This window comes from Pseudomonas sp. MPC6 (assembly GCF_006094435.1).
Taxonomy (GTDB): Bacteria; Pseudomonadota; Gammaproteobacteria; order Pseudomonadales; family Pseudomonadaceae; genus Aquipseudomonas.
In genome coordinates, this window is record NZ_CP034783.1 from 5,311,774 (window position 1) to 5,366,555 (window position 54,782).

59 protein-coding genes, 1 tRNA gene, 1 pseudogene and 1 riboswitch (2 of these 62 only partly in view) are annotated in these 54,782 nt (G+C 60.3%); of the genes and pseudogenes, 27 read left to right on the forward strand and 34 right to left on the reverse strand.

The annotated features are described in order from the left end of the window. The 6 genes from ELQ88_RS26565 to ELQ88_RS26590 all read right to left on the reverse strand — a co-directional run. Window positions 1-205, reverse strand: the beginning of a protein-coding gene (locus tag ELQ88_RS26565) for a D-2-hydroxyacid dehydrogenase (RefSeq protein ID WP_128872021.1). The gene continues 728 nt to the left of window position 1, outside the view; only the first 205 of its 933 coding nucleotides appear in the window; it begins with the start codon at window positions 203-205; the stop codon falls past the left edge of the window. A gap of 130 nt (window positions 206-335) precedes the next feature. Beyond that, on the reverse strand, window positions 336-629 hold the full coding sequence (locus tag ELQ88_RS26570; protein WP_138968733.1) for a YcgL domain-containing protein: 294 nt from the start codon (window positions 627-629) through the stop codon (window positions 336-338). Then, window positions 626-1,759 (reverse strand): ribonuclease D, encoded by a 1,134-nt coding sequence (gene rnd / locus ELQ88_RS26575; RefSeq protein WP_138968734.1) that lies wholly within the window; start codon window positions 1,757-1,759, stop codon window positions 626-628. The genes ELQ88_RS26570 and rnd overlap by 4 nt, the downstream gene beginning before the upstream one ends. Before the next feature lie 123 nt (window positions 1,760-1,882). Next, a complete protein-coding gene (locus ELQ88_RS26580) occupies window positions 1,883-2,545 on the reverse strand; it encodes a class I SAM-dependent methyltransferase (RefSeq protein WP_128872018.1) in 663 nt (220 codons plus the stop codon). Between the two features lie 73 nt (window positions 2,546-2,618). Continuing rightward, a complete protein-coding gene (locus tag ELQ88_RS26585; RefSeq protein WP_138968735.1) occupies window positions 2,619-4,268 on the reverse strand; it encodes a phosphoethanolamine--lipid A transferase in 1,650 nt (549 codons plus the stop codon). A gap of 179 nt (window positions 4,269-4,447) precedes the next feature. Then, on the reverse strand, window positions 4,448-5,830 hold the full coding sequence (locus ELQ88_RS26590) for a glutamine synthetase family protein (protein ID WP_128872016.1): 1,383 nt from the start codon (window positions 5,828-5,830) through the stop codon (window positions 4,448-4,450). A 508-nt stretch (window positions 5,831-6,338) separates the two neighbouring features. Here ELQ88_RS26590 and ELQ88_RS26595 point away from each other — a divergent pair. Continuing rightward, window positions 6,339-7,523: a cyanate transporter gene (locus ELQ88_RS26595; RefSeq protein WP_138968736.1), complete on the forward strand. Its 1,185-nt coding sequence runs from the start codon at window positions 6,339-6,341 to the stop codon at window positions 7,521-7,523. A gap of 223 nt (window positions 7,524-7,746) precedes the next feature. Continuing rightward, a complete protein-coding gene (locus tag ELQ88_RS26600) occupies window positions 7,747-8,673 on the forward strand; it encodes a LysR family transcriptional regulator (protein WP_138969584.1) in 927 nt (308 codons plus the stop codon). Window positions 8,674-8,685: 12 nt separating this feature from the next. Here the strand turns inward: ELQ88_RS26600 and ELQ88_RS26605 are convergent, their stop codons facing one another. The 6 genes from ELQ88_RS26605 to ELQ88_RS26630 all read right to left on the reverse strand — a co-directional run bounded on the left by ELQ88_RS26605 (window position 8,686) and on the right by ELQ88_RS26630 (window position 12,700). Then, on the reverse strand, window positions 8,686-9,051 hold the full coding sequence (locus ELQ88_RS26605; RefSeq protein WP_138968737.1) for a 5-carboxymethyl-2-hydroxymuconate Delta-isomerase: 366 nt from the start codon (window positions 9,049-9,051) through the stop codon (window positions 8,686-8,688). Between the two features lie 57 nt (window positions 9,052-9,108). Beyond that, on the reverse strand, window positions 9,109-10,035 hold the full coding sequence (locus tag ELQ88_RS26610; protein WP_138968738.1) for a LysR substrate-binding domain-containing protein: 927 nt from the start codon (window positions 10,033-10,035) through the stop codon (window positions 9,109-9,111). 123 nt (window positions 10,036-10,158) lie between these two features. Further along, window positions 10,159-10,503 (reverse strand): hypothetical protein, encoded by a 345-nt coding sequence (locus ELQ88_RS26615; protein WP_138968739.1) that lies wholly within the window; start codon window positions 10,501-10,503, stop codon window positions 10,159-10,161. A 131-nt stretch (window positions 10,504-10,634) separates the two neighbouring features. Next, window positions 10,635-11,186: a GNAT family N-acetyltransferase gene (locus ELQ88_RS26620; protein ID WP_138968740.1), complete on the reverse strand. Its 552-nt coding sequence runs from the start codon at window positions 11,184-11,186 to the stop codon at window positions 10,635-10,637. Further along, window positions 11,158-11,463 carry a DUF1778 domain-containing protein gene (locus ELQ88_RS26625; RefSeq protein WP_138968741.1) on the reverse strand — a complete coding sequence of 102 codons (306 nt, stop codon included), beginning with the start codon at window positions 11,461-11,463 and terminating at the stop codon, window positions 11,158-11,160. Before ELQ88_RS26625 ends, ELQ88_RS26620 begins: the two co-directional genes overlap by 29 nt. Window positions 11,464-11,782: 319 nt before the next feature. After that, complete coding sequence (locus ELQ88_RS26630) at window positions 11,783-12,700, reverse strand: MerR family transcriptional regulator (protein WP_138968742.1); 918 nt, start codon at window positions 12,698-12,700, stop codon at window positions 11,783-11,785. A gap of 164 nt (window positions 12,701-12,864) precedes the next feature. On the opposite strand from ELQ88_RS26630, the gene ELQ88_RS26635 reads away from it, so the two are divergent. From ELQ88_RS26635 to ELQ88_RS26665, 7 genes are all read left to right on the forward strand, one after another. After that, complete coding sequence (locus ELQ88_RS26635) at window positions 12,865-13,311, forward strand: PAS domain-containing protein (RefSeq protein ID WP_128872008.1); 447 nt, start codon at window positions 12,865-12,867, stop codon at window positions 13,309-13,311. A 124-nt stretch (window positions 13,312-13,435) separates the two neighbouring features. Continuing rightward, complete coding sequence (locus ELQ88_RS26640; protein ID WP_138968743.1) at window positions 13,436-13,858, forward strand: nuclear transport factor 2 family protein; 423 nt, start codon at window positions 13,436-13,438, stop codon at window positions 13,856-13,858. Beyond that, the gene (locus ELQ88_RS26645) at window positions 13,855-14,604 is read left to right on the forward strand and encodes an SDR family NAD(P)-dependent oxidoreductase (RefSeq protein ID WP_138968745.1); all 750 of its coding nucleotides are present in this window, start codon (window positions 13,855-13,857) and stop codon (window positions 14,602-14,604) included. Before ELQ88_RS26640 ends, ELQ88_RS26645 begins: the two co-directional genes overlap by 4 nt. A 6-nt stretch (window positions 14,605-14,610) precedes the next feature. After that, window positions 14,611-15,858 (forward strand): FAD-dependent oxidoreductase, encoded by a 1,248-nt coding sequence (locus tag ELQ88_RS26650; protein WP_138968747.1) that lies wholly within the window; start codon window positions 14,611-14,613, stop codon window positions 15,856-15,858. After that, entirely contained in the window at window positions 15,855-16,667 is an 813-nt protein-coding gene (locus tag ELQ88_RS26655; protein WP_128872005.1) for a DUF1365 domain-containing protein, read from the forward strand. Before ELQ88_RS26650 ends, ELQ88_RS26655 begins: the two co-directional genes overlap by 4 nt. Continuing rightward, entirely contained in the window at window positions 16,642-17,901 is a 1,260-nt protein-coding gene (locus ELQ88_RS26660; protein WP_138968749.1) for a cyclopropane-fatty-acyl-phospholipid synthase family protein, read from the forward strand. The genes ELQ88_RS26655 and ELQ88_RS26660 overlap by 26 nt, the downstream gene beginning before the upstream one ends. 1 nt (window position 17,902) lies before the next feature. Then, window positions 17,903-18,391, forward strand: coding sequence for a DUF2878 domain-containing protein (locus tag ELQ88_RS26665; RefSeq protein ID WP_138968751.1), 489 nt, complete (start codon window positions 17,903-17,905; stop codon window positions 18,389-18,391). 56 nt (window positions 18,392-18,447) lie between these two features. On the opposite strand, the gene ELQ88_RS26670 is transcribed toward ELQ88_RS26665, so the two are convergent. After that, window positions 18,448-18,984, reverse strand: coding sequence for a DUF3833 domain-containing protein (locus ELQ88_RS26670; RefSeq protein WP_138968753.1), 537 nt, complete (start codon window positions 18,982-18,984; stop codon window positions 18,448-18,450). Between the two features lie 10 nt (window positions 18,985-18,994). Beyond that, complete coding sequence (locus tag ELQ88_RS26675) at window positions 18,995-19,501, reverse strand: chalcone isomerase family protein (protein WP_228761569.1); 507 nt, start codon at window positions 19,499-19,501, stop codon at window positions 18,995-18,997. Between the two features lie 649 nt (window positions 19,502-20,150). Here ELQ88_RS26675 and ELQ88_RS26680 point away from each other — a divergent pair. Together ELQ88_RS26680 and ELQ88_RS26685 are read left to right on the forward strand one after the other, a co-directional pair. Beyond that, a complete protein-coding gene (locus ELQ88_RS26680) occupies window positions 20,151-21,809 on the forward strand; it encodes an arylsulfatase (protein ID WP_138968757.1) in 1,659 nt (552 codons plus the stop codon). A 130-nt stretch (window positions 21,810-21,939) separates the two neighbouring features. Continuing rightward, window positions 21,940-23,208 carry an OmpP1/FadL family transporter gene (locus ELQ88_RS26685; protein ID WP_138968759.1) on the forward strand — a complete coding sequence of 423 codons (1,269 nt, stop codon included), beginning with the start codon at window positions 21,940-21,942 and terminating at the stop codon, window positions 23,206-23,208. A gap of 154 nt (window positions 23,209-23,362) precedes the next feature. Here ELQ88_RS26685 and ELQ88_RS26690 read toward each other — a convergent pair whose 3' ends face one another. Both ELQ88_RS26690 and ELQ88_RS26695 read right to left on the reverse strand, forming a co-directional pair. Beyond that, window positions 23,363-23,695 carry a type II toxin-antitoxin system HicB family antitoxin gene (locus ELQ88_RS26690; protein WP_138968761.1) on the reverse strand — a complete coding sequence of 111 codons (333 nt, stop codon included), beginning with the start codon at window positions 23,693-23,695 and terminating at the stop codon, window positions 23,363-23,365. Then, entirely contained in the window at window positions 23,692-23,871 is a 180-nt protein-coding gene (locus tag ELQ88_RS26695) for a type II toxin-antitoxin system HicA family toxin (protein ID WP_138969585.1), read from the reverse strand. The genes ELQ88_RS26690 and ELQ88_RS26695 overlap by 4 nt, the downstream gene beginning before the upstream one ends. 356 nt (window positions 23,872-24,227) lie before the next feature. Between ELQ88_RS26695 and ELQ88_RS26700 the strand changes: the two are divergent. Then, window positions 24,228-24,335 (forward strand): annotated as a pseudogene (locus tag ELQ88_RS26700) (DUF3077 domain-containing protein); the annotation flags it as partial. 145 nt (window positions 24,336-24,480) lie between these two features. Here the strand turns inward: ELQ88_RS26700 and ELQ88_RS26705 are convergent. The 5 genes from ELQ88_RS26705 to dapA all read right to left on the reverse strand — a co-directional run bounded on the left by ELQ88_RS26705 (window position 24,481) and on the right by dapA (window position 28,175). Further along, window positions 24,481-24,570 (reverse strand) — tRNA-Ser (locus tag ELQ88_RS26705). Between the two features lie 83 nt (window positions 24,571-24,653). Then, a complete protein-coding gene (gene purC / locus ELQ88_RS26710; RefSeq protein ID WP_007898671.1) occupies window positions 24,654-25,367 on the reverse strand; it encodes a phosphoribosylaminoimidazolesuccinocarboxamide synthase in 714 nt (237 codons plus the stop codon). A gap of 28 nt (window positions 25,368-25,395) precedes the next feature. After that, a complete protein-coding gene (locus ELQ88_RS26715) occupies window positions 25,396-26,154 on the reverse strand; it encodes an MBL fold metallo-hydrolase (protein WP_128871998.1) in 759 nt (252 codons plus the stop codon). Between the two features lie 6 nt (window positions 26,155-26,160). Next, the gene (gene bamC / locus ELQ88_RS26720; protein WP_128871997.1) at window positions 26,161-27,279 is read right to left on the reverse strand and encodes an outer membrane protein assembly factor BamC; all 1,119 of its coding nucleotides are present in this window, start codon (window positions 27,277-27,279) and stop codon (window positions 26,161-26,163) included. Between the two features lie 17 nt (window positions 27,280-27,296). Then, window positions 27,297-28,175, reverse strand: a complete 879-nt coding sequence (gene dapA, locus ELQ88_RS26725) for a 4-hydroxy-tetrahydrodipicolinate synthase (protein WP_128871996.1) — start codon at window positions 28,173-28,175, stop codon at window positions 27,297-27,299. A gap of 327 nt (window positions 28,176-28,502) precedes the next feature. On the opposite strand from dapA, the gene ELQ88_RS26735 reads away from it, so the two are divergent. Together ELQ88_RS26735 and ELQ88_RS26740 are read left to right on the forward strand one after the other, a co-directional pair. Continuing rightward, entirely contained in the window at window positions 28,503-29,063 is a 561-nt protein-coding gene (locus ELQ88_RS26735; protein WP_019692529.1) for a glycine cleavage system protein R, read from the forward strand. 10 nt (window positions 29,064-29,073) lie between these two features. Continuing rightward, the gene (locus ELQ88_RS26740) at window positions 29,074-29,547 is read left to right on the forward strand and encodes a peroxiredoxin (RefSeq protein WP_128871995.1); all 474 of its coding nucleotides are present in this window, start codon (window positions 29,074-29,076) and stop codon (window positions 29,545-29,547) included. 149 nt (window positions 29,548-29,696) lie between these two features. On the opposite strand, the gene ELQ88_RS26745 is transcribed toward ELQ88_RS26740, so the two are convergent. Both ELQ88_RS26745 and ELQ88_RS26750 read right to left on the reverse strand, forming a co-directional pair. After that, window positions 29,697-30,767, reverse strand: coding sequence for an AI-2E family transporter (locus ELQ88_RS26745; protein ID WP_138968765.1), 1,071 nt, complete (start codon window positions 30,765-30,767; stop codon window positions 29,697-29,699). A 31-nt stretch (window positions 30,768-30,798) separates the two neighbouring features. Continuing rightward, window positions 30,799-31,038 (reverse strand): sulfurtransferase TusA family protein, encoded by a 240-nt coding sequence (locus tag ELQ88_RS26750; RefSeq protein ID WP_128869770.1) that lies wholly within the window; start codon window positions 31,036-31,038, stop codon window positions 30,799-30,801. 97 nt (window positions 31,039-31,135) lie between these two features. On the opposite strand from ELQ88_RS26750, the gene ELQ88_RS26755 reads away from it, so the two are divergent. After that, window positions 31,136-32,569, forward strand: coding sequence for a M48 family metalloprotease (locus ELQ88_RS26755; RefSeq protein ID WP_128869769.1), 1,434 nt, complete (start codon window positions 31,136-31,138; stop codon window positions 32,567-32,569). Between the two features lie 192 nt (window positions 32,570-32,761). Here ELQ88_RS26755 and ELQ88_RS26760 read toward each other — a convergent pair whose 3' ends face one another. From ELQ88_RS26760 to rpoE, 4 genes are all read right to left on the reverse strand, one after another. After that, window positions 32,762-34,189: a DegQ family serine endoprotease gene (locus tag ELQ88_RS26760; protein WP_128869768.1), complete on the reverse strand. Its 1,428-nt coding sequence runs from the start codon at window positions 34,187-34,189 to the stop codon at window positions 32,762-32,764. Between the two features lie 207 nt (window positions 34,190-34,396). Then, a complete protein-coding gene (locus ELQ88_RS26765) occupies window positions 34,397-35,359 on the reverse strand; it encodes a MucB/RseB C-terminal domain-containing protein (RefSeq protein ID WP_138968767.1) in 963 nt (320 codons plus the stop codon). Between the two features lie 8 nt (window positions 35,360-35,367). Then, window positions 35,368-35,955 carry an RseA family anti-sigma factor gene (locus ELQ88_RS26770; protein WP_128869766.1) on the reverse strand — a complete coding sequence of 196 codons (588 nt, stop codon included), beginning with the start codon at window positions 35,953-35,955 and terminating at the stop codon, window positions 35,368-35,370. Window positions 35,956-35,985: 30 nt separating this feature from the next. After that, window positions 35,986-36,567, reverse strand: coding sequence for an RNA polymerase sigma factor RpoE (gene rpoE / locus ELQ88_RS26775; RefSeq protein WP_007944079.1), 582 nt, complete (start codon window positions 36,565-36,567; stop codon window positions 35,986-35,988). A gap of 557 nt (window positions 36,568-37,124) precedes the next feature. On the opposite strand from rpoE, the gene nadB reads away from it, so the two are divergent. Continuing rightward, entirely contained in the window at window positions 37,125-38,741 is a 1,617-nt protein-coding gene (gene nadB / locus ELQ88_RS26780) for an L-aspartate oxidase (RefSeq protein WP_128869765.1), read from the forward strand. On the opposite strand, the gene ELQ88_RS26785 is transcribed toward nadB, so the two are convergent. Both ELQ88_RS26785 and ELQ88_RS26790 read right to left on the reverse strand, forming a co-directional pair. Then, entirely contained in the window at window positions 38,710-39,162 is a 453-nt protein-coding gene (locus tag ELQ88_RS26785; protein WP_138968769.1) for a protein YgfX, read from the reverse strand. The two genes, nadB and ELQ88_RS26785, sit on opposite strands and share 32 nt — an antisense overlap. Next, complete coding sequence (locus ELQ88_RS26790; protein ID WP_007898624.1) at window positions 39,146-39,400, reverse strand: succinate dehydrogenase assembly factor 2; 255 nt, start codon at window positions 39,398-39,400, stop codon at window positions 39,146-39,148. The genes ELQ88_RS26785 and ELQ88_RS26790 overlap by 17 nt, the downstream gene beginning before the upstream one ends. Before the next feature lie 148 nt (window positions 39,401-39,548). Here ELQ88_RS26790 and ELQ88_RS26795 point away from each other — a divergent pair, with 148 nt between their 5' ends. Both ELQ88_RS26795 and ELQ88_RS26800 read left to right on the forward strand, forming a co-directional pair. Beyond that, window positions 39,549-40,490 carry a folate-binding protein YgfZ gene (locus ELQ88_RS26795; protein ID WP_128869763.1) on the forward strand — a complete coding sequence of 314 codons (942 nt, stop codon included), beginning with the start codon at window positions 39,549-39,551 and terminating at the stop codon, window positions 40,488-40,490. A gap of 34 nt (window positions 40,491-40,524) precedes the next feature. Next, a complete protein-coding gene (locus tag ELQ88_RS26800) occupies window positions 40,525-41,346 on the forward strand; it encodes an HDOD domain-containing protein (protein ID WP_138968771.1) in 822 nt (273 codons plus the stop codon). Window positions 41,347-41,438: 92 nt separating this feature from the next. On the opposite strand, the gene ELQ88_RS26805 is transcribed toward ELQ88_RS26800, so the two are convergent. Beyond that, the gene (locus ELQ88_RS26805) at window positions 41,439-42,827 is read right to left on the reverse strand and encodes a sensor histidine kinase (RefSeq protein WP_138968773.1); all 1,389 of its coding nucleotides are present in this window, start codon (window positions 42,825-42,827) and stop codon (window positions 41,439-41,441) included. Beyond that, on the reverse strand, window positions 42,820-43,491 hold the full coding sequence (locus ELQ88_RS26810) for a response regulator (RefSeq protein ID WP_138968775.1): 672 nt from the start codon (window positions 43,489-43,491) through the stop codon (window positions 42,820-42,822). The genes ELQ88_RS26805 and ELQ88_RS26810 overlap by 8 nt, the downstream gene beginning before the upstream one ends. A 384-nt stretch (window positions 43,492-43,875) precedes the next feature. On the opposite strand from ELQ88_RS26810, the gene ELQ88_RS26815 reads away from it, so the two are divergent. From ELQ88_RS26815 to ELQ88_RS26830, 4 genes are read left to right on the forward strand one after another with little or no spacing between them, the layout of a single operon-like run. Next, complete coding sequence (locus ELQ88_RS26815; protein ID WP_138968777.1) at window positions 43,876-44,853, forward strand: tripartite tricarboxylate transporter substrate binding protein; 978 nt, start codon at window positions 43,876-43,878, stop codon at window positions 44,851-44,853. A gap of 58 nt (window positions 44,854-44,911) precedes the next feature. Further along, window positions 44,912-45,370 (forward strand): tripartite tricarboxylate transporter TctB family protein, encoded by a 459-nt coding sequence (locus ELQ88_RS26820; RefSeq protein ID WP_128869760.1) that lies wholly within the window; start codon window positions 44,912-44,914, stop codon window positions 45,368-45,370. A gap of 1 nt (window position 45,371) precedes the next feature. Then, window positions 45,372-46,886 (forward strand): tripartite tricarboxylate transporter permease, encoded by a 1,515-nt coding sequence (locus ELQ88_RS26825; protein ID WP_128869759.1) that lies wholly within the window; start codon window positions 45,372-45,374, stop codon window positions 46,884-46,886. Further along, window positions 46,879-47,919, forward strand: a complete 1,041-nt coding sequence (locus tag ELQ88_RS26830; protein ID WP_128869758.1) for an AbrB family transcriptional regulator — start codon at window positions 46,879-46,881, stop codon at window positions 47,917-47,919. Before ELQ88_RS26825 ends, ELQ88_RS26830 begins: the two co-directional genes overlap by 8 nt. A 104-nt stretch (window positions 47,920-48,023) precedes the next feature. Here ELQ88_RS26830 and ung read toward each other — a convergent pair whose 3' ends face one another. Further along, entirely contained in the window at window positions 48,024-48,716 is a 693-nt protein-coding gene (gene ung / locus ELQ88_RS26835; RefSeq protein WP_128869756.1) for a uracil-DNA glycosylase, read from the reverse strand. Between the two features lie 132 nt (window positions 48,717-48,848). On the opposite strand from ung, the gene ELQ88_RS26840 reads away from it, so the two are divergent. Further along, window positions 48,849-49,952 carry an enoyl-CoA hydratase/isomerase family protein gene (locus tag ELQ88_RS26840; protein WP_138968778.1) on the forward strand — a complete coding sequence of 368 codons (1,104 nt, stop codon included), beginning with the start codon at window positions 48,849-48,851 and terminating at the stop codon, window positions 49,950-49,952. A gap of 62 nt (window positions 49,953-50,014) precedes the next feature. Here the strand turns inward: ELQ88_RS26840 and ELQ88_RS26845 are convergent, their stop codons facing one another. Together ELQ88_RS26845 and ELQ88_RS26850 are read right to left on the reverse strand one after the other, a co-directional pair. Continuing rightward, complete coding sequence (locus ELQ88_RS26845) at window positions 50,015-50,488, reverse strand: hypothetical protein (RefSeq protein ID WP_138968780.1); 474 nt, start codon at window positions 50,486-50,488, stop codon at window positions 50,015-50,017. A 166-nt stretch (window positions 50,489-50,654) separates the two neighbouring features. After that, entirely contained in the window at window positions 50,655-50,903 is a 249-nt protein-coding gene (locus tag ELQ88_RS26850; protein ID WP_138968782.1) for a hypothetical protein, read from the reverse strand. Between the two features lie 265 nt (window positions 50,904-51,168). After that, window positions 51,169-51,269, forward strand: a riboswitch (guanidine-I (ykkC/yxkD leader). A 63-nt stretch (window positions 51,270-51,332) separates the two neighbouring features. On the opposite strand from ELQ88_RS26850, the gene ELQ88_RS26860 reads away from it, so the two are divergent. The 4 genes in view from ELQ88_RS26860 to ELQ88_RS26875 are tightly spaced (at most 42 nt apart) and all read left to right on the forward strand, a layout consistent with a single transcriptional unit that may run on beyond the window. Continuing rightward, the gene (locus ELQ88_RS26860) at window positions 51,333-52,400 is read left to right on the forward strand and encodes a putative urea ABC transporter substrate-binding protein (RefSeq protein WP_138968784.1); all 1,068 of its coding nucleotides are present in this window, start codon (window positions 51,333-51,335) and stop codon (window positions 52,398-52,400) included. 15 nt (window positions 52,401-52,415) lie between these two features. Further along, the gene (locus ELQ88_RS26865) at window positions 52,416-53,231 is read left to right on the forward strand and encodes an ABC transporter permease (protein WP_138968786.1); all 816 of its coding nucleotides are present in this window, start codon (window positions 52,416-52,418) and stop codon (window positions 53,229-53,231) included. A gap of 42 nt (window positions 53,232-53,273) precedes the next feature. Continuing rightward, window positions 53,274-54,062, forward strand: coding sequence for an ABC transporter ATP-binding protein (locus ELQ88_RS26870; RefSeq protein ID WP_128870740.1), 789 nt, complete (start codon window positions 53,274-53,276; stop codon window positions 54,060-54,062). A 12-nt stretch (window positions 54,063-54,074) separates the two neighbouring features. After that, window positions 54,075-54,782 carry the 5' portion of an urea amidolyase associated protein UAAP1 gene (locus ELQ88_RS26875; RefSeq protein WP_138968787.1) on the forward strand. It continues 18 nt past the right edge of the window, so 708 of the gene's 726 nt are visible here — the first part of the coding sequence; the start codon lies at window positions 54,075-54,077; the stop codon falls past the right edge of the window.

Genomic DNA, 54,782 nt, shown 5'->3' on the forward strand with positions numbered 1-54,782 from the left:
AGGTCGATTGCAGCCATTGCGGCTGGTGGCCCTGGCGCAGCAGGGTCGCCAGCAAATCCGGCTGGCCCAGCCAGATCGGACAATCGGCGGCCTGGCTGGCCAGTTCGGCGGAATCGCCGCTGGTCAGCACGTCCAGGTCGGGCGCTGCCTGACGCAGCAGTTGGGCGTACACAGGGTGCTCGTGTTCAGCAATCAGAACGCGCATGGTTCAAACCTTTCGAAAACAGTGCAGACGACCGCCGATGAAGTAACGCTCCATCGCCCTGGCCATCGCCAAATTCAATTCCAGTGATTCAAGAGAAGGCTCTTCACGAAAAGCCTGGATGCTCTGCCGATCACATCGGGTCATTGCGTCGCAGCAACTCTTCCGGCAAATGTTCGATGTATTCGTCCTCGGCCGGCGGCATTTGCAGGTGATAGCCCTGCTTGTCGAGGTTTTCCAGGACCTGGGTGATGTCTTCGCGCGACAGTTTGCGCTCGGGACTCAGCACCAGGTCGAAGGCGTGATGCGGTTTGCCGAAGGCGGCCATCAGGCTTTCCGGGACGCGTTCCAGTGCATCGCTTTTGAGCACGTAGAGGTACATCTCGTTTTTCTTCAGGCTTCGGTAGATGGAGCAAATACGTTTCAAGGCTGTTCTCCGGCGGTGGCCAGGCTGTCGAGCAGCGCCTGGCCCATCAATTCGCGGCGCCAGCCACGCAGCGAATCAGGCAGTAGGTAAGGACCATTGGGGAAACCGCTCTTGAGCAGGGCTTCCAGGGTTTTCTTGCGCAGCATCAGTTCCGGCACGATGTTCAGGCGCTCGGCTTCGGCCTGGCCGATCGCCCGCAGCTGTTTGACCAACGCGGCGGCTTCCACCGGCAACGGCTCCGGCACGGCAGGCGGCCATTGATCCGGTGACACACTGCCAGAGCGCTTGATCAGATCAAGCAGGAATTCGCCGTCCTGACGCACGGTACGCGGGTGCATGTCTTCGATTTTCGCCAGTGCGCCCAGATTGTCCGGCTGCGTCCGCGCCAGCGGCCACAGGGAATGCTCACGGACAATGCGATTGCGCGGCAGATCGCGGGCGCGCGCCTCGCGCTCGCGCCAGGCGCAGAGTTCACGCAATACGGCGAGTTGGGCACGGGACAGCTTCCAGGCCAGCTTGGCGTCGCGATAGACCTCGTACGGGTCGATCTCGCGGCGCAGGTTCGCCACCAGTTCGGCACCGTCTTCCAGGACCCAGGCGTACTTGTCGTCAGAAAGCTTCGGGCGCAACTGTACGAAAACTTCCGCCAGGTGCACGGCATCTTCGGCGGCGTAGCTGATCTGGGTGTCGGAAAGCGGGCGTTGCAGCCAGTCGGAACGGGTCTCGCCCTTGGGCAGGTCGATGCCGAGCACTTCCTGCACCAGCCGCGAATACCCCATGGAGAAACCCAGGTTCAGGTAAGCGGCGGCCAGTTGGGTGTCGAACAATGGCGCCGGCAGGCTGCCGGTCAGGCGCAGCAGGACTTCGAGGTCTTCGCTGCAGGCATGCAGGACTTTGACCACGGCCGGGTTTTCCAGCAACGCGGCCAGCGGCTGCCAGTTGTCGATGGTCAGCGGGTCAATCAGGTAAGCGCGTACGCCATCGCCGATCTGCAGCAGGCCCGCGATCGGATAAAAGGTGTCGACCCGCATGAATTCGGTGTCGAGGGCAACGAACGGCAGCTGCTGCCACTCGGCACAAAACCGACCGAGGCTATCGTTGTCGCGAATCCAGTGAATATCGATGGCCACACGGCTCTCCCTTGAAGAATGGCGCGCAGTATATATCGCCTCAGGCGATTTCCACGCATCCACTGAACAAGAGCTTTAGCGAAAATACCTGCCAATTAGCAAGAATTGTCTGACAAAGGGAGGTTATCTGGTCTTACGCAACACATAGACCCGCATCCGGGCGCAACCGGGCAGGAAATCCTGATGGCTGAGCAGACGTAATCCCGCCTGCCTGAATTCGGCTTCAACCTCGGCCTTGCCCGGCAGTTGCCGGGGCTGTGCGCCCTCTGCACCGGGACGCTGCAGTTTGAAATGCGCATCAATTCGTACCGCCACTATCACGGTATCGCGGCTGACCCGGTGGAACTCCTTGAGCATGGCCAACCGATGCTCGGAACCGTCGATGTGTTGAAACAGTTGCATGCAAAAAATGCAATCGACCGCGTTCGCCGACAAATCGATGGTGAAGGCTGAGCTCTGAAAGGTCTTGATTCGCTCAAGCAGGTGCTGCGGATGGTGGGTCTGGGCGTGATTGAGCATTTCCTGGGAGGGATCGGACGCGAGGATCACCCGGTTTGCATGCTCGGCCAACACCGGCCAGAAGCGCCCGGCACCGCAGGCTACATCGAGGATCAGGCCCGGCTCGCCAGCCACCTTGAGTGCGCTGCGCACCAACTGCTCGTCGCGCCAGAACGTCAATCGCCGCCCCAGGCCCCGCGGACGCGACTGAAGGCAGTCGCGGGCGTGTTCCCGGTCGTAGCGCCGGGTGAACTCCAGTTCAATGGCGGAGGGGGGTTGCGCGGACATGTGCAATGACTCTTGTAGGAATATGAACCCGCCGCAGCTTAGCGGCGGGTGCGTAAAAAAAAGGTTGAAGCCTTTATTCTTTGGCCAGCACACCGTCGATCACGGCACCGCGGCATCCGGCGAACATATCCAGATCCTGGTTGTAGACCTTGCTCTTGACCTCCAGCAGACCGAGCATCGAATGGAACAGGTTGTCCTGGCTCAAGGGCCTCTCACGGCTCAGTTGCAGGCAGTGGGTGTCCACCGAGAAGGATTTTTGATAGGTGTCGGAGAACCAGGCCAGCATTGCGACATGCTTTTGTTGTTCCGGCGCCAGCAGGTAAGGCGTGCCATGAAGGAACAGGTTGTATTCGCCCAGGGACTCGCCGTGATCGGACAGGTACAGCATCGCGGTATCGACTTTGTCCTGATTGCTGCGCAACAGATCGATCAGGGTCGACAGCACGTGGTCGGTGTACACCAGGGTGTTGTCGTAACCGTTGACGATACTTTCGCGACTGCAATTGTTCAGCGCGTTGCTGTCGCAGACCGGGGTGAAGCGTTCGTACTCTTTCGGGTAGCGCTTGAAATACTCCGGACCGTGACTGCCCATCTGATGCAACACCAGGACCGTATCCTTATCCAGGGTATCGATGAAGTGCTGCAGCCCCTGCAGCAGAATTTCATCACGGCATTCACTGTTGGCGCACAGTACCGGGTCCTTGAGGTTGCTGACGTCCTGGAGGGTGACCCGATCGCAGGTGCCTTTGCAGCCCGATTGGTTATCGCGCCAGATTACGTCAAGACCGGCGCGCTTGAGTACGTCCAGCAAGCTCTCTTCGTTTTTCGCCTGGCTGGCGTTGTAATCCTTGCGGCCCATGTTGGAAAACATGCACGGCACCGACACGGCTGTTTCCGTGCCGCAGGAATGCACATCGGTAAAGGCGATCAGGCCGGCTTCTTTATCCAGTTTTGGCGTGGTATCGCGGTCATAGCCGAGGATGCCGAAATTCTCGGCCCGGGCGCTTTCTCCCACCACCAGTACGGTCAAGGATTTACGGGCATGGGTTTGCCCGGCCGGGTTTCTCTCGGCGTCTTCACCGACTTTGACAAAAGGTTGCTGCGCGGAAACCACTTGTTCACGCAAGTAGCTGGCCGAGGCACCGATGTAGTTACTCGGCACCACCATCAAACGCAACTCATGGTGATTGCGAAACAACGAAGACAAGCCCTGATAGTTGATCAAGGCAACGCCGCCCAAGACCGCGACTGAAGCGGCACACACCAGCACTTTACTTAACAGTTCACGGTGCCAGCGACGATAACTGATCGGTGTCTTCCACAACAGCCACGAAGGAAGAATGCCCAGCAACAGAATATAAACAAGTAGTTTTATCGAGAGTAAGTCGCGTACTTCCGTCGCATTGGTCTGTGCAAAGTTGCGCAGCATGCCAATGTCGATCATCACGCCATATTGACTCATGAAATAGGCCACGCCGGCACTGACCATGAAGATCAGCGTCAGCACTGGTTTCATCACGCCCCGGAACGCCAGCAAGGTCAGCACAATGTTAAACACGGCGAGGATCATCACCCCGAACGCCACGCGCATGACCAGGCCTTTGCCGTCAGACGCGGTGATTGCAAACAGGTGCTTCCAGAGCACCAGATTGAACGCCGTTAATAACAAGGCGCTGGCAATCAGTGTCACCCACTCTGGGCGCACGGCTTTAATCTTCAACATGATGATTGGCTGATCCTGAAAAGAAGTGCTGTCGGCAAATGTGAAAATTTCATTTACCGCAGCGACACAAATTTTAAGCAGCCAACCATCAATTTTTTGTGAAAAAGAAGCCAACGATTAGTTGGCTTCGGGGATTAACGCTTAACTTTTAGCTTATTTGAGAATGGTTCAGGTTCTGTTCAGGCTTGATGCAAATACCAGCGCCAGTCCTGCTCACCGACTTCACCCATGAATTGTCGGTATTCGGCACGCTTCACCGCCAGATAAACCCCAAGAAACTCGGCGCCGAATGCCTCCCGCGCCCAGCTCGAACCTTCCAGCGCCCGCAACGTCGTCAGCCAGTCCGTCGGCAACAGTTTCGTCGCCTGGGCGTAACCATTGCCCTCCACCGGTGCGCCCGGGTCGAGTTGCTCGCGAATGCCGCGATGGATACCCGCCAGGATCGCCGCCGCCGCCAGATACGGGTTGGCGTCGGCGCCGCAGATACGATGCTCGATATGCCGCGAGAACGCCGGCCCGCCGGGCACACGCAAACTCACGGTGCGATTGTCCACGCCCCAGGTAACCGCCAGCGGCGCGTAGCTGTTGGTCTGGAAACGGCGGTAAGAGTTGGCGTTGGGACAGAACAGCAACAACGAATCGAGCAACGTGCCGAGCATCCCTGCGACTGCCTGTTTCAGCAGCGGGGTGCCATCCGGGGCTTCGCTGGCGAACAGGTTGTTGCCGTCCTTATCCGCCAGGCTGACGTGCATGTGCATCCCGGTGCCCGCCAGGTCATCGAAGGGTTTGGCCATGAAGCATGCCGTCATCCCGTGCTTGTGTGCCACGCCCTTGACCAGCCTTTTGTAACGCACCGCTTCGTCCATCGCCTGCAAGGCGTCAGTGCGGTGTTCGAGGGTGATTTCCACCTGCCCCGGCGCGTATTCGGATATCGCCGTGCGCGCCGGAATGCCCTGGAGCTTACAGGCGCTGTAGAGGTCGGCCAGGAACGGCTCGATCTGCTCCAGCTCACGCAAGCCGTAGACCTGGGTCCCACGCGGACGCCCGCCATCGACATCCCGCGCCGGCTGCGGCCGTCCGTTGCTGTCGCGCTGCTGATCCAGCAGGTAGAACTCCAGCTCCGCCGCCATGACCGGGTAATAGCCGTCGGCCTGCAAACCTTCGATGACTTTCGCCAGCAGATGCCGTGGATCGGCAATGGTCGCGGGCATGCCCTCTTTCGGGTGCATGCTGACCTGCACCGCCGCGGTCGGAATCAATCGCCACGGCATGCGCGTCAGACTGCCGCTGATCGGGTAGGCCCGGCAATCGATATCACCGACGTCCCAGACCAGCCCGGAATTTTCCACGTCATCACCGTTGATGGTCAGGCCGAGGATGGTGCTCGGCAAAGGCCGCCCGCTTTCATACACCGCCAGCAACTCATCGCGGTGCAGCAACTTGCCCCGGGGTACGCCGTTGTTGTCGAGGATGAACAACTCGAACATCTCGATATCCGGGTTCTGCTCGAGGAAGGTCAAGGCTTCTTGTGTGGAGGCGAAGGAGGTCGTGGCACAACTCATGGGCATTCTCTTGTATTCGCGTCAGGCAAACGCACAGGCGCTGCCGATTTGATCCCGGCGCACAGCACGGGACCTGTAGGAACAATCAACGGAAAAGGCAGGAGTCCGGCGGGCGCGCGTGACGACAATGCCACAGCGCCCAAAAGGCGAGTTCGGAAGGGAGTGCAACCGGACTATCGTCCATAGAGAAGACCGCGGTAAACACATAAGCGGCAGCGTCACACGGGTGGTCAAGTCGTTAAATCGGGATTTGAAGAACTTTGGGTGTGGGTTGGCTAAACATTCACAGTCCCTGTAGGAGCGAGCTTGCTCGCGATGGTCTTTAACGATAACGCGTGCTTACTAGCTAAACGCGGCGCTCTTAAGTCCATCGCGAGCAAGCTCGCTCCTACAGGGTGCTGTGTTCCGACAGTAATATTTAATTTCTAGATACCACCCCGGACATTCTGATTTGCGGCCTCCACCCCTCCAGCGCCTAATCGGTTCCTTGTCATACTAGGTCCGATTGATGGAAAACGTCCGCGCAACCTCCCGCCCTGCCCTCTGGCTGATGGCCGGCATCATTCTCGTAGCCCTGAACCTGCGCCCCTCCATGGCCGCCGTCGGTCCTTTGTTATCCGCCATTCGCGGCGACATCGCGCTGAGTTTCAGCCTGGCCTCGCTGCTGACCATGCTGCCAGTGATGGCGATGGGGCTGGCGATGTTCTTCGGTCTCCGGGTCAGCCAACGACTCGGGGAACAACGTACCGTGGTGCTCTCGTTGCTGATTATCGGCATCGCCACCGTGTCGCGCCTGTTCCTCGATTCGGCGGTCGAACTGATCCTCAGCGCCGTGCTGGCCGGTATCGGTATCGCGCTGATCCAGGCCGTGATGCCGGCGCTGATCAAATCCCGCTTCAGCGATAACGTATCCGTGTGCATGGGCCTCTACGTCACCTCGATCATGGGCGGCGCCGCCATCGCCGCGTCTTTCGCCCCCCTTGTGATGGCGCGGACCGGCAGTTGGCGCGTGGGCCTGGCGATCTGGGCGGCGCTGGCGCTGGTGGCGTTGCTGGTCTGGGGCGGCCGGCGCTCAGGGATGCCGACGCCGGTTTCGGCGTCATCACCTGACGCATCCTTCTTCGGCAATTCCCGCGCCTGGTTGCTGGCGCTGTTCTTTGGCCTCGGAACAGCGTCCTACACCTGTGTGCTGGCCTGGCTGGCGCCGTACTACGTGGAAAAGGGCTGGAGCGAACAGAACGCCGGGTTGCTCCTGGGTTTCCTGACCGCCATGGAAGTGTTGTCCGGCCTGGTGACGCCGGCCATCGCCAACCGCAGCCGCGACCGACGCCTCGTGCTGGTGGTGTTGCTGGCACTGATCATGGCCGGGTTCTGCGGGCTGATTCTCGGCCCGCAACACCTCAGCCTGTTATGGCCGTGCCTGTTGGGGCTGGGCATCGGCGGGTTGTTTCCGATGAACCTGATCGTGTCGCTGGATCACCTGGACAACCCCCGGCGAGCCGGTGGACTGACCGCCTTCGTACAAGGCATCGGCTACCTGATCGCCGGTCTCTCGCCGCTGTTGGCCGGGATGACCCGCGATCAACTCGGCAGCTTCGAGTGGGCCTGGTGGTCACTGACCGGCGTCACGGCGCTGATGATCCTGATGGTCTTGCGCTTCGATCCACGGCACTACGCCAGACACATCAGCTAATCTGGAACGGGCGATCGGGGTCATGCATTGGCACGCGACCACTGTCGATGCCCAGGCGCCGCGCAATGCTTGCCGCCTTGCAAAAGCTCAAGGCTTATGGCAACCGCCTCACAACTATCAGCGAAACTTCCCACAAGGCATTTTCCTGACACCATCGTTCCGCTAGGATCTTGCGCACACGTTTGCGCATGTTCAGCGCAAGGAACGCAGCGAGATGGAATGGATGCTGAACAGCAATTTGCTTAGAAAGCTCGACATGCAAGACCTCATGGTGTTTGTCGCCGTGTACGAGCAAAGCAGCGTCACCGGTGTCGCCGAGACACTCTGCGTCAGCCAGTCCACCGTGAGCTATTGCCTGAAAAAGCTGCGCACCAGTTTCGAAGATGAGCTGTTCATCAATACCCGCGCCGGCATGCGCCCCACCGGCAAAGCCAGCACCATGTACTCCCACGTGCTGAAAATCCTCGAAAGCATCAACCTGTGTCACGCCAGCGCCCAGACGTTCGACCCGACCTTGCAGTCCATCACGTTCAACATCTGTGCCCCGGAGTACTTCGAGCAACTGATCCTGCCGCGCCTGCTGAAACGCTTGGATTTCGCCGGCCTGCCGGTGATGATCAACATGCACAAGCTCGAAACCGACATCCCGACCGAGGCACTGCGCGATGGCAGCCTGGACCTGGTGATTTGCTTCGGCCCCCACTTCCATCGCAGCCACAGCGACCTCAACTCCCGGGTATTGCTGGAGGATGAGCTGGTCTGTGTCTTCGATAAGCGCGCCCCACCGCTGGAGCTGCCGCTAAGCCTGCAAGCCTACGTCGCCCGCCGGCATGTGTTTCCGACACCCTGGACGTCCAACACCAACATGGTCGATGGCTGGCTGGCGCAGCAGGCGCAAAAACGGCAAATCGTCGCCCGCGCCAACAGCTACAGCGCGGCGCTGAAAATGATCACCGGCACCGACTTCATCGTGACCCTGCCCCGACGCATCCAGCCATTGCTGGCCAGCGAGGCGATCTTCAAGCATTGCGAAGCGCCCGTCGGCTTGCCGGGGTTCACCCTCGATATGCAGTGGAGCCAAAGGGCCGATCAGGACAGCGCCAATACCTGGTTGCGCAAACAAGTGGCCCAAGCCTGCATCGAGCAGTAAAAGGCCTGAGACTCAGTGACCAATGGCAATCTTGGTGTAGGACTCGCGATCGATGTCGAGAATTTCCACGGCCAGCTGGACTTCAATGCCCGTTGGCCATTGACACAGGTCCTGCACCACCGCCAGCAGGCTGTCCGACAACTGCTTCTTGATCTGCCCTGAGCGACCACTCAATAACGCCAGCTTCACATGCACGAACGCCCGTTCAGCCATTGCCGTACCGACCTTGAACGTCTCGACCTTTACCGCCCGGCTCTTGATGTCGAATTCGGCAGCGAACTGACCGGAAGCCACCAGCGCATTGTTGAGCCGGATCAATGCCACGTCGGCATTCAGATCAGGCAGGTTGGCGGTGTATTCCATGTGCAGATGAGGCATGACGGTGCTCCTGAAAGTGGGCGGAAGGGTCGTAGATATAACACAGCGGTGCCCTGCTCACTCTGGCAGCGGCAACATCGCGCGCTCACCCATGAATGCCTCCAGCCGCGACCGCAACCAGCGCTCGGCCGGATCGGTATCGACATGGCTGAGCCAGACCATCGACAGGTCCAGGGTCGGCGCCTGGAACGGAATGGGTTCCCTGAACAGCACCCCGGACGCGGCCATCGCCTCGGCGGTGTAATCCGGCAGGCTGGCAATCAGATCAGTCCCGGCGAGCAAGGCCGGCAATGAACTGTATTGCGGCACCGAGAGCACCACATGGCGCGTCCGGCCAATCTCCGCCAGCCACTCATCGGCATAACCGCTGATATTGGCGGTGTGGGACACCAGCACGTGGGGACGCTGGCAATATTCATCGAGGGTCAGCGGCGTATCGGACGCATCGGCGCGCAATATATTGGGCTGGATATGCCGCAGCAACTTGCGCTTGGCATTGGCCGGTAACCCGCGGGTCTGGCTGATGCCGACGGTGATATCACCGGACGCCAGCAAATCCGGAATCCGCCAGTAATCGACATGCTGCACCACGAACACCACCTTCGGCGCTTCCTGGCGCAAGGCCCGCAGCAACGGCGGCAGCAGGCCAAACTCGACATCGTCCGACAGCCCGATACGGAAGGTCATGGTGCTGCTGATGGGGTCGAAATCATGGGTCAGGCTCAAGGCCACCGACAACGAATCCAGCGCCGGCGACAGGTGCCGAATAATCTCCTCGGCCCGCGCCGTCGGCTCCATGCGATGGCCGACGCGAATGAACAGCGGATCGTTGAACATCACACGTAAGCGATTAAGGGCCGAACTGATGGTCGGCTGACCGAGAAACAACTTCTCCGCCACGCGCGTGACATTGCGTTCGAGCATCAAGGTCTCGAACACCACCATCAGGTTGATATCGGCCTTGCGTAGTTCATTGCGATTCATCCACTGATCCCGATCCCTGTATCTGCCGACAGTTTAGGTAGGTGTCTCAATCGGCGTCTATGCGACCAAGTGAATAGGTTGATGCAGTTTGCGTTTAATGTCCGAAAGCGGCCTGATACCGGTTCACTGATTTTTCTGCCGAGTTGAATCGTCAGCGGGTAGGACCGGAGGAGATTCGGGCATCAGCGGCGCATCTTCATCAGGCGTTGTCTGAGGTTGAGCCACTACCGTCGGGGTGACCGGATCAGGGAAAGGCAGGAAAAGTCGGACAATCCATCCGATCAGTGACAGAAGCCCGAAGGTAACGAAGCCAAAGATCAGCCCGACAACCAAAATGCTCAGGGGGTGGATTTGCTCTGCGTCAGGGCTTTCCAGCATGTAGCGAGAAGCCTGGACAGCCGCGTACAGGCAGGCCGCCACGGCTGCCAGCAGCTTTACGACCAACCAGAGCCGTTGCCCTCTGTTCATGCACTACCCCGTCAGCAGGTGATTTGCTCTGTATTGCATGATAGCTAATGAGCTGGATGCGCCTTCTCTTGATCTGGAAAACAACAAAACCCCATAACTTGTCCAGCTACGAGGCTTTTCTATGTATTACGTTATTCAGTCGTATCGACAATCGCCCGCAGGATCGGCTCGATGCTGACGAGCATGGGAACTCCTCCCCTGGTATCGGGCCCGCTCAGGGATTGAAAACCCAAAGACTCGTAATACGAAACTGCATTCGGCGCCGCATCCAGATACAAACCTCTGATAGGCACCTCGTTGTGAACCTTGGCCGCCTGGATAAATGTATGTCTCAGGATTTCCTGTCCAATTCCAAGCCCCTGATATCGACGGTCCACACCGAACATCACCATCCGCACCACGGGCAACTGAGACGGCAGGTTCGATTTTTTGATGGCCGATTTCGCTAGCGTTCTGTCAATGTGCCCCAGCGTGAGCGTACCAAAGCCAACGACTTCGCTCGCAGGGTTAATCGCACCAATACCCCGGATGTTTTCGCTCTTCAGGGCACGCTTCAAACCGCTTTTGTAGTACTCGTCCATCATGGCAAGCCCACAATCGAAATCTTTCAGATAAAGGTAAGTCTCAAGACGAACCTGCAAATGGTTGTCGATTTCATAAGCCGGAGCCGCTTTTGTCCCCATGCTTCCCTCTCATCAGGTTCAGTAACCCAGGCGTTGGAGCCGTATCCTCGTTAAGGATCTCCAGGGCTCGGGCATAGGCTTGTTCCGACACTTCGATACGCCGATGTTTTTCCATCACCTCCTCCGCCTTCTCAAAGGCAGACGAAATAATGAAAGAAGTCATATCAAGCCCAGAGATTGAAGCGGCCTTGCGGATGAACTCCTTCGCGACGTCCGTGGTTTTGAGTTCAAGCCGCGCATTTTTTGGTGCTTTGAGAATTTCGTTAATTTCTATCATGGGATGTCCCCGTTTTCAGAGCGTATATTTCCTTACTGAGTGTCATTTTGTTGCATCCCCAGATGACCCGTGAGCAAGCGCTTTATCTCTGCTCGTATCAGAGGTCTTCAATCAATGTACGGATGTTAGACGTATAGCCAGACGAGCGTCAACCTCCATCCGTACAGTAGCCGTACGCGGCAGCTATCTGAAAAGTGAAACGTCGCATGCAAGTGATCCTCACGCTCTGGAGGGATGATCCGGCTCGCTGAACTCTCGATACAGTTGTAGGCAAAATCCGAGAGTTGCGCGTTATCCGGACCCGAGGGAACGACCGGATTCAAATTTGCAGCGTCCCCCTTACCAAGGCTTCCAGCCTGGGCAAAATACTCGCTTCGTCATTGCCCAAAATGGCAATCGAAGAACCCTGTAACCCTGCCGACGAAACGGCGGCTGCGTCGCCGGCCAACGCCACCGGGCACGTAACGCCCATTTGAAGGGCACGCAGACGCTGGTGCGCATCGGCCTGCAGTGGCACCTGGACCCATAACACCAGCGCGGCGGGCTGAATGGCCTTACACAGCAACGGCAGTTCTTCCAGGGGCTGGCCCGTGCCCAGCACCTCGATGCGCAGCTGGTCATTACTCATCAACAAACCGGCGCACAACAGCTCCAGTTCGTGCGCATGGCCCGAGCCGTCCGCCAGCAGCACGCAAGCACCGTTGCTCGGGTTCATCTGCAGTCGCAACAACATCCGCGCACGCAAGAAGGCGTCCAGGAACAGCCACTGACTGCGTCGGCCGAATGCATTGCCGGATGCCAGGCTGCGCCAGACAGGCAGCAGAACAGCCTCCAGTACCGTAGCCTTCGGATAGATCGTGAATAGTTGCCCGTGGAGGCGCTCCAGCTCTGCGCCATCAAAAGCCTGCGTGGCACGATGAACTGCCTCTTGCCACTGGACCAGGGGGGATTCGGCCGAGCCTGATACAGCGAGCCCGGGCGTGTCCTGCTGCCGGACGAGCAGAGCGCCTATCTTGCTGATGGGCAGACCCCGGCTGGTCCAGAGCATGATGCTACGTATATGTTCGATGTCCTGTTGCGAATACAGGCGATGCCCTCCCACAGTGCGTACTGGTCGGATCAGCCCGTGGCGGCGCTCCCATGCCCGCAGGGTGATCGGGTTGACGCCGGTCAGGCTGGCGACTTCCCGCATGGGGAGCAAGACGTCGTCGGAGGCGGATTCGATGGGCTCGGTCATTAAAAGTCGTTGCATCCTGAGTGTGTCGGCATTCTAAACCAGGCATGACACTTTTAAACCAGCACCAATCGTTGTCCGGCGTCCCTGCGCCCTGCCATCTAGGCATGGCTGTCGCTGACGACTACGCTGTTGGACAAACCCCCGAACCCCAGCGAGCCCGGACCATGATTGACGCCAAACTCCTGCAACTTATGGTCGAAGCCTCCAATGACGGCATCGTCGTGGCCGAGCAGGAAGGCGATGACAGCATCCTCATCTATGCCAACCCTGCCTTCGAGCGCCTGACCGGCTACAGTGCCGACGAAATTCTCTACCAGGATTGCCGGTTCCTGCAGGCAGACGATCATGATCAGGTCGGCCTCGAGGCAATTCGCGATGCCATCCGCCGCGGCCAGCCCTGCCGTCAGGTGCTGCGCAACTATCGTAAGGATGGCAGCCCGTTCTGGAACGAGCTGTCTATCACTCCCGTGCACAATGATGCCGACCAGTTGACCTACTACATTGGCATTCAGCATGACGTCAGCGACAAGATTGCCGCTCTGGAAAGGATTCAGTCACTCGAGACCGAAGTGGCCGAGCTTCGCCTTCAATTGGCAAGGCTTGGTGGCTAAAGACGGATAGCGCTAGACCGACACGAAAAGTGTACAAGAATATTGACTTGTACAATTTTCGACGTAGGCTTCAGACAAACCTGTACAATTATTTCGAATTGTACAATTTTGCCTGGAGCCTGCCATGTCTGCATATCTCCGCCATTTTGCTGACACGTTCATAACGCTGAACGCTGATCGCCTGGGCCAACTGGGCGAGCTATACAGCAACGACGTTCAGTTTCGTGATCCGTTGCATCAGCTTGATGGCTTGACGGCACTGCACACTTACTTTGAAAAACTGTACACCAACGTCCAAGAAATCCGCTACGACATCCTCGACGTGGATGAAACCGCCCCCGGCCACGGTTATCTGCGCTGGAACCTGCATTTCCGTCATCCGCGCCTGTCCCGCGGCCAGCTGATCAGTCTGCAAGGCTGCAGCCACCTGCGCTGGGCGACACATGTCTACCTGCACCACGACTACTTCGATGCCGGCGCCCTGCTCTACGAGCACGTCCCGGTTCTTGGCGGGGTGATCGGCTGGATCAAGGGAAGGCTCGCATGAGTCGCTGCTGGTTGACAGGGGCCAGTAGCGGCCTTGGTGCTGCCCTGGCTGAATTGCTGCTGGAGCAAGGCCATGCGGTGGCCTTGGGGGGCCGGCGGGCGGAGGCACTGATGCCGCTCGTGCTGCGCCACCCTCGGGCCCTGCTTGCTACCGGCGACGTGACTGACCCACGACAGGTCGCGGCTATCTGCGAGGACATCGAGCATGCGTGGGGCGCACTCGACCTGGTGATCCTGAACGCCGGCACCTGCGAATACCTTGTGCCGGGCAGGTTCGACGCCGAGACAGTCGAGCGCGTGATGCGCACTAACCTGCTCGGGGTCAGTTACTGCCTGCAGGCGGCACTGCCACTGCTGCGCCGCGGGCACCGGCCACACCTGGTGGTGATCGGCAGCTCGGTGACCTGGCTGGCGCTGCCCCGGGCTGGCGCCTATGGCGCGTCCAAGGCGGCCCTGCGTTATCTGGTCGAGTCCCTGCGCCTGGATCTGCACGCCGAAGGCATCGATGTAACGCTGGTCAGCCCAGGCTTCATCGACACCCCCCTGACCCGGCGCAATGCCTTTGCCATGCCACAACTCTGGACGTCCGACCGCGCCGCGCGGCATGTCGTCGCGCGCCTGCCGCGCCGACCGTTGGAGATCAACTTTCCACGTCTTTTCACTCTCGTCCTGCGCCTGCTCGGCGCCCTGCCAGCGCGTTGGCGCCTGGCCCTGGGCCGTCGCCTGGCGCGAACCGAACAGGAATAGCGACACATGCGCATCGCCATCATCGGTAGCGGGATCTCTGGGCTGACCTGTGCCTATCTGCTGTCACGTCGCAACGAGGTGACCGTGTTTGAAGCAGCCGACTGGATCGGCGGCCATACCCATACTGTCGACGTCCAATGGCAGGGCCAGCGTTATGCCGTGGACACCGGTTTCATCGTCTTCAACGACTGGACCTACCCCAACTTCATCCGTTTGATGGATCGCCTGGGCGTCGTCTCGCGCCCTACCGAGATGAGCTTTTCCGTCAACGATCCGGACAGCGGCCTGGAATACAACGGCAATAACCTCGACACCCTCTTCGCCCAGCGCGGCAATCTGCTGTCGCCGGGCTTCTGGGGAATGTTGCGCGATATCGTGCGCTTCAATCGCCAGGCGGTGGCCGACCTGGATGGCCACCGCATCGAGCCAGGCATGAGTCTTGGCGATTACCTGCACACGCGAAGCTACGGGCAGCGTTTCATCCATCACTATATCGTCCCTATGGGCTCGGCCATCTGGTCGGTATCAAGGGCCGACATGCTGCGCTTCCCGCTGCACTTCTTCGTCCGATTCTTTCGTAACCATGGCCTGCTCTCGATCAGCCAACGCCCGCAGTGGCGAGTGATCGAGGGTGGCTCGAGCAGCTACGTGGAGCCGTTGTGCAAGACCTTCGGCGAGCGCATTCGGCTCAATTGCCCGGTGACGAGCGTCCACCGGGACGACACCGGCGTGGAGATCACCAGCGCCGCAGGCCAGGAGCGCTTCGACAAGGTCGTGTTCGCCTGCCACAGCGACCAGGCTTTGGCGCTGCTGGAGCAACCTTTGATCGCCGAGCGCGAGGTGCTTGGCGCCCTCACCTATGCCGCCAATGAAATAGTGCTGCACACCGACACCCGCCTGCTGCCCTGCCGGCGCAAGGCCTGGGCCAGCTGGAACTATCGCCTCGGCGGACCCGCCCACGCCCCGGCGGCCGTGACCTACAACATGAACATTCTGCAAGGCCTCGACGCCCCGGTGACCTTCTGCCTGAGCCTCAATCAGGGCGACTGCGTGGACCCGTCGCAAGTGCTGGCACGCTTCAATTACGCCCATCCCCAATACAGCCTGGCCGCCATGGCGGCCCAGGCGCGCCAGGGTGAGCTGCAGGGGAACCGGCACAGCTATTTCTGCGGCGCTTACTGGGCAAACGGCTTCCATGAGGATGGCGTGGTCAGCGCACTGGACGTCGCACAAAGGTTCGGGGAGCGCCTGTGAACAGCAGCCTTTGCTACGGTTGGGTCAGCCACCGGCGCCTGGCGCCGCGGTTCCATGGTTTCCGCTATCGCAGCGGCATGTTTTACCTGGACCTGGACGAACAGGAACAGCTGCTGGGCCTGTCCCCGCTGCTCGGTGCTTCTCGCCTGGCGCCGCTGTGCTGGCGAGAAACCGATTACCTGCCGGCCTGGACCCGTCGCGGCATACCCTTGAAGGACGCGGTGCGCGAAGTGGTGGCCAAGGCCCTGGGCCAGGCACCGGACGGCGCCATTCATTTGCTGACCCAGCCGCGCAGCTGGGGAATCTCGTTCAATCCGGTCAGTTTCTACTTTTGCCACGACAGCGACGGGCACCTGGCGGCAATTGTGCTGGAAGTCCGCAACACCCCCTGGCGTGAGCGCTTTCACTACGTGTTGTCGGTGCTGCCCGGTCAGCCCCGGCAGTTCTCGGTCAGCAAGGCCTTCCATGTCTCGCCGTTCCTGCCGATGGACATGCAGTACCACATGCGCTTCCACATCGATGGCGAGCACCTGCGCATCCACATGGAAAACCGCCGCGAAGGGCAAACAGTCTTCGAGGCCGACCTGGCCCTGCGCCGCCAGCCGCTGGATGCCGGCGCCCTGCGACGCCACGTACTGGCCTTCCCCTGGATGAGCCTGCGCACCCTCACCGCCATTTACTGGCAAGCCATGCGCCTGCTGCTCAAGCGCACCCCGCTCTACACCCACACGTCCAGTAAGAGCAGCCAAGACCTTGGCCATCACGTCCACGAGGAGCCCGAGCATGTCCGATCCAACTCTGAGCGTTAGCAAATCCTTTAGCCTGGCGCCACTATTCGGCGGCCTGGCCAGAAGCGCCGTGCTCACTCAGCTGCGCAACCTGCGCCAAGGCCGTCTGCGCCTGATCTGCAAAGGCCGGCAGTGGCTGTTCGGCGATGCCGGCAGCGCACTGCATGCCGAGGTCGAGATCTTCGACGAGGCAGCCTGGGGCATGGTGGCGGCCAACGGCTCGATCGGTGCCGGCGAAGCTTACATCCACGGCTGCTGGCGCACTCCGGACCTGGCCGCGGTCACCCGCCTCTTCGTCGCCAACCTCGAGGTGCTCGACGCCCTTGAAGGCGGGCTGGCCCGCCTGGGCCGTCCGGTCCTGCGCCTGCTGCATTGGTTCAATCGCAACAACAGGCGCGGCTCGCGGCGCAATATTCTCGCCCATTACGATCTGGGCAATGCCTTGTTCGAGCGGCTGCTGGACCCGACCATGATGTACTCGGCGGCCATGTTCGACAGCCTGGAGCAGAGCCTGGAGCAGGGCCAACTAAACAAGCTTGAGCGTATCTGCGACAAACTCGCGCTGCGCCCCGACGATCATCTGCTCGAGATCGGTACCGGATGGGGTAGCCTGGCGATCCATGCCGCCACCCGGCACGGCTGCCGAGTGACCACCACCACGTTGTCCGAGGCGCAGTACGCCCATACCCTGCAGCGCGTCCGCGATCTTGGCCTGCAAGAACGCATTACCGTCCTGCGCGAGGACTACCGCGACCTTGGCGGACGCTTCGACAAGCTGGTCTCGATCGAAATGATCGAGGCGGTCGGGCACCGCTATCTGCCGGTTTACTTCCGCCGCTGCGCGTCGCTGCTCAAGGATGACGGCTTGATGCTGCTGCAGGCCATCACCATCCGCGACCAGCGCTATGAACAGGCCCGGCGGTCGGTGGATTTCATTCAACGGCATATCTTTCCCGGCGGTTCCCTGCCCTCCCTGAGCGTCATGCTGCAGACCGCCAGTCGGCATACCTCTTTGAACCTGGTGCACATGGAGGACTTCGGCCTGGACTATGCGCGGACCCTGCAGCACTGGCGCGACAACTTGCGTCAGTCGCGCACCGCGTTGGTCGAGCTGGGCTATGACGATACCTTTCAGCGCCTGTGGGAGTTCTACCTGTGTTACTGCCAAGGCGGTTTCGAGGAGCGCGCGATCGGCGTCGCGCAACTGCTCTGGGCAGCCCCGGCCGCACGTCGCGCATCGCTGCCGGGCGGCTGATATGAGCCGGGCCTGGCTGATCGGTAACGCGCTATGGATGCAGGCCGCCTGGTGGGCTTGCGTGCTGAGCGAGCGGCATCCTTGGCTGCTACTGCCGGTGGTGGCCGGCCTGTTGGTGCATGTGGCTGCTTGCCCTCGCCCGGGCGAAGAAGCAATCACTCTGGCCTGCGTGGGGATGGCAGGTTGTTTACTGGATGCCGGCCTGGGTGCGCTGGGCGTTTTCGATTTTGCCCAGCGCCCCCTACCCTTGTGGCTGGCCATGCTGTGGCTGGTGTTGGCCAGTGGGCTTCGCCACAGCCTGGCCTGGGCTCGACGTCCCCTCTGGTACGGGGCGCTACTGGGCCTGTGCGGCGCACCTCCGGCTTACATCGCCGGTGCTACGCTGGCCGGTGTTGGCCTGCCTTGGGGCACTCTCGGCACGGTCCTGCTGCTCGCGCCGTTGTGGGCTGTATGGATGCCGCTTGTCCTGCGCCTGGCTGCACCCCGCTGACAAGCAACTGCCTTCGAATGCGTGAACATCCTCTGCTTTGGCCGGTTATCGAGGGTTCATGGAAGCGACTCCGGCTGGCGACGGAAGAACAGGATCACTTCTCCCACCTCGACGCCAAGCTTGCTCATGCTCGAGCGATTGATCATCGTGTCTTCGTCCATCAGGTACATCCAGTCGTCCAGATCAACTTCCCAATGCCTGCCGTCAACCGGCAGGTCAAGACGATAGCGCCAGCGCAGCGCGTTGCCAGCGACCTCGCCCCTGGCCTCTCCGATTACGTCGTCCGCACGACCACGCCAATGCCCGGCGCCGGTCTGTTCCAGCGTCCAGACGCGCCGCTGACGCGTGCCATCGCTGTAGAGAAAACGCTCGTCGAGGATCAGCTGCCGGCCCTCGACGCGGCTTTCGATCCGGACATGGAAACGCTTGACCACCTCGCCCGAGCGATTCTGGAACAGGCCCCAAGCCTGTACCGGCCGGGAGAAGAACGCCACCAGATCCAGGGCCGGTCGCTCCTTTGCATAGTGCTCCACGCCAATGTTGTTACAGCTGACCAGCAACAGGCTAACGAGCAGTACCAGTATTTGACGCATCTCAACCTCCTCACTCCGCCGATCCGGCCATCCCCAGCAGTTGTTGACGCAATTGCTTATCCCGGGTGCGCGGATCGAGCCAGATGCCGAAGAAGGCGCGGGCGAATGCAGGGTCCTCGACCCGCCGGCGCAGTTGGCCGTCGACGAAGAACGTGCAGCCAAAGCCTGGATGGTAGACCCCGGTAATCCGCATTCCGGGCCGAACATCGACGAAGGCGCCACGCATTTCACGGGACCAGCGTTGGAGCGTTGAGTCCTCTGGACGAGCCCCTGCCATGCGACGCATTTCCTTGAGACTGGCCTCCACCAGCGTGTCCCTGGAAAAGACACGGTGATAAGTCAGTTCGAGTGCAAAGGGCTGATCCCAGGTCAACGGCAACCCAGCGCTCCACAACCGCGCGGTGTATAGATTTACGCCGAACCAGGTGAAGTCGCCGCTGCCCACCAGACGCCCATCGGGCAGCGCGGGACGCCAATCCGCCCAGGCAGGTACAGCGAGTACCAGTGCGAAGAGCAAGCATCTCGACAGACGATGTGCGAGAAAGCGTCTGGAATCAGCCACGTTCATCAAGGTATTGACCTTCTTATGAAATTCTATACAAGACTAGCTCAATGTATAGTTTTTACGCGACCAATAGATAGCGGCGTACAACTTTTTGGGTAGGCATTTGATGCCCCCCCCCCCCCGTGGCTCTGGGGCACCTCCGTTGGCGCCACCGCAGGTCAGCGCGGCCGCGTAGTAGGCGACCAAGGCGATTCAGTCTAATACCTCAAATTAAATGCGCGTACCTAATCGCGGGGACTGCGTTTTGTGTCCGTATTTATTACAACTTGCCGATAAGAATCCAGAAGCCTTATTCAGGTCGATACACTACTTGAACTCTCAATTAGTTGCTTCAGACCCACAACTTTTAAAATAACAAATCCTATAGAGCGAAATATTCTACAAAAAAATGAATTTGCAGTCCGCAAGGCGCGCGAATGAAAACAACCGAACTACGCTATTACGGGCACCTTGAGTAGTGAGCGGGAGTTCTATTACTGGTTGACCTTATTGAACTGCCCAGGAGCAAGGTTTGGGGGATCACTCACCATGATTCTGGTTGTTGCGCACTTGATGTTTGAGTGGCAGCAACAAGATCAATACTCGGCAGAGGAATCCAGTCATGAAACAACCCCCGCATCGCGCCAGGTTCTACCTTGCCTGTTCATTGCTGTTAGCGCTCAACGGTCTTGTCCAGGCTGCGCAAACGGCAAAACCCAACATTCTGTTTATCGTCTCCGACGACACTGGCTATGGTGACTTGGGACCTTACGGTGGCGGTGTCGGTCGAGGCATGCCCACACCCAGCATTGATGAACTGGCCGCACAAGGTACGACCTTTTATTCCTTCTACGCCCAACCCAGTTGCACGCCCGGTCGGGCAGCCATGCAAACCGGGCGCATTCCGAACCGCAGTGGCATGACCACGGTTGCGTTCCAAGGCCAGGGTGGCGGTTTGCCTGCGGCCGAGTGGACGCTGGCTTCGGTGCTCAAGACCGGCGGCTACGACACGTACTTCACCGGTAAATGGCATTTGGGCGAAGCCGACTATGCGCTGCCCAACGCCCAGGGCTATGACGTGATGAAATACGTCGGCCTGTATCATCTCAATGCCTACACCTACGCTGACCCGGAATGGTTCCCCGACATGGATCCTGAAACGCGGGCGATGTTCACCCAAGTGACCAAGGGTGCGCTATCGGCCAAGGCCGGCGAAAAGCCGGTCGAAGAGTTCAAGATCAATGGCCAGTACGTTGATACACCTGTAGTGGACGGTAAGCCCGGCGTGGTCGGGATTCCGTTCTTTGACGGGTATGTCGAGAAAGCCGCGATGGAGTTCCTCGACACTGCGGCCAAATCGGACAAGCCGTTTTTTATCAACATCAACTTCATGAAAGTGCATCAACCGAACATGCCGGCACCCGAGTTCGTCCATAAATCGATCTCCAAATCCAAGTATGCCGACTCGGTGGTGGAACTCGACACCCGTATTGGCCGCATCATGGCCAAGCTCAAGGCACTGGGCATGGATAAAAACACCTTGGTGGTCTACACCACCGACAACGGTGCCTGGCAGGACGTATACCCCGACGCCGGCTACACACCCTTCCGGGGTACCAAAGGCACGGTGCGTGAAGGTGGCAACCGGGTGCCTGCGATAATGGTCTGGCCGGAAAAAATCAAACCCAGTATGAAAAACCACGACATCATCGGTGGACTTGATCTGATGGCGACCTTTGCCGCGGTAGCCGGGATCAAACTGCCGGAGAAAGATCGCGAAGGCCAGCCCATCATGTTCGACAGCTATGACATGACCCCGGTACTGCTCGGCACCGGCCCGTCCCCTCGCAAAGAGTGGTTCTACTTCACCGAGAACGAACTGTCGCCCGGTGCCGCCCGCGTCGGTAACTTCAAGGCCGTATTCAACCTGCGGGGCGATGACGGCGCCCCCACCGGTGGCCTGGCTGTCGATACCAACCAAGGCTGGAAAGGCGCGAGCAAGTATGTGGCGACCGTGCCGCAGGTCTTTGACTTGTTGCAAGATCCCCAGGAACGCTACGACATTTTCATGAACAACTTCACCGAGCGTACCTGGTCGATGGTTCCCATCAGCGTGGCGATCAACAACCTGATGAAAACCTACGCTCAGTACCCGCCACGCAAGATGCAAAGCATGACTTATGACGGGCCGATCGAGTTGTCCAAATACCAGAAATTCCAGTGGGTTCGAGAAGAATTGCAGAAGGAAGGCATTCACCTGCCGATGCCAGCCGGCAACTAGTCAACCTGGAAAAAAGTGGCGGGCTGTTCGCACGCCGTCACTTCTGACCTGACGTTTATGAGTATCCGCTAACGCGTCAATAACTCACTGCCGGGAGCATCAAAATGAAAACAGTTGGCAAGGTGAATGTATGCCGACAAAAATGACTACCTTGCCCGCTTGTACATTACTCGTCCTGTGCTCTCAGCAAGCATGGGCTGGCGGGATCATGCTTTACGAAATCGGTACCGATAACGTCGGCCTAGCCAACGCCGGTTCCGCCGCCAGGGCTCAAGGCCCTTCGACGATTGCCAGCAATCCGGCAGGCATGAGCTACCTGCCGGGCACGCAGATCACAGGTGGCTTGCAGGTGCTCTACGGCAACCTCAAATTCAATCGCGACGACGACACCAACGTCGTGGGCAGTGGCAGTGGCGCTGCCCTTGACCCGATGCCGGGTGCCAGTTTTTTCATTAGCCATCAACTTGATGATCATTGGAGCGTGGGCTTCGGCAACTACGGTGACTTCGGTCTTGCCGTCAATTACGACAACGACTGGTCCGGGCGCTACTTCGCACAGAATTCCAGCCTCCTCGGAGTGTCTTTTGTGCCAAGCCTGGCCTACCGCTTCAATGACCAATGGTCGGTGGGCATAGGCGTTAAAGCCATGTACGGCATGCTGCAAGCCCAGACGGCCATCGACCGCTCACCCTTCGCCCTTACCGACCGCGGCGATGGACAATACAAGTACAAGGATAACGATTGGGGCTTTGGCGCGAACGTGGGGGTCATCTATGCCCCGCAACCCGGCACGCGCATCGGCCTGACCTATACCAGCAAGGTCGACCTGAAGTTCGAAGACGGCCTGGACGTAAAGGGTAACGGCCCGCTCCTGCAGCGCCTGGACGGCACCAACACCGAACTCGACATGACGGTGCCACAAACCGTCACATTGAGCCTGTTCCAGCAACTCGACCCACGCTGGGCCCTGCTCGCCTCGGTCAACTGGCAGGATTGGTCGGAATTCGGCGAGATCGCGGCCCGGGTCGACACCACGGCGATCGATGCGGTATCTACCACGATCGATGCCCACTACAAAGACACTTGGCACGTGTCGCTTGGCGGGCAATTCCAGGCCACCCCGCAGTTGCTGTGGAATTTCGGCGTAGCGTACGACAGCAGTGCGGTGTCCGATGGCGATCGCACCTTTACCGTGCCCATGGCCGAATCCTGGCGCCTGGGGACGGGCGCCACCTATGCGCTGAACGAGGACACGGACGTCAACGTCAGTTGGGCCTTGATCTGGCTCGGCGATATGCCGGTGGATCAGACTAAACCTCTATCGGGCAACCGCACTTCGGGCCAGTTCGACAACGCCTGGATACAAACCGTGACCGGAAACATGACTTGGCGTTTCTGAAATCCGCGACGGCTTGAATGAAGTGGATCGCTGTCGACATCGTTCGCATCAACCGCGTGATGCCGCGTTATATACATGTATCTGCAGGAGGGAGTTTTGCAGATCAAATTCCGAGTCGTCCCTATATTTCGGGTGCGCCCCCCATACCATTTCGTCAGGCATGCGCCTCACGATCAAGAACGTCAGCCACCCACTGATTGATACCTTTGCGAGCCAGCTGAGCTTTTACGGCAACGGTAGCGTGGAGCGCTGGCGCCAAACGAAGACTGAGATTGCCCGAATAAGGTTTCTGCGGCGTCCGGCCGAGCTTGGCACACGTATCCAGATAATCGGTGACGGCCTCTTCAAAGGCTTCTCGAAGCTCCCGTACTGACTCGCCATGAAAGCCAACGATATCCTTGATACCCGCGATGTGGCCGACAAACAGACCGTCTTCGTCGCTGTATTCAATTCGGGCGGCATAGCCTTGATAGTTCATTACGTTCATGGGGTGACTCCTGCTTGTTCAAGGAAAGCCCGCGCATCACGAACCTGGTAGGGCTTCGCTTCTTTGTCTGGGTGAGGCCGGTGAAAGGTAGCAACCACACCGTTCAGTTCGAAGCGTACCCACGACCCATTGCCTTCAATGGTCTTGGCACCAACCGCGCCAAAAAGCGACTCGATACGCGCCCCAGAATATCTGGGTGACTCTCGATGAAGTTGTAGGCAAAATCCGAGAACTACGTAAGGGGGTTCGCTTGCTGCGCTTTTGGGCAGTTACCGCCTTGTTGGCCATATCTCGGCGGGATACTCTCCAGACGTCGCTGCACATTCAGCGACCGGGCTTGGTAACCCGGTGGAATATGGCGTAACAGCGCCTCCAACACGATTGCGGATGTTTTTTCTCATCTGCAATTCTGTTTTATGGCGGCTGTGCGTGGGACGTCTTCGGACGTGCCGGTTTCCTTGATTCCCCGGTTTACCAACCTGCGTACAGCTGCCACCCATTAGCTTGGTATCGAATGCGGCAGCTCCTCAAATCTTGGGCCGCACACTATTTGACTGCAATGGGAAAAGCGCTGATCGATGATGTGGTTAAGGCTGTTTCGCCACGACCTACCTGGAAAGCTAAAAAGTCAGCAAAATAGCGGTCAGCCTCTCTCCGACAAGACTCGCGCTTTCTGGGGCCTCCAACTGCGGTTGAGAGCGTGCAGCTAAAAAAACCCCCTATTACGAAACGCTAGAAACGAAAAAGCCCCGTAACTTTTCAGCTACGGGGCTTTTTCCATGTAATGGCGGAGAGATAGGGATTCGAACCCTAGGTACCGGTGAAGGTACAACGGATTTCGAATCCGTCCCATTCGGCCACTCTGGCATCTCTCCAACGGCGCGCATCATAACAACACTTTCGCCGGAAGCGAACCCCCTAAGCGAAATATTTCTGTGCTATCAGATGCTTGCGTCGATTAAAGCGGTACGCCCAGACGATTGGCGACTTCTTCGTAGGCTTCGATGACATCACCGAGGCCCTGGCGGAAGCGGTCCTTGTCCATTTTCTTGCCGGTGGCCTTGTCCCACAGGCGGCAGCCGTCCGGGCTGAATTCGTCGCCCAGGACGATGGAGCCGTCGGAGAACACGCCGAATTCGAGTTTGAAGTCGACCAGCAGCAGGCCGGCGTCGTCGAACAGTTTGCTCAGGACTTCGTTGACCTTGAGCGACAGTTCTTTCATGCGAACCAGTTGCTCGGCGGTGCCCCAACCGAAGGCCACGACGTGGGATTCGTTGATGAACGGGTCGCCCTTGGCGTCGTCCTTCAGGAACAGTTCGAAGGTGTAAGGGTTGAGCTTCATGCCCTCTTCGACGCCCAGGCGCTTGACCAGGCTGCCGGCGGCGTAGTTACGCACGACGCACTCGACCGGGATCATGTCGAGTTTTTTCACCAGGCATTCGTTGTCGCCCAGCAGTTTGTCGAATTGGGTCGGCACGCCGGCGGCTTCGAGTTTCTGCATGATGAAGGCGTTGAACTTGTTGTTCACCATGCCTTTACGGTCGAGCTGTTCGATGCGCTTGCCGTCGAACGCCGAGGTGTCGTTGCGAAACAGCAGGATCAAGCGGTCAGCGTCGTCGGTCTTGTAAACCGATTTGGCTTTGCCGCGGTAGAGTTCTTCACGTTTTTCCATGATGGGCTCCGCTTGCTAAGTAGGTGGGCTAGGCGATGTGTCGCCAGTCGAGCCCTGAATCTTGATCGGCCAGTTGCAGCCAGTCCGGGTCGCACCCGAGGGTGTCGACAAAACATTGCCGGGCCAGCTGCGGCAGGTTGTTCTTGCTGCTCAGATGGGCCAGGACCAGGTGTTGCAGGCCTTGCCAGCCCAACTCGGACACCAGGAATGCCGCCTGGTGGTTGTTCAAATGTCCCAGTTCGCCGCCTACCCGCTGCTTGAGAAAGTAGGGGTAGTGACCGCGAGCCAGCATGTCACGGCAATGGTTGGACTCGATCATCAATGCATCGAGGTCCCGATAGCCGTCCAGCACCTTGTTGCAATACGAGCCCAGGTCGGTCAACAGGCCGAAGCGCCGCTCACCGTCACTGAAGACGTATTGCGTCGGCTCTTGCGCATCGTGGGCCACGGCAATGACACCGATGCTCAGGTTGCCGATCTGCAGTTGCTCGCCGCCCGCCAGAAGGCCGGCCGGTTCAATCGGTTTGCGCATCCCGCGCAGTGTGCCGCGACTGAGGTAGACCGGCAGATTGTAACGCCGAGACAGTAAACCCACGCCATGCACATGATCGGCATGTTCGTGGGTCACGAGTATCGCGCTCAGTTGCGCCGGGTTTACACCCAGGCGCAACAGGCGTTTTTCGGTTTCCCGCAAGGAGAAACCACAATCCACCAGCACGTACGTGTCAGCGCTGGCTATCAGCGTGCCGTTCCCTTGGCTACCGCTGCCGAGAACGGCAAAACGCATGAGAGATCAGCCCAGGTTGTCCTGAATCACGCTCAACACTTTGCGCGCCACGTCAGCCGGCGCCACGGTGTTGATGTTTTTCTCGACGGTGACCTGGACGTTTTCGCCCACCTTGCTCAGGCGAACCTGATAACGCTCGGCACGGGCTTCGACGGCTTCCTTGTCCGGCGCGCTGCCGAACAGGCTGCTGAAGAAACCAGGCTTGTCGTCTGCCTTCTCGGCTTTTTCCGCCAGGTTGATGTAGTACAGGCCCAGGCTGCGGTTGATGTCTTCAACCCGCCATTCGCCCTGTTCCAGCGCACGACCGACGCTCGACCAGGCACGATCCAGGTCCGTACCGACGTTCAGCACAGGGTTGCCGCTGCCGTCTTCGCTCAGGCTGACGCGACTTGGCGTATCGAAATCACGGGAAGCCAGCATGGAGACCGAACCGCCCTTCTCCGACGTGCGGCTCATGCTTGCGAGCATGTCGTCGACCAGTGCCGCGTCCAGGCCAGTGTTGACCGAACGGTTGGTGAAGGCCACGTCGGCGGTGCTGCCGGCAGGACGCTGGGCGCTGACCACATAGACTTCACTGGTATTGCGCTGCACGCCAGGTTCGATGCGGACCCGCACGCGCGATTCGCTGTCGGTGCCGACACCGGCGGCGCTCAGGCGCTTGGCCATCGCGGCCGACAGTTCGTCGGAATGCTGCCAGGTGGTGGTGAATTCACCGGTTTGCGGGCGCTGTTCGTCCAGACGGAAACCATTGTCCTGGAAGAACTGCACGGCCACTGGCCAGACTTCGGCCGGCGGGCTCTGGGCCACGATCCAGCGCGTGTCACCGGTCTTCTGCAGCGAGTAGGCGCCAGCGGCGTCGGCTCCGGCGGTCAGCGGCTGCGGACGCGGCACGACGTATTCGCCCTTGGCGGTGTCGTCGGCCACGTTGCGCGGGATCGGCAACAGGGGATCCAGACGCTTGGCGGTGTTGACGTCCGGCGGCAATTGCATCGGTGCAGTCTGTTGCGCTTCCAGGTAATCGCTGCCACGGTCACGGAAATAACCTTCCGGGCCCCAGACCCATCCACAGCCACTGGTGCTGGAGATAATCAAGGCAAGTGCGGAAAGTCCGGCCAATCGCTTCATGCGTAGTGCTTCCTCAATTAAACCAGGACGCCGGACTGGCGCATGGCCTGCCGCAGCGGTTCGTGACAGGCAGCGCTGAGCCAGGTGAGCGGCAGACGGATACCGTCCGGCATCAAGCCCATTTCATGCAGCGCCCATTTCACGGGAATAGGGTTGGATTCGATAAACAGGGTTTTATTGAGCGGCATCAGCTTTTCGTGGATCGCGCGGGCCGTGACGGCATCGCCCTTCAGGGCGGCATTGCACATGTCGGCCATGTCGCGCGGCGCGACGTTGGCGGTCACCGAGATATTGCCTTTGCCGCCCAGCAGCATCAGCTCGACCGCGGTGGCGTCGTCGCCGGATACCACCAGGAAGTCCTTGCTGACGCCGTCGATGATGGCTTTGGCACGGGACATGTCGCCGGTGGCTTCCTTGATGCCGATGATGTTTTTCACGGTCGACAGGCGGATCACGGTGTCGGCCAGCATGTCGCACGCGGTGCGGCCAGGCACGTTATACAGGATCTGCGGGATGTCGACGGCTTCGGCGATGGCCTTGAAGTGCTGGTACAGGCCTTCCTGGGTCGGCTTGTTGTAATACGGAGTCACCAGCAGGCAGGCATCGGCGCCGGCGATCTTCGCATTGGTGGTCAGCTCGATGGCTTCACGAGTCGAGTTCGCGCCAGTCCCGGCGATCACCGGAATGCGCCCTGCAACCTGCTTCACCACGTAACGAATCACTTCGATGTGCTCGTTCACGTCAAGGGTGGCCGATTCACCTGTAGTGCCGACCGCCACGATGGCGTGGGTGCCGTTTTGCAGGTGAAAGTCCACCAGTTTGCTCAGGCTGTCCCAGTCGAGACGACCTTGTGCATCCATGGGTGTGACCAGTGCCACCATACTGCCCGCAATCATGCAACCGCTCCTGCCGGAAAAAGAGAGCGGTAATGGTACTGGCGCCAAGATGCTTGTACAAGCGAAGTACTGCGCTGCTGCCATTCCCCTTGGCGCTGCTTTTCGCTACCCTTCAGACTTTGATCGGTACTGATAAGCTCGCAAGCCGGGTTCCAGCCTCCATTTTCGGCATCACAAGCCCCGATCCAGCGTTGCCGCCCTTCGCTCTTGCCACTCTGGAGCAGGTTGCAACCTTCCGGCCCGGGTTTTCTGAATTCGCATCCGCAGGCTCGCCCCGGCAAAAAAGCCCATAAAAGTATCGACCGCTCATCGCTTTAGGAATGCTGCATGTCCACCCCCACAGTTCGCGAACAATTCCTTGTCATCAGTGCCCTCGGCGCCAACCCCATGGAGCTGACTAACGTCCTGTGCCGCGCCAGCCATGAAAACCGCTGCGCCGTGGTTACCTCTCGCCTGACCCGTCATGGCGAGTGCAGTGCGTTGGTCCTCGAGATCTCCGGCAGCTGGGACGCCCTGGCGCGCCTGGAAGGCAGCCTGTCGAGCCTCGCCAAGAAGCACGCCTTCACCGTCAATGTGGTGCGCAGTGCGGCGCTGGAGAATCGCCCCCAGGCCCTGCCGTACGTCGCTTATGTCAGCTCGGCCTACCGCTCGGACATCATCAACGAGCTGTGCCAGTTCTTCATGGACCACAACGTCGAGCTGGAAAACCTGACCTGCGACACCTATCAGGCACCCCAGACCGGCGGCACCATGCTCAATGCCACGTTTACCGTGACCTTGCCGGCCGGCGTGCAGATCAGCTGGCTGCGCGATCAGTTCCTGGATTTCGCCGACGCGCTGAACCTGGACGCCCTGATCGAACCGTGGCGCCCACAAAACCCAATGTAAGGAAGCTTTCATGGCCGTTGCCATCGACCAACCGGTTGCCGATTTCGAAGCACCCGCCACCAATGGGCAGACCGTCAGCCTGGCGGGCCTCAAAGGCAAGCAGGTGGTGATTTACTTCTATCCGAAGGACAGCACGCCGGGCTGCACCACCCAGGGCCAGGGCTTTCGTGATCAGCTTGACGCCTTTAAAGCGGCCAATACCGAAGTCTTCGGCGTGTCCCGCGACAGCCTGAAATCCCACGAGAACTTCAAGGCCAAGCAGGCGTTCACCTTCGAGCTGATCAGCGACAAGGAAGAAGCGCTGTGCCAGCTGTTCGACGTGATCAAGTTGAAGAAGCTGTATGGCAAGGAATACATGGGGGTTGATCGCAGCACGTTCCTGATCGATAAGGATGGGGTGCTGCGTCAGGAATGGCGGGGGGTGAAGGTGCCGGGGCATGTGGATGCGGTTCTGGCGGCTGCCCAGGCGCTCGATAAAGCCTGATTCATCTGGCGTCTGTTCGGACGCCTTCGCTGGCAAGCCAGCTCCTACAGGGATTGTGTCGTGCCAAATCGTGCGATCGACGCAAACCTGTAGGAGCTGGCTTGCCAGCGAAGAGGCCATCAACCCCACTGAAGATTCAGAGCTGGCAGTTAAAGCAGCGGCGCCACCACCGGCTCCTTGCGCGGCCACGCATCCAGCACAGCCTTGAACAGCGTCGCCAGGGGAATCGCAAAGAACACCCCCCAAAACCCCCACAACCCGCCAAACAACAGCACCGCGCAGATGATTGCCACCGGATGCAGGTTGACCGCTTCCGAGAACAACAGCGGCACCAGCACGTTGCCGTCCAGGACCTGGATAATGCCGTAGACCGCCATCAAATAGATGAACTGATCGCTCCAGCCCCACTGGAACAGGGCGATCAACAGCACTGGCACGGTCACCACCACGGCGCCGACATAGGGCACCACCACCGACACGCCCACCAGCAACGCCAGCAGCGCCGCATAGTTGAGCCCCAGCACCACGAAACCGATGTAAGTCGCGCCGCCGCAAATGACGATCTCGATGCCTTTGCCGCGAATGTAGTTGGCGATCTGCCGGTTCATCTCCCGGGCGACGCGGGTGATCAGCGCCCGTTCGCGAGGCAGGTAGCCGCGCACCCACTGGCCGATCATTTCCCGGTCCTTGAGAAAGAAAAACACCAGGATCGGTACCAGTACCAGGTAGATCATGATGTTGACCAGCAGCGGCAGGCTCGACAGCGAGTACGTCAGCGCCCACTGGCCGAAATTGCCGATCTCGCCCCGCGCCACTTCGATGGCCCGCAGCACCTGCTCATCGGACACCAGATGCGGGTAACGCTCGGGCAGCAGCAATAACAGTGACTGCCATTTGGCGAGCATGCCGGGCAATTCGTTGAACAAGGTGATCAGTTGATGCCAGAGCAACGGCACCACGACCACGATGAACACCAGCAGCAGCCCCATGAATAACGCAAAGACCAGCCCGACCGCCGCGCCGCCCGGCACACGCATGCGCTCCAGCGTCACCACCAGGCCCTGCATCAGATACGCCAGCACCATCCCGGCAAGTACCGGGGCGAGCATGCCACCGAGCGTCAGGACGGCGGTAAACGCCAGAAACAGCAGCACGGCAAGCACCACGGCTTCTTCGTCGGAAAAATAGCGCTGAATCCAGTCGCGTAACACCTTGAACATCAATAATCCCTTAGCAACGATCGCAGCAGGTTCAGGCTTTTTTCAGCCAATAGCGGTAAACGCCCGCCTCATCTTCTTCACGCAGTAGCGTATGACCGGCCAATCGGGCAAAGGTGCGAAAGTCGCGCTGCGAGCCCGCATCGGTGGCGATTACCTTGAGCACTGCGCCGCTGGTCATGCGATTGAGTTCCAGTTTGGCCTTGAGTAACGGCAGCGGACAATTGAGGCCGCTGGCGTCGAGTTCGGCGTCATGGGCTACGGCATCGGTCATTGCATCACTCCGGTCAGGTGGTCGAGAGGCTTAGAATATCTGGTCCGAAGCGTACTGTCCGGCTACAGTAAGGTCTTTGTCGACTAAGGCTTTGTGCATGACATTTCTGCGCCCTACCCTGCTGACGCTCGCTTGCCTGCTCGCCTCACCGGGCTTCGCCGACGACCTGCCGTCACTCGGCGACGCCAGTTCTGCCATCGTCTCGCCGCAACAGGAACACCAGTTGGGCCGGGCCTGGCTGGCGCTGTTGCGTAGCCAGGTGTCCCAACTGAACGACCCACAGCTCAAGGACTACGTCGAATCCAGCGTCTACCGCCTGGTGGAGACCAGCCAGGTCAATGACCGGCGCCTGGAGTTCATCCTGATCAACAGCCCGCAGCTCAACGCCTTCGCGGCACCGGGCGGGATTGTCGGGGTCAACGGCGGTCTGTTCCTCAATGCCCAGACCGAAGGCGAATACGCCTCGGTACTGGCTCACGAACTGGCTCACTTGTCGCAGCGTCACTTTGCCCGTGGCGTCGAAGCCCAGCAGCGGATGCAGGTACCGATGATGGCCGCCCTGCTGGCCGGGATCGTGATTGCCGCGGCCGGTGCCGGCGACGCCGGGATCGCGGCCATTGCCGGCACGCAGGCAGCGGCGATTCAGGAACAGCGGCGCTTTTCGCGGCAGAACGAACAGGAAGCCGACCGTATCGGCATTCTCAATCTGGAAAAAGCCGGTTACGACCCGCGCTCGATGCCGACCATGTTCGAGCGTTTGTCGCGCCAATACCGCTTTGACGCCAAGCCACCGGAATTCCTGCTGACTCACCCGGTCACCGAATCGCGGATCGCCGACACCCGCAACCGTGCCGAGCAGGCCAAGCCGGGCGGCATTGAAGACACCATGCGTTATCAGCTGATCCGGGCACGGGTCCAGCTGATCTATGAAGAAACCCCGGGCCTGGGCGCCAAGCGCTTCCGCGCCCAGCTGGATGAAAACCCGAAAAACGATGTCGCGCGCTATGGCCTGGCGATCGCCCAGATCAAGGGCGGCCAGTTGAACGAAGCTCGGGAAAACCTGGCGACGCTGCTGGCCAAGTCGCCGAACGAGATCATCTACAACCTGGCTCAGGTCGATCTGGATATCACCAACAATCGGCTGCCCGATGCTCAATCCCGGGTGGACCGGATGTTGACTCAATATCCCGGCAACTATCCGCTGAATTCAGTGCGTGTCGACCTGCTGCTCAAGCAAAACCGTGCGCCCGAAGCGGAAAAGGCCCTGGAGAATCTGCTCAAGAGTCGGCCGGACGATCCGGACGTCTGGTACATGGTGGCCGAGACTCGTGGCTTGTCGGGCAACATTATCGGTTTGCACCAGGCCCGCGCCGAGTACTTTGCCCTGGTCGGCGACTACCGCCAGGCCATTCAGCAACTGGACTTCGCCAAGCGCAAGGCCGGCACCAACTTCCCGCTGTCGTCGCGGATCGACGCCCGGCAACGGGAGTTGATGGAGCAGGAGCGCATGATCAAGGACATGATGGGCTGACGCTTTTGCGAACGCGTAAAAAAACCGCCCTTTCGAGGCGGTTTTTTTATTCAACCAACAACTGACGATGCCTTTGCCTTTGTAGGAGCAAGCTTGCTCGCGATGGACGTCAACGATGACGCGTTCTTTCTGGATGAACGCGTCGCCCTTGAGACCTTCGCGAGCAAGCTCGCTCCTACAGTAACAACCGGACTATTCAGCCAGCTTGAAGGTGATGAAGCTGGCGCGACCTTGACGCAGAACCCGCATCGACACCGAGCGGTTCTTCGGCAGCGCCTTGGCGATGTCGGTGAACTCCTTGGTGGAACCGATCGCCTGATTGTTCAGGTGGGTGATCACATCGCCAGGCTGCAAGCCGATCAGGGCGGCAGGACCGTCCTGGACTTCCTTGATGACTACGCCGCCCTTGAGGTCGAAGGTTTTCTTCTGCTCATCGGTCAGCTCGGCCACGGAAACACCCAGGCGATTGCTGCTGGTCTCGACACCGGATTTTGGCTCGGCGTCCAGCTCTTTGCCTTCTTCAGGAATAGCGCCAACCGTCAGTGCGACGTTCTTGCGCTTGCCTTCGCGGATCACTTCCAGATCGGCTTTCGAGCCGGCCTTCAGCGCGCCAACCAGGTGCGGCAGGTCGGCGGACATGACGATCGGTTGACCGTTCATGCTCAGGATCACATCGCCGACTTGCAGACCGCCCTTGGCAGCCGGGCCGTCATCCTGGATCTGGGCCACCAGCGCACCGGCAGGCTTTTCAAGACCGAACGATTCGGCCAGGTCCTTGTTCACTTCCTGAATGACCACGCCCAACCAGCCACGGCTGACCTTGCCGCCGCTTTTCAGCTGGTTGGATACGTCCATGGCGACGTCGATCGGAATCGCGAACGATACGCCCATGAAGCCGCCGGAACGGGTGTAGATCTGCGAGTTGATCCCCACCACCTCGCCCGCCAGGTTGAACAGCGGACCACCGGAGTTACCCGGGTTGATCGGCACGTCGGTCTGGATGAACGGCACATAGTTTTCGTTCGGCAGGCTGCGACCGATGGCGCTGACGATGCCCTGGGTCACGGTGTGGTCGAAACCGAACGGCGAGCCGATCGCCACCACCCATTGGCCGGCCTTCAGGTCCTGGGATTTGCCGAGTTTCAGCACCGGCAGGCCTTTGCCTTCGATTTTCAGCAGGGCCACGTCGGAACGCGGATCGGTGCCGACCAGCTTGGCTTTCAATTCGCTGCGGTCAGCCAGGCGGACGAGGATTTCGTCGGCATCGGCAATCACATGGTTGTTGGTCAGGATGTAGCCGTCGGGCGAGATGATGAAACCCGACCCCAGGGACTGGGCTTCACGCTGACGGTCACCCCGTGGCGTACGCGGTTGTGGCGGCATGCCGCGCTCGAAGAACTCGCGCAGCATCGGCGGCAAGCCCTCAAGGTCGGGCATCTGCTGGTTCACTTTACGGTCCGGCAGTTTCTGCGTGGTACTGATGTTCACGACCGCCGGCGAGGCCTGCTCGACCAACTGCGTAAAATCAGGCAGTTCGACCGCTAGCGCAGGAACCGCCTGACCCAGCACCAGTACGGTGGCAACAACCGAGAGATAAGACTTCAAACTGAGTATCGACATACAGCTCCCATTACGACGAGCAGGGTTAAGCGATATGGAGCAAGGAACACCGGTCACGACAGGCCGGCATTTTTGTTCCGGGAACAACAAACAAGGCCAGAGCCAAGGTGCTCTGACCTATAAAAAATTTTCGGGATATTTGCAAATGAAAATGCTCAGCAAACATTTCGACGTCTCGCCAACGAGGTGAAAAGGGCCGAAATCAGCTCACTGCTTGCTGGTGGCAGCGTTATCACTGCGCATCGACAGCGCAATGCGTTCAGCGGTGCCAGCGGGAATTTCTCCGACCACCGTAACCATCATTTCGCCCTCAGAGGTACTCAAGCGCCGGGATACGGCCACGGTCGGGCCCATCTGAACGCGAGTATCGGTGACGGCTGCGCCATCCAGTGGCTCGAGGAATACCGAGAAACGGGCCAGACCATCGTCATACATCAGACTGTTGACCTGGATCTTGGTCTGCGGATCCTTGCGTGCGGTACTGCTGGTCAGCTCGAAACCGGGTGGCAACCAATCCGAATGCCAGGCCTGGGCAACCTTGGCTGCAGAAGCCTTGTCGCTTTCGAGGGCGAGCGCCTTGCAGTCGTCGCCCGGCTGCAAGTCTCTGTCCGCGGGCACGTCAGTGGTATTGAGCTGCGTGAACTGGAATCGCTCCAGCAACTGCCCTTTGTCATTGATCAGCAATGACTTGAGAGGCAGGCCGGTTTCTTTATCCAGATGCAGTTCAAACCCATAGCGATGCTGATCGCGAGGCGTCAGGGAAATGATCACTGCCGAACGCCCGGCCACACGCGACTTGCCAATGACGGCAAGGTCATACCAATTCTTGAGCTTTTGAGGATCGAGTGCACGAGCGGCGGAATTCGGGGTATCCCCGAGCCCTGCAATCAGGGTGCCGCTGACGCATTGAGTATGCCCATCAATGCGCACGACTTCCTGGGCCGAACCGTCGAGCTGGAGTAAACGCTCGCGGACCTTGCCATCCTGGACGCGGTGCCAGATGTTGTGGGTAGAAAAACTGCCGTTACGCTCGTAGACGAAAGTACCGTGAAAGCTTTGCTGCTGCTCGGCCTGACCCAGACGGGTCAACCAGTCCTGGGCTTCATCGGCGTGGGCTGGAACAATGAACCAGCCACCGAGCACAAGCGTAAGTAAAGGTATGGAGCGCATGGTCCTCCTTAACGGTTTTCCAGACTTGCTGCACGAGCGTACGGCAATGCACTTTCAGTACCTTTCAGTGCGGCCTGCTGAGCATGTTGGCGCAAGTAGCCTGGCAAACGCTGATCGTGCCAGCCTGGCTGACCTTGCAATACGCCATTGGCCATGGGGCCGGTGGCATCCGAACTCTCACTATAGCCTGCCAATACAGCTGGACCCTTGGCCTGAGGTGCAACCAGACCCTGTTGGGTGGATTGCTGGGCCAGTTCGACACCTGCGATATCGTCCTGATTGTACAGACGGACACCTGCCAATACTGCAACGGTGACCGAAGCAGCGACTGCCAGGCGACCCAGGCTGCGCCATGGACCACGAGTAGCTTTTGCCGGTACGGCTTCGTCAGCCAATGCAGCGGAAACTGCCGCGGCAATGTCCAGGCGTGGAAGCAGCAGATCCTTGTGCATCACTGCCCGAGCGATTTGATAACGAGCCCAGGTTTCACGAGTTTCAACATCGTCGAAGGCATTCAACACCCGACGCAATTCCAATTCGTCCGCTTCGTTATCCATCACTGCGGACAGCGATTCCTGCAGGGCTTCACGACTCATGGCGTTCCTCTCTTGGCTGTCGCCGCTGTCTCAGTTTTCCTGCAACAACGGCTGCAGGGCTTTATCGATGGCTTCCCGAGCGCGGAAAATCCGGGAGCGCACGGTACCCACCGGACATTGCATGACGGCCGCAATGTCCTCGTAACTCAGACCATCGAATTCACGTAAAGTTAAAGCGGTACGCAAATCTTCTGGAAGTTGCTGGATGGTTCGATGGACAGTGCCTTCGATCTCATCGCGCAGCAGTGCACGTTCAGGCGACTCGAGGTCCTTGAGGCCATGATCGCCATCGTAGAACTCTGCATCTTCGGAACTGACATCGCTATCAGGCGGCCGGCGGCCGCGTGAAACCAAATAGTTTTTCGCCGTGTTAATGGCGATGCGGTAAAGCCACGTATAAAACGCACTGTCCCCGCGAAAATTTCCAAGCGCACGGTACGCCTTGATAAAGGCTTCCTGTGCCACATCCTGGGCTTCATGGGTGTCGTGCACGAATCGCACGATCAACCCGAGAATTTTGTGCTGGTATTTCAGCACTAGCAGATCGAAAGCTCGCTTGTCGCCGCGCTGTACGCGTTCGACCAGCTGCTGATCCTCTTCCTGGGTTAGCATGAACACTCCTCGATAAGCTCGAAGGAGGCTTGCATGACTAAACGACCAGGCTTGCAAACATAGACTCGGGCTTTTCGCAAAAGTTCTCCCCCTCCAAGCAAGTTTCCTGCGGGCTCTGATTTGGCACGCACGAAAAGCGCAGCGCGAGTTAACCCGGCTGCGCGAATAATCTTGTCATCGGTTTCGCCGGTGAGGATCCAACCACGATCCTGCAACTGAAGCCGACACTGTCCCTTGATTCAGGCAACCTTCTATTGATCTTGGGCCTTTGGCAAAAGTTCCAAATATTTATAGCCGGAGCCAGCCGACATTGTGCAACCGTGGACAGAAAAGAGTGTTAAATCCACGATACAGTGAGGGTGTCGCCGAACCGGGGAGAAACCATCCGACGAAGCGTCCCCTTTTTTCCGTCACAGTAGTTTCACAATGCCATACAGGCTCGGCTATTGTGCCGCTCCCCCCCTCTATATACTAGTGGGCTGTGTGGCTGTCTTGACTCGCCGATCCAGGTGTCATGCGCCAACCCCGACCCGGGTCGCTTAGAGCGGAATCCTGAAATGAGCCAACAGTTTCAACATGATGTTCTGGTAATTGGCAGCGGCGCTGCCGGCTTGAGCCTTGCGCTGACCTTGCCCGATCATTTGCGCATTGCCGTACTGAGCAAAGGCAACCTCGCCAATGGCTCGACTTTCTGGGCCCAGGGCGGTGTCGCAGCCGTCCTGGATGACACCGACACCGTTGAGTCCCACGTCGATGACACGCTCAATGCCGGCGGCGGCCTGTGTCACGAAGACGCCGTGCGCTTTACCGTCGAGCACAGCAAAGAAGCCATTCAATGGTTGATCGACCAGGGCGTGCCGTTTACCCGCGATGAACAGTCAGGTACCGAGGACGGTGGATTCGAGTTCCACCTGACCCGTGAAGGAGGCCACAGTCATCGGCGCATCATCCATGCCGCCGATGCCACGGGCGCCGCGATTTTCAAGACCTTGCTCGACAAAGCCCGGCAACGGCCGAACATCGAACTGCTGGAACAGCGGGTTGCGATCGACCTGATCACCGAAAAACGCCTGGGCCTGGAAGGCGACCGCTGTCTCGGCGCCTACGTGCTCAATCGGGGCACAGGAGAAGTCGACACCTACGGCGCGCGCTTTGTGATCCTCGCGTCCGGCGGCGCCGCCAAGGTCTACCTCTATACCAGCAACCCTGACGGCGCCTGTGGTGACGGCATCGCCATGGCCTGGCGCTCCGGCTGCCGGGTAGCCAATCTGGAATTCAACCAGTTCCACCCCACCTGCCTCTATCACCCGCAAGCCAAGAGCTTCCTGGTCACCGAAGCCCTGCGCGGCGAGGGTGCGCACCTGAAGCTGCCCAACGGCGAACGCTTCATGCAGCGCTTCGACCCACGCGCCGAACTGGCCCCCCGGGACATCGTCGCCCGGGCCATCGACCACGAGATGAAGCGCCTGGGTATCGATTGCGTTTACCTGGACATCAGCCATAAGCCCGAAGCCTTCATCAAGGCTCATTTCCCGACGGTGTACGAGCGCTGCCTCGAGTTTTCCATCGACATCACCAAGCAACCGATCCCGGTGGTGCCGGCGGCGCACTACACCTGCGGCGGCGTGATGGTCGATCAGCAGGGCCGCACCGACGTGCCGGGCCTCTACGCCATTGGCGAAACCAGTTTCACCGGCCTGCACGGAGCCAACCGCATGGCCAGCAACTCCTTGCTGGAGTGCTTCGTTTACGCGCGCTCGGCAGCGGCAGACATTCTTGAGCAGTTGCCCCAGGTGTCGATTCCTGCCGCCCTGCCCGTCTGGGATGCGAGCCAGGTCACCGATTCCGACGAAGACGTGATCATTGCGCACAACTGGGATGAGCTGCGGCGATTCATGTGGGACTACGTGGGAATCGTGCGCACCAACAAGCGCCTGCAGCGAGCCCAGCACCGCGTGCGCCTGTTGCTGGACGAGATCGACGAGTTCTACAGCAATTACAAGGTCAGTCGCGACCTGATCGAGTTGCGTAACCTGGCCCAGGTGGCCGAGCTGATGATTCAGTCAGCCATGGAGCGCAAGGAAAGTCGCGGCCTGCATTACACCCTCGACTACCCGAACATGCTGCCGGACGCCCTCGACACTATTCTGGTGCCGCCCACCTACGCCGACTGAATGTGAGCCGGACCCGCAGGCGTCGGTGCAGATCCGCCGCCTGCGAATCCCGGGGCACACAGATCGATCGGTCATGCCACTCGCCCCGCAGACGAAAACGCAGCACCACGATCAAGGGGAGCGCCAGGCTGTCCGGCCGCAGTTGCACCGGTTGCCAGCCCGCTGCCTGGTTCCACAACTGCCAGCCATCCCCATCGCGACGCAAGCCGCGAAACGCCCGGGGGTGCGTCAGCAGAATCTGCCGCGGCAACACCCGCACGCCGTGCGCCACGCACAACGAAACGCCGAGCAGACTGGCCCAGACCGGTATCGACAGCAGACACAACGCACCCAGCGCGAACAGCTGGGCCAACAGGTACACCGCCAGCAGCAGCCGTGAGGCGTGCCAGCGGCATTCGAACGAATTACTTGGGCTGGACACGATCCAGGATCATGCGCACCATGCGCTGCAGCTCCGGATCTTCCGATTCGGCGCGTTCCATGAACCAGCCGAACATGTCCTGATCTTCGCATTCGAGCAACCTGACGTAGCAGGCGCGGTCGACTTCGTTGAGGTGCGGATAAACCTCTTTCACGAACGGCACCAGCAACACGTCAAGTTCAAGCATGCCGCGACGGCTGTGCCAGTAGAGGCGATTCAGTTCAACATCTTCGACCATGGAGCGCTCCTCAAATAGGCGGCAAGTATACAGCCCCATGCTCCGTCGAACACTCGGCTTTGGTCAGGCAACAGGGTCTTTTGTGAACTACCCATTTCATGGGCGCCCCCTTATGATGTCCCCCAGACTTTTTATCCTGCGATGACCCATGGCCGACTCAGCTTTTTTCTGCACCCTGTCTCACGAAGGCGTTCTCGCGGTCCGCGGCGCGGATGCCGGTAAATTCCTGCAAGGCCAACTGACCTGCAACCTCGATTACCTGAGCGACACCCGGGCCAGCCTTGGCGCGCGCTGCACGCAAAAAGGCCGGATGCAGTCGAGTTTCCGCATCCTGCTGGAAGGTGACGGCGTCGTGCTGGCCATGGCCAGCGAGTTGCTGGAGCCACAACTGGCGGACCTGAAAAAGTACGCGGTGTTCTCCAAATCCAAATTGACCGATGAAAGCGCCGCCTGGGTGCGCTTCGGCATCGAGCATGGCGATGCCGCACTGCTCGGCCTGGGTCTTGGGCTGCCGACAGAAACCGACAGTGTCGTGCGCAAGGATGGCCTGATTGCCATCCGCGTCTCGCCCGATCGCGCCGAACTCTGGGCCGGCGCCGATCAAGCGGACGTCCTCAAGGGCAAGCTGTCGGCGCTGCTGACCGAAGGCGATCTGAATCAATGGTTGTTGGGCCAGGTCCGCGCCGGGATCGGTCAGGTCATGCCGGGCACGCGTGAACTGTTCATCCCGCAGATGCTCAACCTGCAAGCCGTCGGTGGCGTGAGTTTCAAGAAAGGGTGCTACACCGGCCAGGAAATCGTCGCGCGGATGCAGTACCTGGGCAAACTCAAGCGCCGCCTGTATCGCCTGCACCTGGATGCCGACCAATTGCCGGAACCCGGTACACCGCTGTTTTCGCCGACCCATGGCAGCGCTATCGGCGAAGTGGTGCTTGCCGCCCGCGCCGGGCAAAACATTGAACTCCTGGCCGTGCTGCAAGCCGAAGCAGCAGAAGGTGGCGATATTCACCTGGGCGCGCTCGAAGGGCCAGCCTTGCACCTGCTCGACCTGCCTTATCAACTGGACCGCGATCGCGAAATCCAGCGCTGAATGCAGCACTTGTCGCAATACCCAGAGAGTCGAAATGAGCAAGCTGGCGGATAAGGTCCAACAGGATTTGGTTGCGGCCATCGATAACGATGACCTGGTTCTGCCAACATTACCGGAAGTGGCCTTGCAGATTCGCAAGGCCGCCGAAGACCCGGAAATCAGCGTCAGTACGCTCAGCAAAGTGATCGCTCGCGATACCGCGTTGTCGGCGCGCCTGATCAAGGTGGTCAACAGCCCGCTGCTGCGCGCGATCCGGGAAGTCACTGACCTGCACACGGCGATCACTCGCCTGGGCGTCAATTACAGCAGCAACCTGGCGATCGGCCTGGTGATGGAACAGATTTTCCATGCCCGCTCCGAGGTGGTGGAACAGAAAATGCGCGACGTCTGGCGCAAAAGCCTGGAAATCGCCGGGGTCAGCTATGCGCTGTGCCGGCGTTACACCCGACTCAAACCCGATCAGGCCGCCCTCGGTGGGCTGGTGCATCAGATCGGTGTGCTGCCGATCCTGACCTACGCCGAAGACCACAATGAGCTGCTGTCCGATTCGATCAGCCTGAATCATGTGATCGACCAGATCCATCCATTGATCGGCGACAAACTGCTCAGGGTCTGGGAGTTTCCGGAGATGCTGGTGCAGGTGCCCGGGATGTACCTGGACTTCGACCGCCAGTCCGAACGGGTCGATTATGTCGACCTGGTGCAGGTGGCCTGCCTGTTTTGCTACAGGGGCACTGACCACCCGCTGGCCGAAATCGACGCGGCCAGTGTGCCGGCGTTCAGGAAGCTGAGAATTGATCTGGAGAACGAGGTGCAATGCAGGGCACTGGAAGAATCGCGGTCGATGTTTTATTAAAGCTTCGCTCCGCTCCTACAGATCATAACAAACCGTAGGAGCGAGCGGTGCGGCGATCCGACTTGCCCGCGAAGAGGCCGGCACTGGCACCATCAATCTCCCGCAATAAAACTCACCCGCACCTTCAACCCCGCCTGCTCGCCATCATGCAGGCTGATCTGCGCCAGGTGCGCGCGGCAGATCTCGCCGACAATCGCCAGGCCCAACCCGGACCCGGCCACCTGCTGATTGCGTCGATAGAAACGCTCGAACACCCGATCACGCTCTTCAAGCGGAATTCCGGGGCCATCGTCCTCGACCTCCAGCACGGCCGGCGCGGTCACCCGCAAAATCACGTTGCCGCCCGGTGGCGTGTGCGCCAGGGCGTTATCCACCAGATTGCTCAGCAATTCATTCAACAGCGTCGGTTCACCGCGCAGCCACACCGGTTCATCCGCTTCCAGCGCCAGTGCCACGCCACGCTTGTGCGCCAACGGCGCCATCGCCATGCCGAGTTCGCGCGCCAACTGACTGAGGTCCAGCAACTGTGCACCGCCCTCGGCGATCGCCCGCGCGCCATTCTCCACCCGTGCCAGGGACAGCAGCTGGTTCGCCAGGTGGGTCAGGCGATCCGTGCCCTGGGCCGCGGTTTCCAGCGTGCTGCGCCAGGTGTGCGGTTCGGTGGAGCGCAGGCCCAGTTCGAGCCGGGCCTTGAGCGCCGCCAGGGGCGTGCGCAGTTCATGGGCCGCATCGGCAATGAACTGCGCCTGTCGCTCGAACTGTCCGCGCAGGCGTTCGGTAAAGTGATTGAGCGCACGCACCAGCGGCCACAACTCGTGTTGCACTTCCACCAGCGGCAACGGCCGCAAATCATCGGGCTGGCGCTCTTCCACCGCTGTGCGCAAGCGCTCCAGCGGGCGCAGTGCCGCGCTGACCGCGAACCACACCATCAACAACGCTCCGATGGCCAGCATACCCAGCCGCAGCAAGGTGTCCGCCGCCAGGCTGCGTGCCATGCTGACCCGCGCCTCATCGGTTTCCGCTACGCGGATTTCCGCCATGCCGTTCATGTTCGGCTCGCTCACGGGCTTGAGCAGGCTGACCACCCGTACGTTCTGCCCTTGGTATTTAGCGTTGTAGAAGCGTGCCAGCGCCGGATAGTCATCCGTGCGCGGTGTACCCGGCGGTGGTGGCGGCAGGTTTTCGTAGCCGGAAATCAGCTTCTGGTTGATGTCGTTGACCAGGTAGAAAATCCGCCCGGCGCTGTCGTAGGCAAAGGTGTCGAGGGCCACGTAAGGCACATCGGCACTGAGGCTGCCGTCACGCTGGGACACCCCGGCGGCGATGGTCCGCGCCGAGGCCAGCAACGTCCGGTCATAGGCGGTGTCGGCGGCTTCGCGACCGTTCCAGTACGCACTCAAACCACTGGCCAGCATCAGCACCACCAGCAACAGCGCGAGGTTCCACAGCAACCGCCAGCGCAGGCTGCTGGGCTTATGCATCGCGGCTTTCCAGCAAATAGCCGAGACCGCGGAACGTCACGATAGCGACCGGATACCCGTCGAGCTTCTTGCGCAGGCGATGAACGTAGATCTCGATGGCGTCGGGGCTGGCCTCTTCGTCCAGGCCGAACACCTGGGCGGCCAGTTGCTCTTTGCTCATCACCCGGCCGGGACGGGCGATCAGGGCCTCGAGCACCGCCTGCTCGCGGGAGGTCAGGGTCAGCAGTTCTTCGCCCAGGGTAAAGCGCCGGGTGTCGAGATCGTAAGCCAGCACCCCGCAGGTCTGCTGACGTTCGCCACCGAGCACACTGCGGCGCAGCAAGGCTTTGACCCGGGCTTCGAGCTCGGTCAGTTCGAACGGTTTGGCCAGGTAGTCGTCGGCGCCCAGGTTCAGGCCATGGACTCGGTCCTTGACGTCGCTGCGGGCCGTCAGCATCAGCACCGGCAGGTTCTTGCCCCGGGCCCGCAGGCGCGCCAGCACTTCAAAACCGTCCATGCGCGGCAGGCCGACATCGAGGATCGCCATGGCGTATTCCTCGCTGCTCAAGGCCAGGTCGGCCGCCACACCGTCGTGCAGCACATCCACGGTCAGGCCGGTGCTCTTGAGCGCCTGGGCGACACTTTCAGCGAGCTGCAGATGGTCTTCGACGAGCAGAACACGCATGGCTAGTTACCTCATTCAGGGATGTTCGACGCCATTGTTTGGCGCGGAGTTTACAGCCGCCTCCGCCGCTGTGAAGCCCGAAAACCGTGAAAGCCCGCTGAAAGGTTAGCGAAAGGTTCGACCGTTAGAGTCGGCCCACGGATGGTTTCGACCCCAAGCCATCACACCGTGCTTTGAAATGTAGCTCTCGAAAAACGCCTTGATGCGTTTTCGCCAATAAGAACAATAACGAGGTACTGCACCATGCTGTCATTACAGCTCCAGGCTCACCCTCCCCTTCCTTTCCCATCGTTCACGCTCGCCAGCGCCAAACCCGGCTGCACGGCGCAACACCGTCGCTTCTGAAACATCCCCAAAAACAACAACTCCCGTGGAGACAAAAAAATGAATCGATCACTGCGCCGTTTTGCCCTCGCCGCCAGCTGCATGCTGTTTGCCGGCCAACTGATGGCCGAGCCCAAACGCCCGGAATGCATCGCCCCGGCCTCGCCAGGCGGCGGTTTCGACCTGACCTGCAAACTGGTGCAAAGCGCGCTGGTGAATCAGAAGCTGCTGAGCAAACCCATGCGCGTGACCTACATGCCCGGCGGTGTCGGCGCCGTGGCGTACAACGCCGTGGTGGCGCAGCGTCCGGCCGACGCCGGCACACTGGTCGCCTGGTCCAGCGGTTCGCTGCTGAACCTGGCCCAGGGCAAATTCGGTCGTTTCGATGAAAACGCCGTGCGCTGGCTGGCGGCGGTCGGCACCAGCTATGGCGCCATCGCGGTGAAAAACGATTCGCCTTACAAAAACCTCGACGACCTGGTCAAGGCGCTGAAGAAAGACCCGAGCACCGTGGTCATCGGCTCCGGCGGCACCGTCGGCAGCCAGGACTGGATGCAGACCGCCCTGATCGCCAAGGCCGCCGGCATCAACCCGCGGGACTTGCGTTATGTCGCCCTCGAAGGTGGCGGGGAAATCGCCACCGCGCTGCTCGGCGGCCACATCCAGGTCGGCAGCACCGACATCTCCGACTCCATGCCGCACATCCTGAGCGGCGACATGCGCCTGCTGGCGGTGTTCTCCGAGAAGCGTCTGGACGAGCCGGAAATGAAGGACATCCCGACCGCCAAGGAGCAAGGCTACGACATCGTCTGGCCCGTGGTCCGCGGGTTCTACCTCGGGCCAAAGGTCAGCGACGAAGACTACGCCTGGTGGAAAGACTCCTTCGACAAACTGCTGGCTTCCGACGAGTTCGCCAAGCTGCGCGATCAGCGCGAGCTCTTCCCGTTCGCCATGACCGGCCCGGAGCTGGACGTCTACGTGAAGAAGCAGGTAGCGGACTACAAAGTGCTGGCCAAAGAGTTCGGCCTGATCCAGTGATCGCCTCTGTCTAGCGGCTGCGGCCCCGGTTCTCGGGGGCGCGGCCCAGGAGTTTCTCATGCTCTTACAACGCATTTTCGCTTCGGTGCTGTTGCTGGCCTGCATCGGCCTGGCACTGATGGCGTGGCCGTATCAAGCGGCTTTTTCCTACGAACCGGTGGGACCTCGAGCCTTTCCGCTGCTGATGCTCGGCCTGATGGGCCTTGGCTTGCTGTACATGGTGTTTCGCCCGACACCAATCATCCACAGTGATGACGACCCGAAACTGGACCGCGAAACCCTGACCAAAATCGGCATTTGCGTGGTGCTGTTGCTGGTGTTCGCCGGGACCTTCGAACCCCTTGGTTTCATCGTCGCCAGCATTCTGATCGGAGTTCCCATGGCTCGCCTGTATGGCGGTCGCTGGCTGCCCAGTGCAGTGATTATCAGCGTGATGGCCGTCGGTCTTTATCTGCTGTTCGACAAAGTGATGGACGTGCCACTGCCGCTGGGCGTGCTCGACGTTCTGGAGAACTGATATGGATACTCTTGGCTATTTGGGTCAGGGCTTCGGCGTCGCGCTGAGCCCGTACAACCTGGTGACCGCACTGTGCGGCACCCTCATCGGCACCGTCGTTGGCCTGCTGCCGGGCCTGGGCCCGATCAACGGCGTGGCGTTGCTGATTCCGATCGCGTTCGCCCTCGGCCTGCCACCGGAGTCGGCGCTGATCCTGCTGGCGGCGGTGTACCTGGGTTGCGAATACGGCGGCCGGATCAGCTCGATCCTGCTGAACATTCCAGGCGAAGCCTCCACCGTGATGACCACCCTCGACGGTTACCCGATGGCCCGCAAAGGCCTGGCCGGTGTGGCCCTGTCGCTGTCGGCGTGGAGTTCGTTCATCGGTGCGTTCATCGCCACCTGCGGCATGGTGCTGTTCGCCCCGCTACTGGCGAAATGGGCGATCGCCTTCGGACCGGCGGAATATTTCGTGCTGATGGTGTTCGCGATTGTCTGTCTCGGCGGCATGGCCGGTGACCGTCCGCTCAAGACCTTCATTGCGGCGCTCATCGGTCTGTTTCTGTCGAGCGTCGGGATCGATGCCAACAGCGGCGTGTACCGTTTCACCGGGGACAACATCCATCTGACTGACGGCATTCAGTTCGTCGTGCTGGTATTGGGCCTGTTCTCCATCAGCGAAATCCTCCTGCTGCTGGAAAAAACCCATCGCGGCCAGGAAGCGGTGAAGGCCACTGGACGCATGATGTTCAACTTCAAGGAAGCCTCGGCGGTGTTCCTGGTAAATATCCGTTGCGGTTTGCTGGGTTTCATCATGGGCGTGTTGCCGGGCGCTGGCGCAACATTGGCCAGTGCGGTGGCCTACATGACCGAGAAACGTATCGCCGGCGCCAAGGGCACGTTCGGACAAGGCGATATGCGTGGCCTCGCGGCACCGGAAACCGCCATCGGTGGTGCAGCCTGCGGTGCACTGGTGCCGATGCTGACCCTTGGCGTTCCGGGTTCGGGCACTACGGCGGTGATGATCGGCGCGCTGTCGCTGTACAACATCACCCCCGGCCCGCTGCTGTTCCAACAGCAACCGGACATTGTCTGGGGCCTGATCGCTTCGTTGTTCGTCGCCAACATCATGCTGGTGATCCTCAACATCCCGATGATCCGCATTTTCACGCGCATCCTCGCCGTGCCGAACTGGGCGCTGGTGCCGGTCATCGCCATCATCACCGGGATTGGCGTCTACGCGGTGCATGCCACCACCTTCGACCTGTTCCTGATGATCGGCATCGGCATCTTCGGCTACATCCTGCGCAAGCTGGACTTCCCGTTGTCGCCCGTACTGCTGGGCTTCATCCTCGGCGGCCTGATGGAACAGAACCTGCGGCGCGCGCTGTCGATTTCCAACGGCGCACTGGAAATCCTCTGGTCGAGCCCGATCACTTTCGGCGTCTGGGTACTGACCGCGTTGATGCTGCTGATGCCGCTGCTGCGGATCTGGCGCAAACGTTCGGTCGCCCGGCGCGCCCTCGCCGATGTCTGATCGAATTCCGTTCAAAGCCTGGTGGGGAACTCCGCTGGTCGGTCTGCTGGGCGGTTACCTCGCCAGCCAGATCGGCTGGCCGCTGCCGTGGATGGTCGGCTCGTTGCTGGCGATCATCCTGGTGCGGTGCCTGACCCCCTGGCAATTGGCGGAAATCCCTGGCGGACGCAAGGTCGGCCAGTGGATCATCGGCATCGGTATCGGCCTGCACTTCACCCCGCTGGTGATGGAGCAGGTGCTGAGCCACTTCGGCTTGATCTTCTTCGGTGCGTTGATCACCAGCCTGTCGGCGGTGGTCGGGGTCTGGTTGATGCGGCGCACCGGCGAGGACCGCGCCACGGCGTTCTTTTCCAGCATGCCCGGCGGCTCCGGGGAGATGGTCAACCTCGGTGCGCGTAATGGCGCGGTGCTCAGCCGGGTGGCGGCGGGGCAAAGCCTGCGGGTGTTGGTGGTGGTGCTGTGCGTGCCGGCTGCGTTCAAGTATTTGCTGGGCGACGGTGCACCGGTGTTCCATCCGAGCGCTGTCGACTGGCGGTGGCTGGCCTTTCTATTACCGGCAGGCGCGTTGGCGGCGTGGCTGTGGGAGCGCCTTCGTCAACCCAATCCGTGGCTGTTCGGGCCGTTGCTGGTCAGCGCAGCGGTGAGCATCGGTTGGGACCTGCACATCGGCTTGCCCAATGGCGGCAGCCAGATCGGCCAATGGCTGATCGGCAGCGGCTTGGGGTGCCACTTCAATCGGCAGTTTTTCCGTCGCGCACCGTCGTTCATGGGCCGGACATTGATCGGCACTGTGTTGACCATGTTGATCGCTACGCTGGCAGCCCTGGGCTTGAGTGCGTTGACCCATCTGGATCTGCGCTCGCTGACCCTGGGCATGATGCCCGGCGGGATTGCGGAGATGAGCCTTACCGCTGAAACCCTGCAGCTGTCGGTGCCGTTGGTGACGGCGATGCAGGTGATGCGGTTGTTGTTTGTGTTGTTTCTGGCGGAGCCGTTGTTCAAGTATTGGGACCGTCAGCCGGATTCTGTCTGATGGACCGAGTCGCTTCATTCGCGAGCAAGCCCGCTCCCACAGGAGGCTCGCGTGATCCTTGTGGGAGCGGGCTTGCTCGCGAAGGGGCCAGCGCGGTCAACGCATCAAACCGGCGGCAACCGCCACTCGATCGGCGTCTCGCCATTCTGCTCCAGAAACTTGTTGGTCCGGCTGAAATGCCCGCAGCCCAGAAAACCACGGTAAGCGGACAACGGCGACGGATGCACCGACGTCAGCACCAGGTGCTTGGTCGCATCGATCAGTTTCTGTTTGCTCTGGGCATGGGCGCCCCACAGCATGAACACCAGATGCGGCTGCTGCTGGCTGACCACTTCAATGATCCGGTCGGTGAAGAATTGCCAGCCCTTATCCTTGTGCGCATTGGCGTTGGCGCGCTCCACCGTCATGGTGGTGTTGAGCATCAGCACGCCCTGCTCGGCCCAGCTTTGCAGGTAACCGTGGCTCGGGATATCGATGTTCAGGTCGCGCTTCAATTCTTTATAGATGTTCACCAGCGATGGCGGTGCCGGTACGCCCGGTTGCACCGAGAAACACAGGCCGTGGGCCTGGCCGGGGCCGTGGTACGGATCCTGGCCGAGGATGACCACCTTGACCTTGTCCAGCGGCGTCGAGTTGAGCGCGTTGAAAATCATCGGGCCCGGCGGATAGATCTCCTTGCCCGCCGCGCGCTCCTGCTGCAGGAAGTTACGCAACTCTGCCATGTAAGGCTGGTCGAATTCCGCACGCAGTGCCTCCTTCCAGCTCGGTTCGAGTTTGATACGGTCGTCAGCAGTCATGGTTACATCCGGCTAAAACAATGGGGCGAACCCTAGGAAAGCTGACCCTGCTTGTCAATTGATCTGACGCAGAACCGGCACTTTCCTGAACAGCGATCATACTGAACGCTCAAATTCCCGATCGAGGTCACGATGAATCTGCACTTCGAAGAACTCACCGGCACCGACGGCGCACGCATCGGCGTTGCCAGCCTGGATGCCGAAAAATCCCTCAACGCCTTGTCCCTGCCAATGATAAGCGCCCTGCGCGATCAACTGGAGGCCTGGGCCAAGGAGCCGCAAATCGTCTGTGTCGTGTTGCGTGGCAACGGCACCAAGGCCTTTTGCGCCGGTGGCGAAGTCCGCAGCCTGGTGGAAGCCTGTCGCGCTCACCCGGGTGAAGTGCCGCCCTTGGCCGCGCACTTCTTCGCCGCGGAATATCGCCTGGACTACATGTTGCACACCTACCCCAAACCGCTGATCTGCTGGGGGCATGGTTACGTGCTGGGCGGCGGCATGGGGCTGCTGCAAGGGGCGAGCATCCGGATAGTCACGCCAAGCAGCCGCCTGGCGATGCCGGAGATCAGTATCGGCCTGTACCCGGATGTCGGCGCCAGTTGGTTCCTGTCACGGCTGCCCGGCAAGCTCGGCTTGTTTCTCGGCCTGACCGGCGCCCAGATGAACGGTCGCGATGCGATCGATCTGGACCTGGCGGACCGTTTCCTGCTCGATGAACAGCAAGAAGAGTTGTTCGAAGGCTTGCTGCAGTTGAATTGGCAGGAGCAGACGGCCATGCAGCTCAACAGTCTGCTCAAGGCCTTGCAGCAGGAGGCGGTCGCGCAGATGCCCGAAGCCCAATGGTTGCCACGTCGCCAACAGATCGACGAACTGCTGGATGTCAGTGACGTGGCCTGCGCCTGGAAAGCCATCAGCTTGCAGCGCGACAACACCGACCTGCTGCTCAGTCGCGCGGCTAAAACCATGAGTGAAGGTTCGCCCGTGACCGCTCATCTGGTGTGGGAGCAGATCGCCCGCGCCCGCCACATGTCCCTGGCTCAAGTCTTTCAGATGGAATACACCATGAGCCTCAACTGCTGTCGTCATCCGGAGTTCAGCGAGGGGGTGCGGGCGCGGCTGATCGACAAGGATCAGAAACCGCATTGGCATTGGCCGGACATCAATAACGTGCCTGATGCGGTGGTGGATGCGCATTTCCACAAGGCTTGGGAAGGTCGGCATCCCTTGGCAGATCTGTAGGATCGCCAAACAACTGTGGGAGCGGGCTTGCTCGCTCCCACAGTGATTGCGTTTAACGTCTATTAACGGTGGCCACCCCGGTCACCGTGTTCGCCACGGCCGACGTGGTCGCCTCTTCCACCACGGTTGTCGCGCCCGCCACGGCTACGATTGTCGTTGTCCCGACCGCCGCGGTTACGGCCGTCCCAACCGCTACGGCTGTGCCCATCCCAACTGCGACTCTGATGAGCCCGGTAGTCGGCTCGCGGCGCCGACTGGTAATAACGCGGTGCCGGTTGATACACCCGCGGCTGATGGTAATACCGCGGCGTTGGCTGGTAGTGCCGTGCGGGCGGCGAATAATACCGGCGCGGCGCCGTGTAATAACCGCCGTTGGAATAATAAGGCCCGCCACCGGAGTAATACGGCGCAGGGGATGTGTAGACCTCGGACCGGTAGTAGCTGGCTCCTCCATCGGAATAGGGCACGCACGCACCAAGAGACAATCCCATCAGGGTGAGCAGAAGAAGTCGGTGGAGCTGTTTTCGACAGAGCATGGCGGCCTCCTGGACCGCGAGTGAGCCACACCAGCGACGCTGGCGGGCGACAGTCAATTATTCGGTGACTGTCGAAAGATCAGACATCGAATTCGAAATCTGGTGCGTTCGCGAAACACCTTGAAACAAGTCGCCGATGAAAGGTTTTTCATCCTGCGTCTGCCGATCAACGGTGCCAGTAGTGATATCCGCCCCGGTAATACCGTGGGCCATGGCCGCCAAAGTACCAATAGCGATAGCCCCCATAGACGCGCGGGTCGTAATAACCGGGTGAGTAATAAGGCGAACGGTAACCGGGGTAGTAATAGGGCGCCGGATACACAGTGGCCCCACCGGTGTAGTAGTAACAGCCAGACAGGCCAAACCCCAGCAACGCACTCAGCAGCAGCGGACGGAGCTTTTTCTGAAGGAGCATGACGGCCTCCGGGAAGACCCGCGACAACACTCATCTGTTTTGACTTGAATACCCGGACCGAGTGCGCAAGGAGAAAAACCTTCAGATAAGTGGCCAATCCGTTCCATTGCGGTGCACTCACGCACCATCACAAGGCAAGCCTTTACCCTTTCCTGCAACGACTGCAGCTGTTTCCTGCGGCCTAGAGCGTTCCAACCGACTTGGCACGGCTCTCGCTTTAGCAAAGACGTGCAGGAGTCATCACAGGTTCGCGGCACCACAATTTGCAATGGCTGACTAGGGTTCCGGCTCGCTTAGGCGAGTGGCTGGTCCGAGAGTTGGCGACCTCCAGTTGAGGTTACACGGCGGGACAAAAGCCCGGGAGACAAGCCACCGTTCGCGGTGCCGCGTTGACTCCTGCCCGCCCCTGATCAACTGGAGAACCATCCCATGTCCCGACTTCGATTACCCGCCCTGCTCGCCGCTGCCTTCGCAGCCTGTGTGAGCCTCTCGTCCCAGGCTGCACAGAAAGACCACTTCAGCGTCTGCTGGACCATCTACGCCGGCTGGATGCCTTGGGAATACGCAGGCAGCCAGGGCATCGTCGACAAATGGGCGAAAAAGTACGGCATCCAGATCGAGGTGGTGCAGCTCAACGATTATGTCGAATCGATCAATCAGTACACCGCTGGCCAGTTCGACGGCTGCACCATGACCAACATGGACGCACTGACCATTCCGGCGGCCGGTGGCGTCGACAGCACCGCGCTGATCGTCAGCGACTTCTCCAATGGCAACGACGGCATCGTGCTCAAGGGCGACGGCAAGAACGTCGGCGACCTCAAGGGCATGGACGTCAATCTGGTGGAGTTGTCGGTGTCCCACTACCTGCTGGCCCGGGCGCTGGATTCGGTGGACCTCACCGAGAAAGACCTGAAAGTGGTCAACACCTCCGACGCCGACATCTCGGCCGCCTTCAACACCGATCAGGTCAACGCCGTCACCACCTGGAACCCGATGCTCTCGGACATCAAGGCCAGGCCCGGGGTGACCGAAGTCTTCAACTCCAGCCAGATCCCCGGCGAAATCATGGACATGATGGTGGTCAACAGCGCCACCCTCAAAGACAACCCGGCCCTGGGCAAAGCACTCACCGGCGCCTGGTTCGAAGTGGTCGAGTTGATGCACGCGAAAAACGCCGCCGGCAAAGCCGCCCTGGAGCACATGGCCAAAGCCTCGGGCACGGATCTGGCGGGATTCCAGGCGCAACTCGACACCACCCGATTGTTCGCCACGCCCAAAGAAGCCCTCGTGTTTGCCACCAGCAAGCAACTGCCGGAAACCATGCGCAAGGTCGCCGAATTCTCGTTCCAGCACGGTTTGCTGGGTGAAGGCGCCAAGGACACCAGCGCCGTCGGCATAGCCTTCGCCAATGGCGTGACCAGCGGCGACAAGGGCAACCTCAAGCTGCGCTTCGACCCGACCTTCGTGCAGATGGCTGCCGACGCCAAGCTGTAAACAGGAGGACTGGCCATGCGCCTGATCAATCGCCACCCGGATCGTCCGAGTCGCCTGTTGTTGGTGATCCTGCCGTTCGCCCTGGTGCTGTTCGCCTACTTCATGGGCTCGGCCGAGCGGCTGACGGACAACCCCAACGACAAGCTGCTGCCCAGCGCGGTGCAGATGACCGACGCAGTGAAACGCCTGGCGTTCACCGCCGACACCCGCACCGGTGACTACCTGCTCTGGCAAGACTCCGCATCCAGCCTGCGTCGCCTGGCCATCGGCCTGGGCATCAGCGCGTTGGCCGGGTTGTGCCTGGGTATCGTCGCCGGGACCCTGCCGCTGTTCGGCGCACCGTTGTCGCCGTTGCTGACGGTGCTGTCGATGGTGCCGCCGCTGGCGATCCTGCCGATTCTGTTCATCGTGTTCGGACTGGGGGAGTTGTCGAAAGTGATGCTGATCGTGATCGGCATCACCCCGTGCCTGGCGCGGGATCTGGAACAGCGCGCCCGGGAGATTCCGCTCGAGTTGCTGATCAAGGCCCAGACGCTCGGGGCTTCGACCTGGACCTTGATGCTGCGGGTGGTGCTGCCGCAGTTGTTGCCGCGCCTGTTGATCTCGCTACGACTCATGCTCGGCTCGGCCTGGTTGTTCCTGATTGCCGCCGAAGCCATCGCCTCTACCGACGGCCTTGGCTACCGGATTTTCCTGGTGCGCCGCTACCTGGCGATGGACGTGATCTTGCCCTACGTGGTGTGGATCACCCTGCTCGCCTGGCTGATGGATTGGGGCCTCAAGCGCCTGACCCGACGGGCCTTCCCCTGGCACGAAGGTGCCTCTAAATGAGCCACGAAGGTGCCCCTAAATGAGTTATGGAGGAGCCCACGCATGAGCTTCATCACCGTGAAAAATGTCTGGCAGCAATACGCCGATCAGGTGGTGCTCGAAGGGCTGAACCTGAACGTCAACGAGGGCGAGTTCTGTACGCTGGTCGGCGCTTCCGGTTGTGGCAAATCCACCTTCCTGCGCCTGCTGCTTGGCCAGGAACGCGCCAGTCGCGGCGAGATTCTGCTCGATGGCCAGGCCCTGGCCGGCGAGCCGGATGCCAGCCGTGGCGTGGTCTTCCAGCGCTATTCGGTGTTCCCGCACCTGAGCGTGCTGGACAACGTTGCCCTCGGTCTCGAACTGCCGCGCTCGCCATGGTTGGGGCGGTTATTCGGCAGCGCTAAACAAGACGCACGAGAACAGGCCTCGGTACTGCTGCACAAGGTCGGCCTCGGCCACTCGCGGGACAAGTACCCGGCGCAACTGTCCGGCGGCATGCAGCAACGATTGGCCATCGCCCAGGCACTGATCATGAAACCCCGGGTGCTGCTACTTGACGAGCCGTTTGGCGCCCTCGATCCGGGCATCCGCAAGGACATGCACGGCCTGCTGCTGGAGCTGTGGCGCGAGACGCAACTGACGGTGTTCATGGTCACCCACGACCTGTCCGAAGGCTTCAGCCTCGGCACGCGCCTGCTGGTGTTCGACAAGGTTCGCCTCGACCCGCACGCCCCCGGCGCCTATGGCGCGCGCATCACCTACGACATCCCGTTGAACAGCGACCGCCGCATCAATCGCGCGGCCGTCGACGCCCTGCCGGCTCAGCTGGCGGGCACGCTTCGTATTGCCTAGAGGAATTTTGCAATGACCGATTCGACTCAACTGTTCCCGCCCTTCGCCGAAGAAATGCTCCCCGGCGGCGGTCATCGCTCTTTCGTATTGAAGCGCGGCCAATTGCTGCGACTGACCGACCTGCGCGGTGGCGCCAACGTCAGCCTGACGCTGCTCAACGCCAACGAAAAAACCGAGCGCCTGAACCTGCCCGACAGCCTCAAATGCCAACACACCGCCAAGCTCACCACGGGCCATTGCCTGTACTCGGACATGGGCCGGGTGCTGGCTGCCATCACTGCCGACACCTGCGGCTGGAGCGACAGCCTCGGCGGCGTGCTGTGCGCTGAAGAGGTCGCGCAAAAATACGGTCAGGGCCGCTATCAGGAACTGCGCAACGGCTTCTTCCGCAACGGCACCGACAACCTGTTGGTGGAGCTGGGCAAATGGGGGCTGGGCCTGTCCGATCTGCTGATGACGCTCAACCTGTTCAGCCGGGTGAACGTCGATGAGGCCGGACGTTTCCACTTCGTCGAAGGCAACTCCAGGGCCGGCGATTACATCGAGTTGTATGCGCCGATGGACACGCTGGTGGTGCTGACCGCTTTGCAACACCCGATGGACCCGTCGCCGCAATACGCGCCCCAACCCCTGAAGCTCAGCTGGATGAACGCCGACGCCAGCGTCGCCGAACACTGCCGCACCTCGCGCCCGGAAAACGAGCGCGGCTTCATCAACACC

Bases quoted from the DNA above. Each gene is read 5' to 3' on its own strand.
- ELQ88_RS26590 (WP_128872016.1), bottom strand. From the start codon at position 5,830: ATGAGTTGTGCCACGACCTCCTTCGCCTCCACACAAGAAGCCTTGACC.
- ELQ88_RS26755 (WP_128869769.1), top strand. From the start codon at position 31,136: ATGACATTTCTGCGCCCTACCCTGCTGACGCTCGCTTGCCTGCTCGCC.
- ELQ88_RS26770 (WP_128869766.1), bottom strand. From the start codon at position 35,955: ATGAGTCGTGAAGCCCTGCAGGAATCGCTGTCCGCAGTGATGGATAAC.
- ELQ88_RS26840 (WP_138968778.1), top strand. From the start codon at position 48,849: ATGAATCTGCACTTCGAAGAACTCACCGGCACCGACGGCGCACGCATC.
- ELQ88_RS26815 (WP_138968777.1), top strand. From the start codon at position 43,876: ATGAATCGATCACTGCGCCGTTTTGCCCTCGCCGCCAGCTGCATGCTG.
- ELQ88_RS26625 (WP_138968741.1), bottom strand. From the start codon at position 11,463: ATGATAGAAATTAACGAAATTCTCAAAGCACCAAAAAATGCGCGGCTT.
- ELQ88_RS26845 (WP_138968780.1), bottom strand. From the start codon at position 50,488: ATGCTCTGTCGAAAACAGCTCCACCGACTTCTTCTGCTCACCCTGATG.
- ELQ88_RS26750 (WP_128869770.1), bottom strand. From the start codon at position 31,038: ATGACCGATGCCGTAGCCCATGACGCCGAACTCGACGCCAGCGGCCTC.
- ELQ88_RS26620 (WP_138968740.1), bottom strand. From the start codon at position 11,186: ATGGGGACAAAAGCGGCTCCGGCTTATGAAATCGACAACCATTTGCAG.
- ELQ88_RS26635 (WP_128872008.1), top strand. From the start codon at position 12,865: ATGATTGACGCCAAACTCCTGCAACTTATGGTCGAAGCCTCCAATGAC.
- ELQ88_RS26795 (WP_128869763.1), top strand. From the start codon at position 39,549: ATGGCCGACTCAGCTTTTTTCTGCACCCTGTCTCACGAAGGCGTTCTC.
- ELQ88_RS26605 (WP_138968737.1), bottom strand. From the start codon at position 9,051: ATGCCTCATCTGCACATGGAATACACCGCCAACCTGCCTGATCTGAAT.
- ELQ88_RS26760 (WP_128869768.1), bottom strand. From the start codon at position 34,189: ATGTCGATACTCAGTTTGAAGTCTTATCTCTCGGTTGTTGCCACCGTA.
- bamC (WP_128871997.1), bottom strand. From the start codon at position 27,279: ATGAAGCGATTGGCCGGACTTTCCGCACTTGCCTTGATTATCTCCAGC.
- ELQ88_RS26830 (WP_128869758.1), top strand. From the start codon at position 46,879: ATGTCTGATCGAATTCCGTTCAAAGCCTGGTGGGGAACTCCGCTGGTC.
- ELQ88_RS26735 (WP_019692529.1), top strand. From the start codon at position 28,503: ATGTCCACCCCCACAGTTCGCGAACAATTCCTTGTCATCAGTGCCCTC.
- ELQ88_RS26870 (WP_128870740.1), top strand. From the start codon at position 53,274: ATGAGCTTCATCACCGTGAAAAATGTCTGGCAGCAATACGCCGATCAG.
- ELQ88_RS26645 (WP_138968745.1), top strand. From the start codon at position 13,855: ATGAGTCGCTGCTGGTTGACAGGGGCCAGTAGCGGCCTTGGTGCTGCC.
- rpoE (WP_007944079.1), bottom strand. From the start codon at position 36,567: ATGCTAACCCAGGAAGAGGATCAGCAGCTGGTCGAACGCGTACAGCGC.
- ELQ88_RS26820 (WP_128869760.1), top strand. From the start codon at position 44,912: ATGCTCTTACAACGCATTTTCGCTTCGGTGCTGTTGCTGGCCTGCATC.
- ELQ88_RS26580 (WP_128872018.1), bottom strand. From the start codon at position 2,545: ATGTCCGCGCAACCCCCCTCCGCCATTGAACTGGAGTTCACCCGGCGC.
- ung (WP_128869756.1), bottom strand. From the start codon at position 48,716: ATGACTGCTGACGACCGTATCAAACTCGAACCGAGCTGGAAGGAGGCA.
- ELQ88_RS26630 (WP_138968742.1), bottom strand. From the start codon at position 12,700: ATGACCGAGCCCATCGAATCCGCCTCCGACGACGTCTTGCTCCCCATG.
- ELQ88_RS26600 (WP_138969584.1), top strand. From the start codon at position 7,747: ATGCTGAACAGCAATTTGCTTAGAAAGCTCGACATGCAAGACCTCATG.
- dapA (WP_128871996.1), bottom strand. From the start codon at position 28,175: ATGATTGCGGGCAGTATGGTGGCACTGGTCACACCCATGGATGCACAA.
- purC (WP_007898671.1), bottom strand. From the start codon at position 25,367: ATGGAAAAACGTGAAGAACTCTACCGCGGCAAAGCCAAATCGGTTTAC.
- ELQ88_RS26800 (WP_138968771.1), top strand. From the start codon at position 40,525: ATGAGCAAGCTGGCGGATAAGGTCCAACAGGATTTGGTTGCGGCCATC.
- ELQ88_RS26805 (WP_138968773.1), bottom strand. From the start codon at position 42,827: ATGCATAAGCCCAGCAGCCTGCGCTGGCGGTTGCTGTGGAACCTCGCG.
- ELQ88_RS26740 (WP_128871995.1), top strand. From the start codon at position 29,074: ATGGCCGTTGCCATCGACCAACCGGTTGCCGATTTCGAAGCACCCGCC.
- ELQ88_RS26615 (WP_138968739.1), bottom strand. From the start codon at position 10,503: ATGAACAGAGGGCAACGGCTCTGGTTGGTCGTAAAGCTGCTGGCAGCC.
- ELQ88_RS26640 (WP_138968743.1), top strand. From the start codon at position 13,436: ATGTCTGCATATCTCCGCCATTTTGCTGACACGTTCATAACGCTGAAC.
- ELQ88_RS26690 (WP_138968761.1), bottom strand. From the start codon at position 23,695: ATGAACGTAATGAACTATCAAGGCTATGCCGCCCGAATTGAATACAGC.
- ELQ88_RS26595 (WP_138968736.1), top strand. From the start codon at position 6,339: ATGGAAAACGTCCGCGCAACCTCCCGCCCTGCCCTCTGGCTGATGGCC.
- ELQ88_RS26685 (WP_138968759.1), top strand. From the start codon at position 21,940: ATGCCGACAAAAATGACTACCTTGCCCGCTTGTACATTACTCGTCCTG.
- ELQ88_RS26745 (WP_138968765.1), bottom strand. From the start codon at position 30,767: ATGTTCAAGGTGTTACGCGACTGGATTCAGCGCTATTTTTCCGACGAA.
- ELQ88_RS26660 (WP_138968749.1), top strand. From the start codon at position 16,642: ATGTCCGATCCAACTCTGAGCGTTAGCAAATCCTTTAGCCTGGCGCCA.
- ELQ88_RS26865 (WP_138968786.1), top strand. From the start codon at position 52,416: ATGCGCCTGATCAATCGCCACCCGGATCGTCCGAGTCGCCTGTTGTTG.
- ELQ88_RS26670 (WP_138968753.1), bottom strand. From the start codon at position 18,984: ATGCGTCAAATACTGGTACTGCTCGTTAGCCTGTTGCTGGTCAGCTGT.
- ELQ88_RS26650 (WP_138968747.1), top strand. From the start codon at position 14,611: ATGCGCATCGCCATCATCGGTAGCGGGATCTCTGGGCTGACCTGTGCC.
- ELQ88_RS26825 (WP_128869759.1), top strand. From the start codon at position 45,372: ATGGATACTCTTGGCTATTTGGGTCAGGGCTTCGGCGTCGCGCTGAGC.
- ELQ88_RS26715 (WP_128871998.1), bottom strand. From the start codon at position 26,154: ATGCGTTTTGCCGTTCTCGGCAGCGGTAGCCAAGGGAACGGCACGCTG.
- ELQ88_RS26860 (WP_138968784.1), top strand. From the start codon at position 51,333: ATGTCCCGACTTCGATTACCCGCCCTGCTCGCCGCTGCCTTCGCAGCC.
- ELQ88_RS26850 (WP_138968782.1), bottom strand. From the start codon at position 50,903: ATGCTCCTTCAGAAAAAGCTCCGTCCGCTGCTGCTGAGTGCGTTGCTG.
- ELQ88_RS26765 (WP_138968767.1), bottom strand. From the start codon at position 35,359: ATGCGCTCCATACCTTTACTTACGCTTGTGCTCGGTGGCTGGTTCATT.
- ELQ88_RS26680 (WP_138968757.1), top strand. From the start codon at position 20,151: ATGAAACAACCCCCGCATCGCGCCAGGTTCTACCTTGCCTGTTCATTG.
- ELQ88_RS26610 (WP_138968738.1), bottom strand. From the start codon at position 10,035: ATGAATCGCAATGAACTACGCAAGGCCGATATCAACCTGATGGTGGTG.
- ELQ88_RS26790 (WP_007898624.1), bottom strand. From the start codon at position 39,400: ATGGTCGAAGATGTTGAACTGAATCGCCTCTACTGGCACAGCCGTCGC.
- ELQ88_RS26585 (WP_138968735.1), bottom strand. From the start codon at position 4,268: ATGTTGAAGATTAAAGCCGTGCGCCCAGAGTGGGTGACACTGATTGCC.
- ELQ88_RS26810 (WP_138968775.1), bottom strand. From the start codon at position 43,491: ATGCGTGTTCTGCTCGTCGAAGACCATCTGCAGCTCGCTGAAAGTGTC.
- nadB (WP_128869765.1), top strand. From the start codon at position 37,125: ATGAGCCAACAGTTTCAACATGATGTTCTGGTAATTGGCAGCGGCGCT.
- ELQ88_RS26665 (WP_138968751.1), top strand. From the start codon at position 17,903: ATGAGCCGGGCCTGGCTGATCGGTAACGCGCTATGGATGCAGGCCGCC.